This is a genomic window from Thermonema lapsum, assembly GCF_011761635.1.
GTDB lineage: Bacteria > Bacteroidota > Bacteroidia > Cytophagales > Thermonemataceae > Thermonema > Thermonema lapsum.
In genome coordinates this window covers 1155373-1213043 of record NZ_JAASRN010000001.1, presented here as the reverse complement: position 1 = coordinate 1213043, position 57671 = coordinate 1155373, and the positions used below count along the sequence as shown (strand labels likewise).

Below are 57671 nucleotides of genomic sequence, written 5' to 3'. Positions count from 1 at the left end.
TTCCCGGTAAAAACGGTTTTAAATTATGCAAAGAGTTCAGAAATAGCAATCTTGATACTCCAGTAATTATGTTGACTGCATTCAGTGAATTGGAAGATAAGATTCAAGGATTTGAATGTGGTGCTGACGACTACCTGACAAAACCTTTCTTTATGCGAGAATTGCTGCTTAGAGTAAATGCGTTAATCAAGCGAAAAGGAAAAAATACAAACAATAACGAATCTGTTTTTACTTTTGATGACATTACATTGAATGATGCTACTAAAACTGTATTTAGACAAGGAAAGGAAATTTCTTTAACCCCGAGAGAATATCAAATACTTTTTAAACTAATTCAACAACCCGGAGAAGTTGTTGCAAAAGCAGATTTGGTAAAAGAAATTTGGGGGAATTCTTTTGATGCCAACACCAATACCATTGAAGTGTATATCAATTTTTTACGCAACAAATTGGACAAGCCATTCAATAAGAATACCATCAAAACCAAAGTGGGGTTTGGTTATTACCTTGATACAAAATGAAACGAGCATGATTCATTAAACACACACAAGGATGAAAATTAATCACGTGAGTTCCATCCGACCTATAAACAAAATTATTTACGGATGAAACGAGCATGATTCGTTAATCACAAACACGAATGAAAATACATCATGCGAGTTCCATCCGACCTATAAAAAAAATTATTTACGGATGAAAATAAGGAACAAAATATTACTCTACTTTTCTACCACTGTAATTGCACTTACTATTTTTTCCTCAATCATCATTTATGTGCTTTTTAGTGAATACCGTGAAGAGGAATTTCAACAAAGACAAAAAGAGAAAATTAAATTTACCATTGAATTAATTGCTGAATACAAGGAGCTGAGCGAAAACCTTAGCTCGATAATGGACAAACACACGATTCACGATTTTTATGATGAAAAAATGCTCATTTATGATAGGCAAAAAAATTTAATCTATAAAAGCATTGATGATTTAGAAATTAAAAATGCGGACAGTCTTCTAAACGCCCTATCACCTGCCCAACAGTGGATTGAAACCAAAGAAGGGAAATACGACATTATTGCAGTTTATGTTCAGAACAAAGACAATCATTTTTATGCCATTAGCAAAGCCTATGATGCCTTTGGATATTCAAAATTGGCATTCTTGAGAAACGTTCTTATTGCTATTACTTCCATTATTTCCATAATTGTGTTGATAGTGAACGCTATTTTATCAAATGCAATAGCAAAGCCCATAACAGACTTAGCAGAACAATTAGGAAAGATTGACATTGAAAGTGAGAACCTCCCCGCATTAAAAAGTTACTCAAATACCTACGAACTAAACTATCTCATAGAAAAATTTAACCAACTAATTCAAAAAACCAATGAAGCATTTTCCTTTCAAAAACACACGATTCACCACATATCACATCAGCTAAAAACACCCATTGCCATTTTAGTTTCTGAATTAGAGAAAATTGAGAGAAATGAAAATTCTTTTGCCTTAAAAACAGACATTCAAGCACTCATCGTAAAAGCAAAATCGTTGGGAAATATCATCAACATTTTATTGGAGATTTCCAAAATTGAATCAGGCAGAAAAATCAAGAAACAACTTTTGCGTATAGATGAATTAATTTTTGATACCATTGCTGAATTAAACAGCATAAACCCCGATTTTCATTTCGAGGTAAATTATACACCCAAACAGTTTAGTGAATCTTCACTTGAAATCAACGCCAATGAAGCCTTAATGAAACAAGTATTTCTGAATATTCTCAGCAACTGCATTACATACAGCGACAACGCGAAAGCAACCATACTTTTCGACTGCACTCAATCAAACAAATTAAAAATCATTGTGTCAAATTCGGGCACACCCATCTCTTCTGATGAAGTAAAATTTCTTTTTAACTATTTTTTCAGAGGACAAAACAGCCAAGACAAAACAGGTTTTGGCTTAGGTCTTGTGCTATCCAAAAAGATTTTAGAAATCCACTCGGCAACAATACAATACGCTAATCCATCACCAAATTGGAATACATTTGAAATCACTTTCGCATTAAGCTAAATTTTATTGGCTTTAAGCTCTTTTTAAGGTTGCTCGTTCGATTTTTACACTTCCATTAAGTGTAGGTTAAAATGAGCATACCAAAATACGCGGGAGTTACGATTATTTCTTTCATTTTCTATATTCAGGCTATTGCGCAAGACACCCTGAAACTGAACCGACAGCAGTGTGAAGCTATATTTCTCAAAGAAAATTTATTACTCATTGCTGAAAGGCTGGAAATTTCAAAAGCCGAAGCAATGAAGTTGCAAGCCTCTCTTTGGCCCAACCCAACCGTCTCTTTAGACGAAATAAACCTCTGGGCAACCCAAAAACAATTGGGTGTATTTGGCGAAGAACTGCCGGGGTTCAATGGAGGAAATTTTGGCAGAAATCAACAAATCAGTTTTTCGATTGAGCAACTTATACTCACTGCCGGAAAACGCAAAAAGCTGATGGCTTTAGAGCAAGTGAATGTTGATAAATCACAACAGTATTTTCAAGATTTGCTTCGCCATTTGAAATATGAATTCCGCCTGCAATTGACACAACTTCAATACTTACAATTCAAACGAGCCATTTATCTCAATCAAATCAGCAGCGTAAGGCAACTTACTCATGCCTACCAAAGACAAGTGGATTTAGGCAACATTCCCAAAGGCGAATATATTCGCTTGAAAGCCTTAGAGTTAGAAATCTCTAAGCAAATCAACGAGCTGAACAAAGAAATTAACGAAGTCCAAAAAGAACTCAAACTGCTGATGCGATTACCCGCCAATGTGTATTTAATTCTATCGGATGATGACTATTTGAAAAATATAGAATCGTTTAAATCATTGAGTTTGTCTGCCTTGTTGGATACTGCAAAATCAATCCGACCTGATTTGAAATTGGCAGAATTAGAGCAAACCTATTTCAGCAAATTGTATGCCTATGAGAAGGCTCAACGAACGCCTAACCTGACCTTAAAAGGCGGTTATGACCGTGGCGGTAACTTTATGTATAATTTCGTCGGCTTTGGTGTGGCAATGGATTTGCCCATATTCAACAGAAATCAAGGCAACATCCGCTATGCGAATTTGGGCATCGAACAATCCAAAATCCTCTACGAACAGCAATTCTTAACAGTAGCGAATGAAATAGCCCTAGCTTGGCAGAATTTGAATACTTCTATCCGGTTTTTCGAAAGCATTGAACCCAACTACGAAAAAACCCTGGACGATTTGCTCAATGCTTACACCAAGAATTTGGCTAATCGCAGCATAAGCTTGTTGGAATACCTTGACTTTTTGGATGCCTATTTGGAAAACAAAAGAATCATTTTAGAAGCAGCAAAAGACGTGAACGACAAAGCAGAAGAATTGAATTTTTCATTAGGCATAGACTTAATTAAATAAAACATCGATACACAATGAGCAGCACATTATTAAAGAATACAATCATCGGCTGTTTGGCAATCACTTTTATTTTGGGCAGTTGCAGAAATTCGGAAGAAAAAATCAACTCAACTGAAAGCAAAAGCTATTGTTTAGACGAAAATTTCAAAGCGAAAATTGAAACAACAAGTCCCATAAAACAAGTCGTAACAGAAACTATACCGCTCACAGGTTCAGTAGAACCCAATCCCGATAAAGTGATTCACTTTGTGAGTTTGGTAAGTGGCATTATTTCCAACACATATTTTTCATTAGGCGACAAAGTAAGTAAAGGGCAAGTATTAGCTGAATTGAAAAGTACGCAACTATTAGAGCTTGAATCACAATTAAAAACCATTGATGCGCAAATAAAAGTAGCAGAAAAAAAACTACAATCCCTTCAATCAATGTATGATGATGGCATTGCATCAGAAAAAGATTTGATGGAAGCACAAAGTCAATTAACCATTTTAAAAGCTGAAAGAGAAAAAATCAATGCCAATCTAAGTCTTTTCAGTGCCAGTGCAGAGAAAGGTGTTTTTTTAATTAAGTCGCCAGCCTCAGGAATTGTTACCGCTAAATCCATTGCTGCGGGGCAACAAATATCGGCAGAAGGCGACCCTTTGTTTACTATTTCTGATTTGAGTGAAGTTTGGGTTTTGGCAAATGTGCATGCTAGCAATGTAAGGAACATTCAAATAGGAATGGAAGTAAACATCAAGACCCTCTCTTATCCTGATGAAGTATTTAAAGGGAAAATTACAACTATTTCACAGGTTTTAGATGCAGATGCCAAAGTGATGAAAGCAAGGATTGTATTGCCAAACCCTGATTTGAAGTTAAAGCCCGGCATGTTGGTGGACGTTACCGCAATCAAAGAACTCAAAACAGAAGCACTGAGCATTCCCACTGCTGCAATAGTATTCGACAACAATCAAAACTATGTAGTAGTCTATAAATCTGATTGTGAAATAGAACTAAGAAAAATAGAAATTCTCACCCAAAGCAACGGCACAACATTCCTATTAAGCGGTTTACGTGAAGACGAAAAAATCATCACAAAAAACCACCTGCTGATTTACGAACAGATTAAAAACTTCAACAACTAGTGGGTATGAAGAAATTTGTTCAAGGCATCGTTGCGTTTTCGCTCAAGAATTCGATTATCGTTTTCTTCCTTACCGCATTACTATTGATTGCAGGGATTATTAGTTATATCCATACCCCCATTGAGGCGTTTCCTGATGTAACGAACACTCGTGCAAGAATCATCACCCAATGGCCCGGGCGAAGTGCAGAAGAAGTAGAGAAATTTGTAACCCTGCCCATCATGAAGGCAATGAACACCATTCCTAAGAAGGCAAGTGTTCGTTCCATTTCGCTATTTGGTTTGTCGGTTGTTACCGTAATTTTTGAAGATGAAGTGGATGATTTCTACGCCCAACAATACGCTGCCAACCGCTTACAAGGAGTTGATTTGCCTGACGGAGCAGATGCCCAAATTGAACCACCCTACGGAGCAACAGGCGAAATTTTCCGCTATGTGATAAAAAGCAGCCGTCCCATTAAAGAATTAACCGCTATTCAGGATTGGGTCATTGAAAGAGAATTGGTCGCTGTTCCGGGAGTAGCAGATGTGGTGAGTTTTGGTGGGGAAGAGAAAATCTATGAAATCAAAATCAACCCCACCCAATTAGCAAACTACGATTTATCACCTTTGGAAGTTTTTGAAGCCGTATCAAAAAGTAATATCAACGTGGGCGGTGATGTGATTGAAAGAGGTTCGCAAGCCTATGTGGTGCGTGGGGTTGGGCTTTTAGAAAGCGTCGAGGACATCGAGAACATCTTGATTAAAAACAAAGGAACGACGCCTATTTTAGTGAAGCATGTAGCAGAAGTAAAAGTTTCTGCCAAACCAAGATTAGGCGTTGTAGGCTTGCAAGACGAGGATGATTTGGTGCAGGGCATTATAATAATGCTTAGGGGCGAAAACCCAAGCGAAGTAATTGCAAGAGTTAAAGAAAAAATTGCAGAATTGAATGAAAGGATACTGCCAAAAGACGTAAAAATTGAGCCTTTTATTGATAGAACAGAGTTGGTAAATGCCACTGTAAACACCGTTAGCAAAAACCTTATCGAAGGTATTATTCTCGTTTCCGTTATTGTTTTCATCTTTTTGTTCAACTGGCGAACTACCCTAATTGTAGCTTCGGTGATTCCTCTTTCTTTTCTATTTGCCATTTTAATGCTTCGCATACAAGGATTGCCCGCCAACCTGATTTCAATGGGTGCTATTGATTTTGGCTTATTGTTGGAAGGAACCCTGGTGATTGTAGAAGCTGTATTTGTAGCAATGGAGCGAAAAGCCCACCATTTAGGAATGGAAAGGTTTAACCGCATCAGTAAAATGGGCTTGATAAAGAAAAGTGCAGGAAGTGTTGCTACCTATATCGTGTTTGCCCAAATAATTTTGATTGTAGCCCTGCTGCCTATTTTCTCTTTTCAAAAGGTAGAGGGGAAAATGTTTTCACCTTTGGCATTTACGCTGGGTTATGCTTTATTGGGCTCACTCATTTTAAGTATTACCTATGTTCCTGCCTTATGCAAAATACTGCTCACAAAAAATATTGTTGAAAGAGAAAACTTTATTTCCCGTTTTTTGCGTAACAGTCTTTTCAACCTCTTTTTGTGGAGCAACCGAAGAAGAAGAATTACCCTCATTGGTTTTGCTTCGATACTGACCATTTGCGCAGTTGGTTTTGTCTTTTATGGGTCAGAATTTATTCCTAAACTTAATGAAGGAGCCATCTATGTGCGAGCAACTTTACCCAACAGTATAAACCTTGAGGAAGCCAAACGCTTAGCCGAAGAAATGAAAGCCAAGTTACGAGAGTTTGAAGAAGTAAAATTTGTACTGAATCAGGTAGGACGCCCCAACGATGGTACTGACCCAACCGGCTTTTTTAATATAGAATTTCACATTCAGCTTCACCCCGAAAAGGAATGGAAGCGCAACATTAAAAAAGATGATTTGATAAACGAAATGAGGAGGGCTTTACAAGCCTATCCGGGAATTGTTTTTGGATTTAGCCAACCCATTCAGGATAATGTGGAAGAATATGTAGCAGGAGTGAAAAGCTCGTTGGTGGTTAAAATTTTCGGAGACGATTTATTTGAATTGGAAAATTATGCAGAGCAAGTAGCCAATGTTCTAAGGAGTGTAGAAGGTATTACCGACTTGAACGTATATAGAAACATAGGGCTTCCTGAACTACGCATCAAGTTAGATGAGAAAAAAATGGGCAAATATGGTGTGGCAATGGCGGAAGCACAGGCTGTAGTGGAAATGGCAATCGGTGGTAGGGCAGCCACTACCTTCTATGAAAACGAACGTATGTTTGATGTGCGCATTCGCTTTCAAAAGGAATACAGAGACAACCAGCAAAAAATTGGAGAAATTCTTATCCCAACAATGGATGGTAAAAAAATCCCTTTGCGTGAAATAGCAGACATCAGGTTCGTTACCGGTCCTACCTTTATTTACCGTGAAGGCAGCAGCCGATACATAGCCGTTGGTTTTAGTATCCAAGGTAGAGATTTAGGTAGCACCATAGCAGAAGCGAAAAAGAAAGTAGAGGAAAACGTTCAATTGCCAAAAGCAAACAAATTGGTTTGGGCAGGAGAATTTGAAAGCAAAGAAAGAGCAAGCAAACAATTGGCTGTAATTGTGCCTGCTGTGCTGGTATTGATATTGTTCTTACTCTACTTCAATTTTGGAACCATCAAAGACACGCTCATTGCGGCGAGTACTATTCCTTATGCTTTTATTGGTGGTTTTATTTCGCTTTGGGCTACACAGACCATTTTTGGAATTTCAGCTGGCATTGGATTTATCATTTTGTTTGGGGTGAACACTATCAATAGCATCATTCTCATAGCCGTAATGAAAGAGAACATGCGAAAAATGAGTTTACACGAAGCTATTTCAAATGGGGTTTACAGCCGCATTCGTCCCATTTTAATGGTTGCCTTGATGGGTTCAATGGGATTATTGCCTGCAGCTTTGTCAACAGGAATGGGGTCAGAAATTCAAAAACCTTTAGCCATTATGATTGTGGGAGGTTTAATTATCTGCATGATATTGTCCTTGACTGTATTGCCACAGGTTTTCTATTGGGCATACCGAAAAACAGAAAGATAGTGGGGCAGAGCCGTGAGCTTCTATTAGAGAATCCGCTGTTGCGTTGTGGTTTGTTGCTGGCAGGCGCCGAAGAGGGTTTGAGAAATGGGGAGCAAGAAGGCAATACAAGCAAGCCCTGGCAGGTTTTCAAAACCTGTCAGGGCTTCGCTCTGTCTGCTTCAATCAATAAACACCTTGCGAAAGGTAAAGGTAATAAAAGGCGGAATACACCGGAACGACACATGAGCCAAGTCGAGTGAGGGCTTGCGGAAAATAAGGATTATGAGCCCTCTTCGGCTTCGACTTTTTTCAGCTCTTCATCAATAATTTTTTCAATAAGCTCGCGCTGGCGCTCATTTAAGGTGTTGTCTAATTGAGCTTGTCGCTTCATAAAGCGCAGCATGGCGTTTTTCTTGATTTCGTATGCGATGAATACCGTGTATTCCCCCGACTTTTTATTGAAATACTTCTTCTCGCCAATTTTTCGCAGGTCGGCAATGGGGGTGTTCATTACTTGGCGCACCAGACTTTGAAATTTGTCGGCAATCTCGGCTGCACGCTCGTTGCCGGTATCGGCTAAGTATTGGTCGGCAACCTGTTTCATGGTGGTGTTGACCTGACCGGCTAAATAAGTCTTGGCTTCGAGGTCAGCCTTGGCACGGGCAATGTTATCTTGCGTACTGGTGCCTTTGCCTGTTCCCCGCCAGAATCGGTTGTTCGATTTGTAGGCACTGCCCTGGAAAGGTTCGCTCACGCGGGTACCTAAAACTGACGAACAGCCCCAAGCCATCATAAGCAGGAGGGCGGCATAAAGCATGTAGCTGCGTTTCATAATTCGTTTCATTTACCTGTTAAGGTAGTAAAAATTGTGCCAATCTATTTATGTGCCCCTTGGGCAAACCAGAGGTAAAGTAATACAAGCAAGACCTGGCAGGTTTTCAAAACCTGTCAGGTCTTTGCTCTTTCAGCAAATTGAGGTGCTGGTTGATAAAATTCTTGCTGACAAAAAATAAGGTAAAAATACCGATACAGGGGAGCGGGAAGTAGATGCTTTGGTGTATGAACTGTATGGGTTAACAGAGGAGGAAATAAGGATAGTAGAGGGTGGATAAAAAAACTTCCTCTGTGTTCCTCCGTGCCCTCTGTGGTAAAATAATACAAGCAAAACCTGTCAGGTCTTTGCTCTTTCAGCAAATTGAGGTGCTGGTTGATAAAATTCTTGCTGACAAAAACAAGGTAAAAATACCGATACAGGGGAGTGGGAGCGGGAAGTAGATGCTTTGGTGTATGAACTGTATGGGTTAACAGAGGAGGAAATAAGGATAGTAGAGGGTGGATAAAAAAACTTCCTCTGTGTTTCTCCGTGCCCTCTGTGGTAAAATAATACAAGCAAAACCTGTCAGGTCTTTGCTCTTTCAGCAAATTGAGGTGCTGGTTGATAAAATTCTTGCTGACAAAAACAAGGTAAAAATACCGATACAGGGGAGTGGGAGCGGGAAGTAGATGCTTTGGTGTATGAACTGTATGGGTTAACAGAGGAGGAAATAAGGATAGTAGAGGGTGGATAGAAAAACTTCCTCTGTGTTCCTCCGTGCCCTCTGTGGTAAAATAATACAAGCAAAACCTGTCAGCTCTTCGCTCTCTTAAGCGTTAGGCGGGCTTAAGAGCCAAATATGAGCAGACTAACTGTAAAAATAATTCGGCGCAAAATGCAAACTACCCAGATAGCCCACACTACGTTTATATTTGTTACAACAACATGAAGAAAGCTCAGCAGTTTGCCTGCGGGCACAACTCTTTCACTAAGCGAGGCACACCTTCAGTTGCGGGGGCTTCAATCATATGCAGGTGGGGATAGCGACGCCAAGAGATGTCGGGGCGCTTGATGTCCACCACATATTTGGGAATATGAGGGGAGGCATAATCAATCAGACCGGCGGCTGGATAAACCACCAGCGAGGTGCCCACAATCATGAATATATCGGCTTGTTCCACTTCGGCAATTGCCTGCTCCATCATGGGCACGGCTTCGCCAAACCACACAATATGTGGGCGCAGCTGACTGCCGTCTTCGGCAGTGTCGCCCCAATGGATGTCCTTATAACCTATATCATAAACGAGCTGTGGATTTTGGCTGCTACGGGCTTTGGTCAGTTCCCCGTGCAAGTGTATGATACGCGACGACCCTGCCCGTTCGTGCAGGTCATCTACGTTTTGGGTAATGATGACCACCTCATAATAGCGTTCCATTTCTTTGAGTGCTCGGTGGGCAGCATTGGGCTGTGCTTGTGCCAACTGACGCCTGCGCATATTGTAAAACTCCAATACTTTTTGCGGATTGCGGTGCCACCCTTCTATAGATGCCACTTCGGCGATGTCGTAGCCTTCCCATAAACCATCGGCATCGCGAAAGGTTTTTAAACCACTTTCAGCACTGATGCCTGCGCCGGTCAGTACGACCACTTTCTTCATGCGGTTGCCATTACCTTTGGGCATACGCCATAAATTTGAGAGCAGATTCCACAAAGCTGTTGCTGTTTAGATAAAAAAATGTGTCGTAGTCTTCAATAAAGATAAAAAAACGTAGAAAATAACGCTACCTCGCACCTCAACTAAATACGTTTGACAGCAAAGCGCAAGGGCAGGGCTATCATCCATGCCGTCAATACTACAGCACCTACTATTACATAAGGCGTGGGGTCAAGATTCAAATAAGTAACGGTATTGTGGTGCACAAACTGATACACAAACCAACAAAAAAGGGCATTGACCCAACCGGCTAAGCCATTTGCCCATCCACGCAGTATTTGAAAGGTAGCTTGCACGTGGGCTTTGTCTTGAGTCCAAAACGAAGCTATGGCAAGGCGGCGTACGGGTATCTGTGCCACAAACTGCACGAAAAGCACTATCAAAAGGTTGAATAAAACCACGAAGCCGGCAGTTACATAAAAAAACTGACCTTTATGAAAGGCTTCGATGGGTTGCTGAAAGTCGTTGAAACGAAAGCCTACTACCTCTGGTAGCAAACTGTAGCCATACAAAAGCACCACCACAAATGCCAGCAGAGAAATACGCTGAAAAAGCGTCATGAAGGTTGTCATATGCTTGATGTTTACTAGATGAACAGCCTTGCAAACTTAAATAAGTTTAAGCTTTTGTTAAAGCAAATGTTTGGACGAAAGCCTGAATATTTCCACCTTGCTTTTTCGCTTCAATAGAAGGCTTTTGTTAGTTTTGCACTTAATCAACAAATATTTGAACTATGTCAATAAAAGTAAGACGTGAAGACGCGCTGAACTATCACCGGGAAGGGACGCCCGGTAAAATCGAAGTGGTGCCAACCAAGGCACTGAGTACACAACTCGACTTGGCGCTTGCCTATTCGCCGGGTGTAGCGGAGCCCTGTAAAGAAATTGCCGAAGACAAAGAAAAAGTATATGAATACACAGCCAAGGGCAATTTGGTAGCCGTGATTTCCAACGGAACGGCTGTTTTGGGCTTGGGTGACATAGGTCCTGAGGCTGCTAAGCCTGTGATGGAAGGAAAGGGAGTGCTGTTTAAAAAATTTGCTGGTATCGACGTCTTCGACATAGAAATAGATTGTAAAGACCCCACCGAGTTTGTAAAGATAGTCAAAGCATTGGAGCCTACTTTTGGAGGCATCAATCTGGAAGACATCAAAGCGCCCGAGTGCTTCGAAATAGAAAAGGCACTGCGTGAGCAAATGAACATACCGGTCATGCATGACGACCAGCACGGCACTGCCATCATCTCGGCTGCCGCTTTGCTCAATGCTTTGGAGTTGGTGGGTAAGTCTATCGAACAAGTGCGCATCGTAATCAACGGTGCCGGTGCTTCGGCTATTGCCTGTGCCAAGATATATGTGAGCTTGGGGGCTCGGCACGAAAATATAGTGATGCTCGATAGCAAGGGGGTCATACGCAAAGACCGCGACCACTTAGACCCTATGAAGGCTGAGTTTGCTACCAGTTTAGACCTACACACCCTCGAAGAGGCGATGAAAGGCGCCGACGTGTTCGTGGGCTTGTCTCGCGGCAATGTAGTTAGCCCTGAGATGCTCCTGAGTATGGCAGACAATCCCATCGTGTTTGCTTTGGCAAACCCCGACCCCGAAATAGCCTACGATTTAGCTATGAAGACCCGCCCTGACGTGATTATGGCAACAGGGCGTTCCGACCATCCCAACCAAGTGAACAACGCCTTAGGATTTCCCTACATCTTCCGGGGGGCATTAGACGTGCGCGCCACCGAAATAAACGAAGCCATGAAATTGGCTGCTGTGCGTGCCATTGCCGAACTTGCCAAGCAGCCGGTGCCCGATGCCGTAAGTCGTGCTTATGGCAATGAAACCCTTTCCTTCGGAAAAAACTACCTGATACCCAAGCCGCTGGATTACCGTTTGATAACGACCATATCGCCTGCAGTGGCAAAAGCCGCTATGGAGTCGGGAGTGGCTCGCCGCCATATAACCGACTGGGCTGCTTATGAGGTAGAGCTGCAGGAGCGCATCGGCATAGACCAAAAGCTTATGTCAACCATCATCCAGAAAGCCAAGAATAACCCCAAACGGGTGGTTTTTGCCGAAGCCGACAACCCCAAAATACTGAAGGTGGCGCAGGTGATTTCTGATGAAAATATAGCCAAACCCATTCTGCTGGGCAACCGTCAAAAAATAGAACAGATAGCCGGAGAACTGCATTTAGACCTCTCGGCTTGTGTAATCATAGACCCCGCCGAAGAGGAAGAGCGTCGTGAGCGTTTTGCCCAAATCCTTTACCAAAAACGGCAAAGACGTGGGGTAACCCTCTACGATGCGCGTAAACTGATGTTTGACCGCAACTACTTTGGCGTGGCGATGCTGGAAGTCGGCGAAGCCGATGCTTTCATTTCGGGTTTGACCAAGAACTACCCGCGGGTTATTCGTCCGGCTTTGCAGATAGTCGGGGCACGGGCACCTATGAAGCGAGTAGCCGGCATGTATATCTTGCATTCCAAACACCGCACCTTGTTCTTTGCCGATACCACCGTAAACGAAAACCCGACAGCAGAAGAGCTTGTCGATATCATCAAGTTGACGCAGCGCGGGGTGCAGTTCTTTGGTTTTGAGCCGCGTATGGCGGTTTTGTCTTACTCGAACTTTGGCTCTGCCGAAGGAGCAGTGCCCGAAAAAGTGCAAAAAGCAGTGGCTTTGGCAAAAGAGCGCTATCCCGACATCATCGTAGATGGCGACATTCAAGCCAACGTGGCGCTGGATGTGCAACTCTTACGCGAAAACTATCCTTTCAGCGAGCTGGCAAAAGAAGGTGCCAACACCTTGATTTTCCCCAACCTCGAATCTGGTAACATTGCCTATAAGCTGCTGCAGGAAGCCGGCGGCTTGGAAGCCATTGGACCTATTTTGCTGGGCATGAACAAGCCAGTGCACATCTTGCAGCTGGGTAGTTCTATCCGTGAAATCATCAACATGGTGGCGATTGCAGTGGTGGACGCACAGCGCCGCGATAGAGTAGAAAAAAAGCAGATGCCTGATTGACAAGACACCCTCACCGGACGGTTTGCCATGCTGCTGCCGTCCGTTTTTTTGGATTATCCCTGTACAGATTGTGCCTCTTGCAGAAAGCTATTTTTTTGGGGGAAGCCAACAAATAAGTTTTTCAGATAAGAGCCTGCCAACAGTAAAAACTTGTGTAAGTTGGGTACCCGCACCCGCTCTTGCATGATGGTGCTTGCCGGCAGTTTGCGTATTTTATCGAATAGCTTAGTATAATAAACATAAGCCAGATAAACCCCCAAACGTGTCCCTTCGGGCAAATGGCAGATGCCTTCATATCCGGCTTGAAAGTCAGCAGCTATTTCGGCTTCTATCTGTTTTTTTTCATCCTCGCTGAAATGCTCAAAGTCAATATTGGGGAAGTAGGTGCGTCCTCGTTCCACGTAATCGCTGCGCAGGTCGCGCAAAAAATTGATTTTTTGAAAGGCAGCCCCCAAGCGGCGAGCCGGCTCTTTCAGCAAGTCGTAGAGCACTTGGTCGCCCTCGCAAAACACACGCAAACACATCAAGCCTACTACTTCGGCAGAGCCGTAAATATAGGTCTCATAGCTTTGACGGTCGCAGCGCTTGAGCCACAAATCCATTTCCATGCTGTGTAGGAAAGCGTCAATGAGGGGGCGCTCAATGCCATATCGGCGCACAACCCATTGAAAGGAATGCAGCACGGGGTTCAAGCTGATGCCTTCTTCTATGGCACGGTAGGTGTCTGCCCGGAAACGTTCAAGCAACTGTTTCTTGTCATGCTCGTGAAAGGTATCCACGATTTCGTCGGCATAGCGCACAAAGCCATAGATGGCGTAAATGGGTGCGTGAAAGCGTTTGTGCAAAGTGCGAATGCCTAAGCTGAAAGAGGTGCTGTAGCGTCGTGTAATCAGCTTGCTGCATTCCAGGGCAGTGTGCTCGTAAAGGTCAAGCATAATGATTGCTTTTTGTTTTAAAATATATGAAAAAAACGGATGAAAGGGCAAATTGTTGGCTTATAAAAATGCTTCTACGAGCACAAAAATGTTTAGCGGCGGTTGTCGTGGTTTTCGAGCATGCTCAGGTAGCTGTGATAGCGAGTATCGGCAATTTCGCCACGCTCAAAAGCTTCCCGTACGGCACAGCCCGGTTCGTGCACATGCATGCAATTGTGAAACTTGCATTCGCCCAAGTACTGCCGCATTTCAGGAAAATAATGAGACAACTCTTGTGGCGATATATCGACCAATCCCATTTCTTTGATGCCCGGCGTGTCTATGATAAAAGTATTTTCCCACAGCTCAAACATTTCGGCAAAAGTGGTGGTGTGCTTGCCTTTTTGGGAATAATGCGATATTTCGGAGGTTTTTAGGTTCAATTCCGGCTTGATGGCATTGATAAGCGACGACTTACCCACGCCCGAATGCCCCGACAGCAGCGATATTTTACCATCGAGCAAGGCGCGAAATTCGTCGATATGATAATGTTTAGTTACAGACGTGTCCAAGCAACGATAGCCTATAGAAGTGTACATATCCATAATCTCGGCTTGGTATGCCAAGCCCTCGTCGGTGAGGATATCCGTTTTATTAAAAACGATGACTGCTGGCACATCATAAGCCTCGCAACTGACCAAGAAGCGGTCGATAAAACCAAAGGAGGTGCGGGGCATTGCCAAAGTGGCAATCAAAATGGCTTGGTCTATGTTGCAGGCAATGAGGTGGGCATGGGCGGTGCGGTGCACCGATTGGCGTATGATGTAATTGCGACGGGCTTCTATGTCCACTATCAAGCCGCTTTTGCTCGCTTCGTCTTCAATTTCGAAGTGCACGCGGTCGCCCACTGCCACAGGATTGGTTGTTTTGAATCCTTTAAGCCGTAGTTTGCCGCGCAGGCGGCACTTGTAAGAATCACCTTGTGGGGTGCGTACGTCGTACCACGAACCGGTAGAACGCAAAACGATTCCTTCCATGCACTTGTTGTTTTTATGTTTTGCTAAGGGGTTTGATATACTACAATGGAATCGGTAAAGATAACATTACTTTCATTAAGTGCACGGTCGGCAATGGAAATACGAAAGCGCAGGGTGTCGTAAGGGTTGAGGGTGTATTGTAGGTCGTTCGAAAAAGCAGGAATGAAAGTCCTGTAGATGATGGTGCCTTCTACCGGGTTGGGCGAGTCAGTAATGGGTCTGATACGCCCGTTGAGTGTAGTACCATTGGGGAGGGCAAAAGGTTGATACCTGCCCGCCACACGCCGCTCTACATCACAAAAATAATTGAAGTAGAAACGGTTGATTTGGTTAGAGTTTTTATCGATATATAGCTGGTAGGGAGGAAGAGTGTCGGCTTGCGATAAGCCGATGTCGCCGTCGCCGTCGGTAAAATCAATAGCTATGATGACCGAGTCGCCCAAGTAAAAGCCGGTAGTAGCGTCGCGTTGTGGAATGGCGCTGATTTCTTTGAATGTGATTTGTGGCGCCAAGGGAAAGCTGGGCTTCTCATAGCACGCATTCAGTAGCAGTGCTATCACACAAACAAGCAGAATGTTATATTTTTGCATATTCATTGTCTTTAAATGCCTTTTGCACTTATGCTTGACAGCCCCGAACGCCGGCAACTCATGCACCGTGTATTAACTCTCTGTGAAGACAGCTTCGAGCCGCTTGCCTTAGAGGTCTTTCGTTATCAATATAAGCACAATGCTGTTTACCGTGCATTCGTTCAGGCATTGGGGGTTGATGCTTCTAAGATAAATAAAATAGAGCAAATTCCGTTCCTGCCGATTGAGTTATTCAAAGAGCAGCGTGTGTTTTGTGAGGGCTTGCCTTCTGTCTTGGTGTTTGAAAGCAGCGGCACTACCGGGCAGCCGCGCAGCCGCCACTATGTGGCAGACCCCGCATGGTATGCTACCGTAAGCCGTAGCATTTTCGAAAGCCAATATGGTGCCTTGTCGAATTTTCATATACTGGCACTTTTGCCTTCTTATCTCGAACGCCAAACCTCTTCTTTGGTATGGATGGTGCGTCATTTTATAGAGCAGAGTGGGTCGAAGGCATCAGGCTTTTACCTCTATAATTACGAGGAGCTTTTGAAAGTCGTACAATGTCTTAAAAAGCAAGCCGATGGGCGTCAAATTTTGCTTATAGGCGTGTCTTTTGCCCTTCTGGAGCTGGCAGAAGGCTACGCCCCGGACTTGTCGGGCGTCATCGTGATGGAAACAGGGGGGATGAAAGGGCGTCGGCAGGAACTGTTGCGTGAAGAGCTGCATGCGCTACTGTGTCAAAAGATGAACTTGCAGCAGGTGCACTCGGAATATGGCATGACTGAGCTGCTTTCACAAGCTTATTCAAAAGGAGAGGGCATCTTCGAAGCACCGCCATGGATGCGGGTTTTGCTGCGTGAGCCCAACGACCCTTTAACACTCAATCCTCATCAAAGAGCTGGCGCAGTCAGTATCATAGATTTGGCTAACATAGATAGTTGTGCCTTCATTGCTACTCAAGACATGGGCAGTCTTTTGCCCGATGGGCGCTTCCGCATTAGTGGACGCATGGACTTTGCCGAGCAAAGAGGCTGTAATATGTTGCTCTGGCAGTGAGCTAAGAGTTGTATTTGCGCCAAGAATATAGTATCTTCATTATCAGAACATTTTGCATGTAAGCATATTCATGAAGTACCGGCTTTTTATTTTTGTTGTTTTGCTTGCGTTAGGTGCTGGGCTGTTGCAGGCACAATACGATGTGGACAGCCTTAAGCAAGCATTGGAGGAGTGCCGGCGCCGGAACGACCCCTTGAAGGAGGCAGAAATATTGAAAAAACTCACGGTTCGTTTCGTAGCCAACGATTCCGTACAGATGCGACTCTATCGTCGGCAGCTGCATGAACTAGCCCGTCGCTATCCGAATAACCATCATATTCAGGCAATCGATGCCTTCATCGAAGCCATTATGCACCACCGCAAAGGAGAGTTTAAAAAAGCCAAAGAATACTACCAAAAAGCAGAGAGTAACTATTGGCGGGCAGGCGACAGCTTGCAGGCAGCCCATATGCGTATGTATGTAGGCAATATGCAGTATGAGCTGGGGGAGTATGCCCGAGCTGTTGAGTCTTTTCTCGAAGCACAGAACATATTTGAAAAAGCCGATGACAAGAGGGGGATGGGTAGGGTATACAAGAACTTGGGGAATGTGTATAACGACGTGGGGGAGTATGAGCTTGCACGCCAGTATCATGAAAAGTCCTTAGAAATAGACAAGGAATCCAATGATTGGGTGGGGGTTATCATCAGCCACAACAACTTAGCTGATGCCTATCGTGGTTTGAAACAATACGACAAAGCACTGGAACACTACCAGAAATATCTCGACATGGCAAAGCAACGTGGTACACGCAAAGGAGTATCGACGGTGCTGCGCAATATGGGCGAGATTTACCTGCTTCTGCAGGATTACGAGCGTGCAAAAGTGTGTTTTGAAGAAGGGTGGCGTGTGGAGCAAGAAACCAATAACAATGTAGCCGAATTGTCTGATTTTTATTTGAACATAGGGCGCTTGTATTATCATCAAAAAGAGTATGGGAAAGCCTTAACGGCGGCAAAAGGGGCGCTCCAGCTGGCTGAGGCTGCACAGAGGCAATCGCTGATGATGAAGGCAAATGCCTTGCTGTCTGATATTTATGCCAAGCTGGGGGATTACCAAAAAGCTTATGCTTATTTGCGTGGATATGAGTCCATCCGGGACAAAGTGTACCCCGATGACAAACGCACCGAGATATTCAAGATGCAGCTCAATTATGAGGAAGAAAGGCGCAAAAAAGAAGCAGAACTGCGCCAGAAAGCAGAAGCACTGGCTACCATAGAAGAACGTCAAAAGCAATTGATACTGCTTCTTGGAGGCTTTGTTGTGTTCATATTGATTGCTGCCGTCGTTGTGATTTACATACGCTATAGGGAGAAGAAAAAACTGCTGGATATCTTGGAGGATAAAAGCAGGGAGTTAGAAGCTCACCGTAAAGAAATATTGGAAAAGAACGAAGAGTTAGAAGCTTATCAATATGTTATTGAACGGCAGAATCAAGAGCTCATGAAAGCCAACAAAAATCTGGAAGAACAGGTGGCTGAGCGTACCCATGAGTTGAGGCAGTCTTACAAACACTTGCTGCGTACAAAAAACGACTTAGACAGTTTTCTCTATCGTGCCTCTCATGACCTAAAAGGTCCTATTGCGCGAGTACTTGGCTTGGTAAATATAGCTTTGCATGATATAGAGGACCCCAAAGCTTTGGAATACTTTTCTCGTATTATGCATACCGCCCAAGAGATGGATTACATCTTGGCGCGTCTGCTTACCATCAACAACATCATCAACCATGAGCCTGTTGCCGAAAAAATAGACTGGCAGCACCTTATAGAAGACATCTTTCGGAGCTTTGATGCGTCTTTGTACAAAGAGCGCTTGCGCTGGAACTTGAGCGTATCGAAAGAGGCAGAGCTATGGGCAGACGTGAAGCTGCTGCGTCTGGCTATTGAAAACCTCATTCAAAATGCGATTGACTATTGCGAGCGCTATCAAGGGGTGCAGGTAGATATAAAAATATTGCCTCGCGGGCAGCGGTATGTACATATACATGTCATTGACCACGGTATGGGCATAGAAGAGGAAATCAAAGACAAAGTCTTTGATATTTTCACCAAAGGCACTCGTTCACGGGGTGCCGGCTTGGGCTTGTATGTGGTGCGCTTGGCGATGGAGCACTTGGGCGGGCATGTGCATTTGAAACACACCCAAGCCGGATATACCGAGTTTTTGCTTAGTTTGCCACGAGTGCCATCCTATATGCAGCATGCAGATTCTATGCCGAAAACTTCTTAACTTGCGGCTATGGAACAGTTTATCGTTTCGGCTCGAAAGTATCGTCCTGTTACCTTTGAGAGCGTCGTGGGACAGCAGCATATTACCACCACGCTCAAAAATGCTATCCGCACCGGACAGATAGCACAGGCATATCTTTTTTGTGGTCCCAGAGGGGTAGGTAAAACTACCTGTGCGCGCATCTTGGCAAAGACTGTCAACTGTCAGAACCTTACCCCCGACATAGAAGCCTGCGGCAGCTGCAGCGCTTGTGTCAGCTTTCAAAAAAATGCCTCGTTCAATGTGCATGAGTTGGATGCCGCTTCCAACAACTCGGTAGAGGATATCCGCTATTTGGTAGAGCAAGTGCGCTACCCGCCTCAAAACGGGCGATATAAGGTCTATATCATCGATGAGGTGCATATGCTTTCCAACGCGGCTTTCAATGCCTTCCTGAAAACCCTTGAAGAGCCGCCCCCTTATGCTATTTTCATCTTGGCAACCACCGAAAAGCACAAAATCATACCCACGATTTTGTCGCGTTGTCAGGTTTATGATTTTAACCGAATCCAGATAAGTGATATTGTACGCCATCTGCGCTACATTGCACAAAAAGAAGGCGTAGAAGCCGAAGAGACCGCCTTACACCTGATAGCTCAAAAGGCAGACGGCGGGCTACGCGATGCCCTTTCTATGTTTGACCTGTTGGTTACTTTCTCTACCGACAGGAAACTGACTTATGCCAATGCCTTAGAGCATCTGCATATCCTCGACTACGATTATTATTTTCGTGTAACGGATATGCTCTCTGCCTGCCAGACCACCGAAGCGTTGTTGCTATTGGACGAAATACTACGCAAGGGCTTTGATGCGCAGCTTTTTGTGGCTGGTCTGGAGGAGCACTTGCGTAATTTGCTCATGGGGCGAGAGCAGGCTACGCTTTCACTTTTGGAAGTGCCCGAAACCGCCAAGCTACGTTTTCAAGAGCAGGCACAGCGCCTGTCGCCTTCGTGGATATTGACCGCTCTGAATCTTACCCATACTTTTCTGCTTGACTTCAGGGATGCCAAAAGCGCCCGTGTGCACACAGAGTTGTTGTTGCTCAAACTGGCGCACCTACAAGACGCTATAGAGCTTGCCAAGCGACCGGTGGTCGTTGAAGAAAAAAAAAAATGAGGTAAGCGAACCGCAAAGCCCCCGACGCCCTACACTACCCCGTAAGGTGCGTGCTACCCCAAAACTGGACGAGCTGAAGCAAGAGACAAAGCCCACCCTGCAACCTGAGGAAAAGGCGGCAGGCGCCTTGCCTCTTGCTGAGCCAACTGCCCCCATGCCGCTTGAGCAAGCATGGCAGCAGCTTGTGCAAGAGCATCAAGAAGACCAGCAGCTGTGTTACCTACTGTCGAAACCCTATGAAGTGCAACAAGATGTTATCCGCTTGACAGTGGAGAGCCGCACCCTGTTGGCATTAGTAGAAGAACAGAAACCACGGTGGCGTAAGCGCTTGATGGAGCTGACTGGAAAGCTTTATGCCATCGAGGTACGTTTGGAAGTCAAAGAAATCGCAGTCGATGATGCCGAAAGCCTACATTCTACCCAAGGCAAGCTACGTTATTTGTTAAAAGAATATCCACACCTGAAACAGATATGGGAACATTTGAAGCTTACGCCCAACTCTCATACTTGAGATAGCCGCAAAATTCTTAATTTTACTGCATCTTTGTTATTTCTTATTTGTTTCTTCAACGCTTAAAAAAGAAAAACCTATGCCCGGAACTGAATTATTTGGCGCCGAAGAGCGCAAAGAAGTACAGGATGTACTCGATACAGGTATTCTCTTTCGCTATAATTTCGATGCACAGCGAAAAGGTCATTGGAAAGCCAAAGAGTTTGAACAAGCACTGGCAAAACACCATGGTGTACGCTTTGCCCACGCCTGCAGCAGCGGCTCTACTGCCGATGCCATCGCTTTGGCTGCCTGCGGCATTGGCGTTGGCGATGAGGTGATTGTACCCCCCTTTACTTATGTGGCAGTTATAGAGGCAGTATTGCTTGCTGGGGCTGTGCCCGTGTTTGCCGAAATCGACGAAACGCTATGTCTTTCGCCCGAAGGCATAGAAAAGGCAATTACCCCTAAAACCAAAGCCGTTATGTTGGTGCATATGTGTGGCAGCATGGCACGCCTCGAGGAAATCGTGGCGTTGTGTCAAAAACACAACCTCATTTTGATTGAAGATACAGCACAAGCCCTCGGTGGCAGCTACAAAGGCAAGCCCTTAGGTACCTTTGGTAAATGCGGCACTTTCTCGTTCGACTTCTTTAAAATCATTACCTGTGGTGAAGGTGGAGCGCTCATCACCAATGACGAGCAAATTTATGAGTATGCACACCAATTCTCTGACCATGGGCACGACCACATAGGCGACAACCGCGGGATGGAGGGGCACCCTATCATTGGGTTCAACTATCGCATAGGCGAAATCAATGCTGCCATTGGTTTAGCTCAATTTCGTAAGATGCCTTACATGCTGGAGCGCCAACGTGCCAATAAAAAAGCACTGAAAGAAAGCTTGGCAAAATTTCCGGAAGTAACTTTCCGCCATATCCCCGATGAAGCCGGCGACGCCGCTACCTTCATGGATTTCTTCCTACCCGATGAATCCACGGCACGTGCCGTAGTGAATGCGCTGCGCAAAGAAGGTGTGGAAGGCGTACAATATTGGTATGACAACCATTTCCATTATATCAAAAACTGGGAGCACATCCGCCAGATGAAAGCCCCGGCAAAACTGTATGTGCATACCATCACGCCGCCTCAAGACTATGCTACCTTGCAGCTGCCCCAGTCCGATGCTATTATGAGTCGTCTGATTTCTATTGTAGTACGCATCACTTGGACAGAAGAAGAGCTGGCTCAGTTGAAAGCCAAAGTGGAAAAAGCCCTTAGCAGCGTGCTGGCGCTTGCCTAAGCGTCTGTTGTCGCGATAGCATATTGTTTGAACCTGCGAGATGCTCTAAAAAAGGCTCGCAGGTTTTTTCTTTTGCGCTTAGCCACATGTCGGCAGGGGGGCTTTTACCCGCGGTGAATCAACACTACCCCTCCTACTATAGAGCACATACCCACAAGGTGCATCCATCCGATGCTTTCGCCATCGACAATGCCCCAAAAAAGGGCTACTATGGGAATGAGGTAAGTAACCGAGCTGGCAAAAACAGGCGAAGCCTGCTGTATGAGCGTATTAAACAGAATCAAGGCGATGGCTGTGCTCATGGTGCCCAAGAGAAACAAGTAAAAAAACGCCTGCCAAGTGTGGCTATCTCCGGTCTGTAGCATGCCGGGCACGCCGGTAACCCAAAAGAGAACTAAAGCAAAAGGAGCAATGCATAGCAACGACAAGGTGGAAACATGGAGCGGCTTCATGTGGTGTAAGTACCGCTTGATGAGATTGCCGTTGATGCCATAGCAGAGTGTAGCCACCACGATAGGCAGGGCATAGATGTCAATACTAAACCTCCCGCCCGAACGACTCAATAAAAGAAAGACCGAGCCCAGCAAGCCAACAATGACGCCCGCCAGCTTATAGGGGCTCGCTGCTTGGCTTTTGAGGATAAAAAGCCCTGCAATGAAGGTGAATACTGGTGTAAGAGCGTTGAGAATGCCAGCGGTGGAACTGCTGACGTGAGTTTGCGCATAGCCGAAAAGGAAAGCGGGGATGAATACCCCCAACAAGCCCGACAAAAACAATATAGCCCAAGGCACATGACGCAAGCGGCGCAAATGATAAAATGCCGGAAGGCATAAAATGCTAAATGCCGAACTTACCCGTATGGCAGCCAACTGCACGGGCGAAAAGACAGTCAGCCCTTTTTTCATCAAGATAAAAGAACTGCCCCAAATGAGTGCCAAAGCCAAAAGCAGCAGCCATGAAACCCATCCAGATGCTTGCTTAGGAGGGGCTATTTTCAAAAGGTGCTTGTTCATGTGTGTAAAAATGTTCTATTTCAGCTAAGATATCTTCTACTTCTGCCAGCGAGCCGGCTTCTACTAAACGTGTGCGGAAGTGTTTAAAGTGTGAGAACCCTTTGAAATAATTGGTATAATGGCGGCGCATTTCAAAAACGGCTTTGCGCTCGCCTTTCCATTCCACAGCAAAACGCAGGTGCTTGAGGCACACGCGCAGCCGCTCTTCAAGGGAAGGAGGGGGCAACAATTCGCCGGTTTTAAAATAGTGCTTTATCTCACGGAATATCCACGGGTAGCCTATGGCAGCCCGCCCAATCATGATGCCGTCCACGCCATACTTTTGACGATATTCCAGCGCTTTTTGTGGCGAGTCTATGTCGCCATTACCAAAAATAGGAATTTCTATGTCGGGGTGTTGTTTTACTTGGGCAATAGGCTCCCAGTTGGCTTCGCCTTTATACATCTGCACGCGTGTGCGCCCGTGTATGGTCAGCGCTTTGATGCCTGCCTCCTGCAGGCGCAGTGCCACCTCCACAATGCGTATGGACTGCTCGTCCCATCCCAAGCGTGTTTTGACAGTTACGGGCAATTGTACTTGCTTGACTATCTCGGCAGTGATGTGCTGCATCTTGTCTATGTCTTTGAGCAAGCCGGCACCAGCGCCTTTGCACGCTACTTTTTTTACAGGGCAGCCATAGTTGATGTCCAATATTTCGGGTTGGGCAGCTTCTACTATGCGTGCCGCTTCCCGCATCGATTCTATTTCAGAACCAAAAATCTGTACCCCAATAGGACGCTCATAGTCATAAATATCGAGCTTTTGTACGGCTTTGTCGGCATGGCGAATCAAACCATCTGCTGGGATAAACTCAGTATAAACCAAGTCGGCACCTTGCTCTTTGCATACTGCCCGGAAAGGGGGGTCGCTTACGTCTTCCATAGGCGCCAGCAACAATGGAAAATCTTCCAACTCTACCGAACCAATGCGTACTGGATGTTTTTGCATAACTTTGTGCCTTAAGATGAAATGTGTTTATTAGAGAAAGCAAATTTACTGTAAAATATGCAATTAGCTGAACGTTTGCCTTTTCGCACAGCTCCTTGGCAAGGGCTTTTGTCTTTGGCTTTGTTGGTGCTTGCCTGTATGTTTTTGGCACAGTTTATTGGTCTGTTTTTGCTAAAATGGCTATATGGTGTTTCTCTGGAAGAAGTAGAACAGATGGCGGCAGCGCCACTGCGATGGAAAGATAACTATAAAGTGCGTTCTGTTTTGCTTTTATTGCAAATCATAACTGCAGCAGGAGGTTTTTTTGGGGGCACCCTCTTGTATTGGTATGGGGTTGAAGGTTTGCGGTGGAAACAGTGGTGCTCGTCGGGGGCAGTGAACCAAGGCATACATTGGGCTTTGGTGGCACTCTTACTTATCGTATTGCTACCTTTCGTTTCGTTTCTGGAATATTGGAATCATCAGTTGCCTGCAGGCGGGTGGGTGCTGCAAAAAGAGCAGGAATTGGCTGCACTTACCTCTTTGCTTGTGGGTTTTGAAGGTTTCGGGCAAGCACTCATGGGCATTTTGGCTATTGTATTGCTGCCGGCAATAGGGGAGGAATTACTGTTTCGTGGTGTTTTGCAAAATCGTCTGTTGGCTTGGACGCGCAACCCCCATATGGCTATTTGGACGGCTGCCTTGGTGTTTTCGCTGGTGCATTTTCAGTTTTTGGGTTTGCTGCCTCGTTGGATTTTGGGTGCTTTGCTGGGCTATATCTACTACTGGTCAGGCAATTTGCTTTTAGCCATGTGGGGGCATTTGGTGAACAACGGCGTTGCCCTGCTGCTTATACGTTTTCAGCAGCGCTTTTTTCCTGAACTGACGCCCGGCGCGACACAAAGTGTACACTGGGGCGTAGTATTACTCTCTCTTATAGCTGCCGCGGTTACCTTGTATTGGTTTGTGTCGGTTACCCTGCCTCTGCGCGAAAAAAACAATAGCCACCCTTCCGATTTTTAAAACCTTTCGGTTTGTATATATTTGCTTCCCGTTCAGAGTTCTTAACACACTTAAAAACATAATTGTCATGAACGTACCCAACGACTTACGTTATTCGCGCGAACACGAATGGATTCGTTTGGAAGGTGATATCGCCTATGTAGGCATTACCGACTTTGCTCAAAGCGAGCTGGGCGACATCGTTTACGTAGAGGTAAACACCGTAGGCGAAACATTGGAAGCCGGTGCCGTTTTTGGTACGGTCGATGCCGTAAAAACCACCTCAGACCTTTTCTTGCCTGTAACTGGCGAAATACTCGAAATGAATTCGGCTTTGGTAGATGCCCCCGAGCTGATAAATCAAGATCCTTATGGCGAAGGCTGGATTGTGAAAATAAAGCCATCTAACCTGGCAGAACTGGAAGATTTGCTCGATGCCGATGCCTACCGTGAGTTGATAGGGGCTTAAGTCCTGCAATGGAGTTTTTACGTTACAACCTTTTTGGTATCATATGGGGGCTACTCATTGCCTTTTTGGTACTTTTGCCTGGGCAGGAGATGCCCCCTACCGCTGATCTTTTGCTTTTTGACCGTGTGGCACATGCTTTTGTCTTTATGGTGTGGGTGCTGTTGCTTATTGTAGGTTTCAAGAAGCAAACTACGGTGCTTTACCTTCACTACTATGCCGAGCGGGCAGCCATCTTCATTGCCCTGCTCTACAGCGCTTTGCTTGAAGAACTGCAATTCTTTTCTGCGGGGCGCACTTTCGAGTGGGAGGATTTGCTGATGAATACCGTAGGCGTGCTTATGGGATGGATACTGTTTTTTATCATCTACAAGCTTTAGAAAGCAGCTTCGCCGACGTCGACGGCAAAAGCCATGCAGCTTTGTAGCAAGACTTACATGCGGTCAAAAAAGATTGGTTGGGAATGAGCTTTGTTTTCCTTCTCTTTTTTTGTATATTTGGCAAACCATAAAGGATTTCTTTACAAATTAACTACTTTGATTATAGGAAATTTCATACTATTCAAAAGTTCAAAGCAAGGGCTATGGATTTAGAAAAAAACAAACAAGAAACCTCTCAAGAGATGCCTTCGGGCACTGGTCAAAGCAAGGGGAGGGGCACACCCCTCTACAAAAAGAACCCAGAGGTGGACCCGGAGCGCTATACAGGACTCTTCTTTGCCTTGGGGCTGGTGATTGCTCTTTCATTGGTGCTGGCAGCCTTCAAGTGGCGCAGCTATGAGAAGAAGGAAATCATTAAGCAGAAAGAGATGGATGAGGTATTTGAAGTAGCGCTCGAGTATATCCCTCCGACGGTGCAGTTGCCGCCTCCACCCTCGGCACAGATGGTAGAACCCGAAGAGCCAGAATTGGTGGAAGTACCGGACGAAAAGAAAATTGAAGAAGTAGTGAAAATCCAAGAACAAGATACACCACCGGTGATTGCCCCACCCGTAACTGACGTAATGCCCGCAGTAGCACCGCCTCCACCACTAGAACCCTCCGGTCCGGTAGAGTCTTTTGCTGTGGACAACAGAGCAGAGCTGATGCAGGAGCTTGAAAACATTCGCATTTATGTACAAAAGAACGTAACTTATCCCCGCGAAGCCAAAAGACGCAATATCCAAGGTACTGTATTTGTTAAGTTTGTATTGAAAAAAGATGGTACTATTGGTAATGTGGAAGTGCTACGTGGAGGAGAGTTGGGCGATGGCATCTTGGCAGAAGAGGTGATACGCGTATTGAAGGGCACCAGCGGTTGGAAACCTGCTAAGCAGCGTGGACGTCCTGTGGACGTAAAGCTGAATATGCCCATCTCTTTCGTGCTGAAATAAAAGACACCAAAAAATACTCTGTCTTTTTTGAAAGCCACCTGCAACGGGTGGCTTTTTTCTATTCCCTACAAGCAAAAACTTGCTCGTCTTCCTTTTTCGTTTGCTTTTTTATTACCCGCTGTGGGCTTAAATAATGGGTTTTCTTAAATTGAAAGCAAAAGCCTGACCATGAACATTACTGCCTTTTATGAAACGCTTATACAGCACCTCAGTGAAGGTGTGCTCATTATTAAAGAAAGCGGAGAAGTCAAGTATGCCAATGCCGTAGTGGAGGAGCATCTGGGTTACCCCCCTGAGCGTCTAATTGGAAATAGCTTTTTGAATTTATTTGACGATAAAGATGCTGCTTACTTTGCGCGACGTCTGCAAGATGCTGTAGAGCGCAAACTACCGGCATTTTCTATAGAAGTGAAATTGCAGACGCAAGGCGGAACATGGCGATTGTGCCGCCTCCAGCTGCGCAATTGTTTGGCGTTGGCAATAGTGCATGGTTTCATTGTTTCCATATCGCCTCAGGAAGCGGCAAGCGCAACCAGCATGCAAGAAGGCGGTACAAATCAGCACAGTGCTCTCCTCTATGAAAAACTACGGCTACTCGTAGAACGAAATGAACAAGCCGCCTTGCTTTTGAATGAAAAAACCCAAGTGGTAGCCGCCAATGCTGCTGCTTTTGAACTGATAGAGAGGGTAACCAACCGCCCTCTGCAAGAGCAAATTACTTTGCTTCGTTACCTACCTGCTTCGGAACATGAGCACTTCCGCCGCTTATATGAGCAGAGTGCCCGCGGTTACTGGGGCGAAATGACTTTTGCCAAGGGGAAATATCTCATACATTTGGATACCATGCCTATATGGAGCGCTTCGGGGCAAGTGGCGGCTATCATGGTGCATATGAAAGAAGTCAGCCGCGAAGCACAGCTACGCCAAGAGCTTGTGTATCAGCATCAGCTGCTTGAGGCTTTGGACCGCGCCAGTTCCGAAATGCTGGTGTTGATTGACCAGCAGTTGAAGGTACGTTGGTTCAATCGGCAAGCCAGCCATATGGTACGCCTTTTCTTTGGTAAAGAGCTGAAAGTAGGCGTTGACTGGGAGTCGTTTGTGCAATTGCAAGGCGAAGAAAAAGAGCAATATTTGCAACATTTGAAAGAGAGCTTTCATGCAGAAAGTTACTTTCAAGAAGCTAAAATTACCGATATTCACGGTGGAGCGCATTGGCTGCAGCTGACCTACACCCCCCTGGATTCAGATGTGCAACCTATGCTTATCATCAGTGCGTTAGACATCACCAAAGAGCGCGTAGCAAAGAAGCGCCTGGCGGCACTCAACCGGCAGCTGATTGAGCAAAACAAAGAACTGGCACGTCAAGAGGCTGCCGCACGTATGATGAACGAACAGCTGCGCGCTCAGCAAAAACAACTCAAGCAAGCTTTTGAGGAGTTGTCGCGTCGCAATTTCGAGTTAGACCAATTCCTTTATAAAGTAGCCCATGACATTCGCGCGCCCATCACTTCGCTCAAAGGTTTGGTGCATTTGATGGAGCAGGAAAGCACTTCTTCAGGCTTGCAGAGCTACTTGGAGCATATGAAAAGCAGCATCCGCCGCTTAGATGGCTTCATACGCAGCATGTACACTTACACCAGCATAGAGCAAAAGCCGTTGAACTTCGAAGTACTAGATTTTGAAGTGCTGCTTGAAGAAGTAAAACGCGAGCTACAAGAGCCCCTGAATACCCACAACATCACTTTGAGCTATAAGGTGTTGGGCAAACAACAGCCTTTTGCCGGCGATAAAGTGCGCTTACATACCATTTTGCACAACATCATTTCTAATTCTATTCAATATGTCGATGAAAAGAAATCGAAGCATGAAATAAAAGTAGAAGTGCAGATTTTACCGCGCGTTGCCAAAGTAAAGATAGAAGACAACGGCACCGGAATCCCCCCCGAGCTTCAAGATAAGGTCTTCGATATGTTCTTTCGGGGCGATGAACGTTCAAAGGGGGCAGGCTTGGGATTGTATATCGTCAAACAAATCATCGCGCAGCTTCAGGGTAAAATAGATTTGAAAAGCGAGCCGAGCGAAGGCACTTCCATAGAATTAGAGATTCCCAATCAGATATCTGTTAAATAAGTTGTTTTTAAAACTATGATAGCAGTCATACAACGTGTTTTAGAAGCCTCTGTAACAATAGAAGGTAAGCAATACAGCAAAATAGGCAAAGGATTGCTCGTGCTGTTGGGAGTGGGGCAATCCGATACGTCGGAAGATGTGGATTGGCTCGCAAAAAAGCTGGTCAACATGCGCATCTTTGAAGATGAGGAAGGTAAAATGAACCGTTCGCTTATCGATGCTCAAGGCGAGCTGTTGGTGGTAAGCCAATTTACCTTGCATGCCTCTACCAAAAAAGGCAATCGTCCTTCTTTTATAGAAGCAGCCCCGCCCGACTTGGCAATTCCTCTTTATGAGTCTTTTGTGGCACAGTGCGCAGCATTGATGGCAAAAGAAGTGAAGACAGGCGTATTTGGCGCTGACATGAAGGTGGCGCTTGTCAATGACGGACCAGTAACCATTATTGTAGATACAAAAAACAAGCGTTAGTTTTTTTATCCGCTTGTAAGGCGTGGTTTATCGGCAAAAACAGGACATTGGAGGAGTATGTGCCCCAATGTCTTTTTTTATTGCCTCATTTGCAAAGCACAAGCCCCCGCAATTGGTCCTTTTTTTGCTTAACAACATGAGGGCAGCCTTGGAAAATGAGGCGATTGGCAAAAAAAAGTAGTACATAAAGATGTTTGACAAAACTTTGTTTGTTTTAAAATTTGAAAAGTGAAATATGCTAAGGTTGATGTTTTTGTAAAAAATTGTAAATCAAAGTATTGTGATGAATTTTTGAGTATTGAGTTTTAGAAAAGTACTATATTTGCACAGCAGTAAACCTAACTTTACATATATGGAAAACCTTTTGATATACTTGTCTTGGTGGGGAATAGGAGCAGCTTTGTGGATTTTGTGGCGTATGGTAGTGACGTGGGTGCGCTACCAAGCACGCAACTTGCGGCATCAATGGCAGCGAGTGTGGTATAGCCGCCTAAACCTCTTCCTGCAGAATGAGTACAAACTATTGCTCACCTTGGGCTTTTCGGTGTTTGTACTCAGTTTTGTAGCCCAAGCGTATGATGTGGAGCCGGAGGCATTTACCCATTTCTTTTGGGTTGCGTTTGTAGCTACCTTAATTTTAGAAATAGCAGAGCATTGGCTTTATGAAGAGGGCAACCAACACAGCTTGCGCAGTGAGTTGGCAAAGGCTCTGTTGTTACTCAACAGCCCCCTGAGCATCATGCGTTTGCTGGTGTTGGGTTTGCTCTTTCCCTTTGCCCTTTTGCTTAGAGCGCCGGAAGCCGTAGATAACGTTGCTGTATTGGTTGTAAAGCTGAGCACTTATGTCTTAGGGGCGGGCTTGCCTGTGCTTAGCCGCAAGTTATGGCAATATAGCACCCGGCGCGAAGCCGTCAACGAAACCTTCGATGTATCGATGATGAGTGTGGAGCGCTTCGATGCCTTGTTGGTGAGTTGCTTCTCCGCGTTGCTGTTGGTGAGTGCTCAACTGGACCTGCCTTTTGCCTCGAAAGAAAGCGAAACCTACAAATCTTTGGCTATTGTAGGCGTAGCCCTGCTTTTTAGTGGTATTTTGTTGATTTCTTCGGTGATGAAAGTATATCGTCGTTATCGTGGGCGTGATTACTGGCGTGTGAAATTGGCAAGCGCTCTTCTGATGGGGGCTTGGTTGTTATTTGTCAGTCATTATACTTTGCCCGACTACTGGGTGAGCCATCTGAATATCTACTATAAGGAAGACCTGCAAGTTGCATTATTGGCAGCTCTTATCGTAAGCTTTATTACTACCCACATCATAGCTTTTTACCGCTGGGTGCAGCAGCAATATACCCACTATCTGGTGGCACGTCCTGTTTTGCATCGCCTGCTTACCTATGCACTGCGTTTTGTCATTACGGCTTTGTGTGTATTGGCAGTAGTAGCCTTTATAGGCTATTCTTACCAACATTTAGGACTACTTGGCTTGTCTTTGAGTTTTGGGGTGGTGTTGGCAAATGTAGATGCTAAGCTCAGCTTGGATGTAGCACCTTTGTGGCACGTCGAGCGCCCTAAGAAAAAAGTAGCAGGTATTGGAATTGGTGACTAAATCAGCGGCAATTTCGCTAATTCTAATTTCTTCATAAAGCACTCCCAACAGGCAAAAGTAGTTTGGATTGATGCTGCCCCTTCTATTTCCGGAGGGGGCTTTTTGCTTTTTCGTACTAGTGTTTGGAACACTACCCCGCAGTATCGTATTATTGCAGAATCATTTTGAAGTAAAAGTTGCCGGATGTTATGAAAAAAGAAATACAATTACATAATCGTTATTTCGAGCTTTTTTTAGATGCAACTACGATTCAGGATAAAGTAAAAGAACTGGCAGAACAAATTAAAAAAGACTATGCGGGCAAACCATTGGTTTTGCTCTGTGTGCTTAGCGGAGCCTTTCGTTTCGCTGCCGACTTAGCCCGTTATTTAGACGATGCCACCGAAATAGCTTTTATCAAAGTGCAATCCTACGAAGGCATTATGAGCAGTGGTTTGGTACGCGAGCAGCTGGCAGCCACTGTAAATCTTTCAGGTAAACATGTTTTGCTTGTAGAAGACATCGTAGATACCGGAACCACCATCCATTATTTGATGGGCAAGCTTTACCAAAAAGCCCCCGCTTCCTTAAAGGTAGCCACTTTGCTGTTTAAGCCGGAAGCCTTGAAGCAAGCGGTAGAGCTGCACTACGTGGGATTTGAAATACCCAACCACTTTGTAGTGGGCTATGGGCTTGACTACGAGGAGCAGGGGCGCTGCTTGAATGATTTGTATATTTTGAAAGCCTAAAACAGCCTATTCCCTTATAGGAAGAGGAACAATCGGTAGGCTCCCAAACCCTTCTTTACTTAGCGACTGCACAGCAAAGAGATAGTGATCTTTGGAGTAGGGCAGGCGTATAGAGGTTTCGTTTGTTTGAATGCTTACTTCCCACTGAGGAGATTCGGTGGAGCGAATCAATACCCGGTAAGCCGAAGGCTTTGGACCTGTGGCGGGGGCTTGCCATTGCAATACGGTATCATTGCTCAGCTCTTTTACCTGTATGCCTACTTTTTGGGGTGGGGCAGGTGCCCAAGCCAAAGAAGCTGCCGTAAGCACGTTCAGTACAGTATTTTTACGCAAATACTCAAAATCCATGAATTCGGGCAGGTCGCCATAGTGTATGCCCTTTTCGGTGCGTACGTTTTGATGCTGATGCCTGAAATCCTCGTTTTCTTCACATACCCTAATAGCCGTAAAACCTGCCTCATTGAAAGGGGTATGGTCGCCTCCGCGCAGGAAGCGGTCTTTGCGGTAAACCAAACGCACCTCGAGATGAGGGATATGTTCGTGGGCTATATTTGCCATATAGCGTGCCAACTGCCGGCTGGGGCTTTCGTTTTCATATCCCAGCAGACGCAGCAAGCGTACTTCGTCTTCGCTGGCGGCGACAGGAATGCCTTCGCTAAAGACCCGTACTCGCTCGTTTTGACGGATGCCCAGCTCCGAAGAATAGCTGTTGCCCACAATATCGTTGTTGAGCACAGCCACAACCTCCCAGTTTTCTTGTTTGGCTCGTTGTGCCAGGTGGCGGGAGCCGTAGAGTCCTTGCTCCTCTCCGGAAAACAGTACAAACAATAGAGTGCATGGAAACTCGTATTGCGAGAGCACCCGAGCCGCTTCCAAGACCAGCGCACAGCCTGAGCCGTCATCATTGGCGCCCGGGGCATCGATGCGCGCATCCATGACATCAGAGGCACGAGAATCCAAATGGGCAGTGATAAGAATTACACGGCGGTCGTTGGGGTTGGTGCCCGGCAGCCATGCCATCACATTTTTCATCTCTACTGGATGGGGGATGCGCCTGCCATCTGGCGCTACCGTGAAGGCGTCGAACTCTATGCGTAGACGGGGTGAATAGCTTTTAAATTGGCGGGCAGCCCATCGTCGGGCAGCGCCTATGCCACGTTGGTCAGATAGCGTGTCGCTAAGCGTGTGGCGGGTGCCGAAGGCAACCAACTGTTCCACATTTTGCCGCAGCCGTGAGGCAGATACTGCCTGTTGCAAATCATAGAAGGAGGCAAGGTCTTGCGAAAAGACACTACCTGCTGTGCAAACTGTGAACAGCAGCGTAACTATTTTTTTCATGAGCATGTATTTGGTTTTGTCTTAGCTGAAAAACGAAATATTGCTATTTTTATTTTCTGTGAAATATTTTTTTGGTGATTGTATTTTTTTTAAATTGCTTCCATTACAAACAATGCTGCCCAATGCTTTCTGTTTACGAATGCCTGCTTTTGCACCATAGTAGTGTTCGAGAAGAAGAACACTGCCGGACATTGACGCTTTCTGGCTTTCCGGAAGAAAGTATGCTTGCCGATGCCTTGCAATGTTTTATGAAAGAAGAGGAGCAGCAAGCACCTAAGCCATGGTGGATATTTGACTTTTCTCGTTTGTCCTTGCTTGATTGGAGCTCTTTTCAGTTGTTGGGAAAAACTCTAAGTTGTAGAGTAGAGCATTGTCCGCCAGTAAATGGGTTGATATTTGTGCTACCAGAAAATCCTTTCGTACGCGTGTGGCTTGAAGAGGTGCTGCAGGAAGTGGAAGAAGAGGTGCCCGTGTATTATGTATGTTCTTGCCAAGAAGCCTGGCAATTAGTGAAAAAAGTGCTTTAAAACCATGATGAAACTTTGGCATTTCTTGCTTATGCCCAGTTGTAAAACTGGGCATTTTTGCTTAGCTTAAAGCCAATCAGCAACAAGCGCTTAAAGCTCATGGTGCTTCCTGAAGTCATCATTCACCTGCTCATTAAACTGTGTAGTATTCGCAAACAGCTGAGTTGGCAGATATACTGCAATTATGTGGATGCCGCAGGTAGAAGTATTTTTCATATTGTGCTCAACGACACGGTGCGTAATACACGCTTTGCAAAACTTACTTTTTATGCTGACACATTGGAGGTCTTACAGTGTCAGTATGTAGGCTACAAGCCTTCAATGCCTGTAGAACTCACCGATTTGCTTCTTGAGTTAATCCATTTTGAAATAGAACAGACATCTACTTTTTGATTTTGGTTTCATTTACTTGCATGAGTCATATTTAGTGATTACTTTGTATAGAAATTAAAAGTATCGTTCTAAATGTATATAGGCTTATGCATGTAAAAAAAGGCTGCTTTTGTCTATTTTTTCTCTTTTCATTCTTTTCGGTGATAAGCTATTGGGATTAAATGTAGAGCAATAAGTGCTGGCGCAACCGTATGCTTCATAAAATGTAATCTTAGATGTTCATGTAAAACCAAACAATCTTCATTACTTTATGAGATTTGCTTTATTCAGTGTATTTTGTCCGTTTTTCTTTTTACTTAGCTATGCTTGCGTACAAGCACAGCCAACTCAATGGAGGGTTGTGCCTGTGGGAAAGGAGCAGCTTTCAGTGAGTCTGACCGAATACGCTTTTTACTTAGAAGACCCGACGGCTGCTTTGAGCATACGGCAAGTGGCGTCGCCGGCATATGCGGACAAGTTTCGCCCGATAGGCAGCAAAAACTTCAACGCAGGTTATACTGCCTCGCGCTATTGGTTGCGGCTGTCTATTGAAAATACTACCAACGAAAGCCAAAAGTACTATCTCGAGCAGGCTTATCCTTTAATTGACACGGTTGCACTCTATGAAATTGATGAAACAGGCAATATTACAGAGCGTTTGGGGGGGGATATGCTGCCAAAGCACTTGACAGAAGTTGATTTCCGGCACCCCGTCTTTCACTTGCAGCTGGCACCTTCTGAAAGAAAAATCTTATACCTGAGCTTTCGCACGGAAGGCACCATGAGCGTCTCTTTGCGTTTGTGGCAGCCGGATGCTTTTCGCGACTATGTATCGGACAGTCAGCTCGGTTTCGGAATTTATTATGGCATCATGCTGGTGATGCTGTTATATAACCTGTTTATTTTCTTCTTTTTGAAAGACAAGGTGTATCTGCTGTATGTGTTCAACATTTTTGCCCTTATGTTTTTCCAAGCAGAGTACACGGGCTTTGCTTATCAATATTTTTGGGGAGAATTCCCTTGGCTCAATCACCGTTTATTTCCTGCTTCTATTGCTGTTTTAGCTGGTGCGGGCACTGCCTTTGCTTATCGCTTTTTGGGTGTAGAGCAGCTCTCAGAGCATCTAAAAAAGCTATTTTGGTTTTTGCTGGCTGTGGCAGCTTTAGAGTTCTGTCTGGCTTGGTTGCTACCACATACGCTTTCCAATAGAGTCAATGCGGCAAGTAGCATTCTCATGGTTTTAGTCTTGATTGGGGTGGGTACATATGCCTTGCAACGAGGGGTGGCAGTGGCTCACTTTTTCTTATTGGCATGGGGCTTTTACCTGTTAGGGGCGTTGATGACCTTGCTGCGTGCTTTTGGCTGGTTGCCCACCAATTTCATCACCTTTTATAGCATACAAATAGGCTCGGCATTGGAAGTGATACTGCTGGCATTGGGTTTGGCTTATCGCATAGACTTGCTGCGGCGCGAGGTAGTAGAGAAAGAGAAACAGGCACGTAGAGCAGAAGAAGAGAAGGCTCGCTTAATACAAGAGCAAAACCTTCGCTTGGAAGAGCTGGTAGAAGAACGCACGCAGGCGCTGGAGCTAACCAACCGCCGCCTGACCGACAGCATACGCTATGCCAAACGCATACAAGATGCCATCTTGCCCCATAAAGAAGCTATCTTCAAATGCTTCCATGATGCTTTTATCTTCTTCCAGCCGCGCGATATTGTTTCTGGTGACTTCTACTGGTTTGCTGAAACCGAAGACAAAGTGTTGGTGGCAGCCGTAGATTGCACGGGGCATGGGGTACCCGGAGCTTTCATGAGCCTTATTGGTAATACTTTGCTCAATGAGATTGTGTACGAGCGGGGTATTACGCGTCCTTCCGAAATCTTGCGTGAGCTGCACAAAGAAATACGTACTGCTTTAAAGCAAGAAGAAGGAACTGGCAGCGATGGCATGGACCTGGCTCTTTGTTCCTTCCACAAAGACCTGCAAGTGATTGAGTTTGCCGGGGCTTATAATCCTTTATGGTATGTAGCCGATGGCGAACTTTTTGAAGTAAAAGCAGATAACATGCCTGTGGGAGGAATTCGTCGAGGCGTAGACCGCTATTTTACCAACCACCTCATAGACATCAGCCGTTATGAGCATGTAGAGTGTTTTCTGTTTTCAGATGGTTTTGTTGACCAGTTTGGAGGTCCTCGCCGCAGGAAATACATGCTGAATCGTTTCCGAGAGACTATTTTACGTTGCTATACCGAATTTGTCAGTGCTAAGTCGCAACATTTGTTTTTGCATAAAGAATTTGAGGATTGGCGGGGCAATGAAAGTCAAATAGATGATGTGTTGGTAATAGGCTTGCAAGTCAAATGGCAGGGTAAATATGCATTAAAAAAGGAGTGAGCATGCATTTGCCATGTTTCTCGAAGAGTTTAGTTCTTTTACGTAGGGAAAATGCCATGAAGATATTATATTCAAAGCGGAGCCTTTCTTTCAAGGAAATGGCAGTATTGCCTCGCCTGTGAAGTATTAGATTGGTTGCGAAATAATATTTGATTTGATAAATATTTCAATTGTAACTCATTGAAAAAGAATCTGCTTTTTGCAACAACTTTATTACGAAAAGAAACGGATATATCTAGTTGCTAATTCCATTTTCAGAAATTTGAGTTGTTTCGGAAGTGCGGCTTCAATGCAGTGTTTTGGTAGTTAGATAAAGGCGGTGTGCTTCTCGGGAAATGGGGCGCAGTCTTTTTTCGAAAAAACGACTCCTCCGGTTATCCGATAGTGGATAGTAATAAGCGATTTCCTTTATGTCATCACTTTGGTGTAGATGTTCTGCCAAAAGGGAGAACAGAAAAGGATGTGCTTGCTTTACATGAAGCGATACAATCAAGAGTGTATCATTGCAAAGGCGCTGGGTTAAGCACCATCCAAAGGGGACATCCTGCCGATAAATGGCAAAGCTGTGGTCTGCATCTATGGGTAGTGGAGGCACCAATGACAAAATTTTGCTGCTAAGAGTAGAGATTTTATCTCGAATGTCAGAAGGCAACTCTTTCCATAATTGCAGCTGTAGAGGTGCTTCGCTGCTTTCTTTTACCTGCATCCAAGGGCTTTGCAGTAGTCTTTGTTTGGACATAATGCCCCAGCTCAAAGCGCGTGTGGGAAGGCTCCACAATCGATTGAGTAAGGCTTGCTTGATGAGGGAGAACTCCGGCAAAGCGTCGGAAAGTAAAAACAAGAGATGCTCACTTTTGTGCTGTCTTGCCAGTTGCTCGCTCTGTTCTATGAGCACAGGCAGCAGCGAATAATATTGTTCAGAGGCATGTAGTCGTAAGATGCGGCTTTTGCGTTGTGTAGGCAAGTGATTTATCAAACTGAAAGCTAAAGACTTACCTTCCGGGTTTTGGGCTGTAATCAAAGAAAAAGGACCTTCTGGCAGTAGCAACCCCTCCTTTTGTATGCCCGGTAGCAAATTAGTAAGCTCAGCGAGTGATATGGATTCTATGGTTTTCAGTTGAGGAGTCATAAGTCAAAAACAAATTGAAGAATCTTTTTACAATCATAAAAAAATAAATGTGCTCTGTCAAAGTTTTTGTTTGCTGCGGCTTTCGTCTTTATGTTAACGTTATTTTGTTAGTACTGGAATAAAAGAGCAGCAGATAAGTTAATAAAGGAATTTTACCACTAACTTGCGAGCCATAAATTGTAAGCATTAATTCATGAGAATGAATAAAAATAAAAAACGTAGCCAGTATATACTTTATTTTGATTTTTGGGCTACTGTGCGCTTGAGCATCCCTATTATTGTAGGGCAGTTGGGCATTGTATTGATGGGGGTGGTCGATACAGCTATGATTGGACGTGTAGGCAAAGAGGCATTGGCGGCAGCGGGTGTAAGCAATGCCGTCTTTTTTTTAATCGCCATTTTGGGTATTGGCTTGCTTAACATCTTGTCGCCTATGATAGCAGAGGGGCAGGCACGGCGGCAGCCGCAAACTTTAAAAGCTTTGTTGATTGGGGGCTTTTGGGCGGCTACTGCCTGTGCACTTTTTTTGGGTATGGTTATGGGGGGTGTCATTTGGCAATTCGAGCACTTGGGGCAGTCACCGGAGGTTACTGCTTTGTCGCGCGAATACATGACCATTTTGCTGAGCTCGCTCTTTCCTATGTATTGGTTCTTATGTTTGCGTCACTTTACCGACGGCATGGCGATGCCTCATTTGTCGATGCATGCTACTTTGGTGGGACTCTTGCTCAATATCTTCCTGAACTATTTGCTGATATTCGGGCATTGGGGCTTACCTGCTTTGGGGCTTGCCGGTGCTGCTTGGGCTACTTGGGGAGTGCGCTGGGTGATGACTTTCATCCTCTTTTTCTTTCTGCTTCGCTTGCCTACTTTCGATTTTCTTAAGCAGTGCCAGGTATCTATACAAGCTTGTCGCAAAGCTTGCATGCGCATCATCACCAAAGGGATAGGCACCGGTCTGCAGCATTTTTTTGAAGTGGCAACTTTTGCTTTGGCAGCCATCATGATAGGGTGGGTGAGTGATGTAGCGTTGGCAGCGCACCAGATAGCGCTGAATATGGCAAGTGTCACCTATATGATATCTACAGGTATAGCGGCAGCGGGTGCCATACGGGTGGGCAACGCTTTGGGTAAGGGGCGTTGGTCGCGTGTGGCACGTGCCGGCACGGCAGCTCTTTTGGCTGCTATGTTCGTGATGGCTGCCGGCGGGCTGCTTTTTTGGTTGTTTCCCCATTTCTTGGCTTCCCTTTATACCCATGAAAAAGACGTATTAGCAGTAGCCGTAGAGCTGCTATTGATTGCTGCTTTCTTTCAGCTTTCCGATGGTATTCAGGCGGTAAGTTTAGGCATCTTACGGGGCTTGCAAGACGTGCTCTATCCTACGGTAGCCACTTTAGTGGCTTATTGGGGAGTGGCATTGCCAGTAGCTTACTATTTGGGCATTTACAAGCAAATGGGGGCTTGGGGCGTTTGGATAGGATTGTTGATAGGACTTACCTTGGCAGCAGTTTTTTTATGTGCGCGTTTCTTTCTCTTGCTGGAATCCCGGGAGAAAAAAGCAAATAATATGTGAACATAGTATTTTTATTTGCAATTCTTTTTATATTTAGTAATCCTTTTCAAAGAGGGATTTTTATGGATACAAACCCTAAACGTACGGTGAGTAAATTACAAATAGATAGCTCGGAGCTGACTCCAAGGATATTGTTGGATGCCGGATTGGGAAAGATAGAGATTGAAGGTGTGGCTATCCCAGAAGATACCCATAAGTTTTTTGCCCCCCTGCTACAATGGATAGATGAGTATAGTAAACAACCACGCCCCAAGACCATCGCTTCTTTCAATATCACCTATTGCAATACCAGTTCATCGATGTATATCGCTGAGATGCTACGTCGTTTGCGTAAAATCAACCAAGCTGGCTATGAAGTGTCTGTCAATTGGTATTATGAAGAAGACGACGAAGACATGCGTCTTTTAGGCGAGGACTTCCGTCGCATCAGCCAACTGCATTTTTCTATTATTCCGATTCCTCCGTTGGGATAGGCGAAGCGGCGTAATGTAAAATAGCTTCTTTTAGGTATTCCTTCTTATTGAACACAAACAGATGTCCAATATCGTCTGGGTTGATGAGCCGTAGAGGCACGTGCCCCAGTTTTTCTTTTACAAAGGCACTATTGTCCGGAACTATCCTGTCTGCTTTTCCATGAATGAGGGTTACGGGACATTGTATATGTTGCCATCCGTCTTGTATTGCTTGTAGGTCCTCCACATGACGCATTTTTTCTATTTGGGCGTGTTCGAGGGCGGTAGGTAGCACCCATCGGAAATACTCCAAAGGGCGGTTGAACCAAAAATACTTTTCATTTTCGGGGTCCAGAGCAGGAGCTGCCAAGATTAAAGCTCGTATTTGTCGGGGAGCAAGCATGCCCATGCGTGCAGCTACTGGTCCGCCATAGGAATACCCCACTACGATAGCTTGCTTTTTTTGGGTGTGTGTTGAAAGAAGCGCTAACAGCAGGCGGGCTTGGGTGTCGATAGTGGGTGGGGGCAGCTCAAAAGATGAATAGCCGTAGCCGGGACGGTCTATGAGCACAAAATAAACTTTCTTTATGAGTGAAGTATCTTGGGCATACGCTAAAAAATCGCGTGATGAGCCCGGCGATCCGTGTACGCAAAATACGGCTTGCAGACTGGTATCACCCACAACCAAGCTGCGCAGACGATACTGCCCAACTTGAGTGTAGTTGATTTGCAGGGGGATGCCCAGCTTATGAAAGCGGTGCTTTAGTTTTGTATCTGGTATCCTGAATTGCATGCAACCTGCAATAAGAAAGAGACTACTCAAAAGCAGCAGCCCGACGCTTGTAAGTAGCTTGGTATGTTTCGCCATGGCGTTTTCTTATAAGTACCAAAGTAGAGTCATTGGGCATACGTACGTCAAGCTCAAAATAATAGGGAGCCGCTCGGCTTTGTGCTTTTGGCTCAATATAATGAAATCGCTTTATCTTGATGCGCTGCTTGTGGTGTATGAGCTGCCACTTCCCCTCGCCTTTCAGATTGCCTATTTTTAATTGATAGTTGCCGTCTTTTTCAAATGTAACCATACTTTGTAGGTCATTGGCGGCGCTGCTATTGGCTGTGCTTTCTTCCCAAGTACCCCACAAATGGTGGGGATAGACTTTTTGATTTTGTGCATTCAGCGAAGAAGAGAAATAAAAGTAGCACAAGAGCCAACAGATAAAAAGTAAACGAATCATTAGGATTTGAGGATTTGTTTTTGAGGCTATTTATGAGAGCAGCGAAAAAAGCACTGTATGTTGCCATGCGCAATGAAAAAAAGCAAAAAGCACCTTTGGTTTAAAAGGCGCCTTTTGCTTTCCAGAACCCTTCAATTACAGACGGTTCCCAAAAGGTGAACCAAAGGGCATTCCGAACGGATTTCCAAATGGTGCTTTCATAATAAACATCCTCCTTTGCTTTTTACGCTTAACAAATGTAATAAATATTTTAGATTTTACCAAATTTTACTTGTTGATTTTTAATCATTTCTTCTATTGCCACTGGTAAATACCTCCGGAGGGTATAAAGTAACCCTCAGGCAATATTTTTCCCATTCAGAGAGGCGGACACTATGCGAAAAGAGAGAGGAGAGCCACACAAAAAAAGAAAGTGGCGGAAGTAGGAAGCCCTCTTCCCCTAAAAAGCAAAAGGGTAGCACTGATGCTGTCTTTTGAGTAGATGATGGCGATGTATGTTTAACAAGCTCGGCGGGTAGAAGGAGGGCTGGGGGAGTATTGCCCGCTGAGCCCTGATGCGGAAGCGGCAAATTTTATTTTTTTAGTTAGCTTTGAACTCGCGATAAATTTTGTTCATGTCTTTTTAATAAATTTGGGTCGCCAATGCCAAACCTTTCAATAAAGCTTTTAGCAAAAGACTTATAGTTATTTTGATAATTTCTACTGATGTTATTTATATAGAATTCCATGTCATTCGAATTTAGATATTTAGCCAAAAGTTTTAAATCTCCGTCATATTTAATGCAGTATCCGGCGTAAAAAGTGTACTCTTCTTTTTCCCACACAATAAAATTTGGTTTTAAATTTATTGGAGAGGTTAATATTTTCTTACCAAATGAAGTATCAAGTCCTTGTGACCTACCAAATGCATACCATGCCACAGGATTTGACTTCCCCTTGTCGCGCGCATCAAGGATTTCTTTAATCGTCTGAAAATATTCGTAAGTGTAAGGATATTTTTCTTTTAGTTCATTTTCTTCAATAATAACATGTTTATCGCCCGCTTTTTTATAGGGGAAAATTATAAAGCGGTTTTGGTCTTCATTAGGATTTTTAAGAACAGAAACTTTTACTATTGGTTTTAGAATTTCTCGTTCAATTTGAAATTTTCTACCATCTTTTAATGTAATCTCTACAAAGTTGCCTTTCATTATTGGGTCCTTAAAAATGTAGTAATCATCTGCAAGTGTAGTTATTCCAACATGAATCTTGGCAATTTTACCTAAAGGCAATCCTCGCTTTTCAATTTCATTTAATTTTTGAAGGATATCATTTGAAGTTAAAATCCAATTATCCTTATTTAAATTTTCAATATCTATGTTATCAACAAAATTGATACTTTCTCTGCTTCCCTTGAATAAAGAAAAGGTGCTTTTCTTGTGATTTTTATCTAAGATGGTTATTAAGGAATAAGTTGTTGCGTTTTCAAATAATTGATTATGTTCGAAATCAATCAGTGTTTTTAGTATTTTATTAAACTTTATGAAGTTTCTCAGACCTTCGCCGGCTTTTGTTTTAAGATATGTATTAGGCGTAATAAAACCTAACTTCCCAGTTTTATTTAGTAAATAATAGCCAAGCTCAAAAAATGCAATAAAAATATCGGTGGAGCCTTTTTTGCATAAGTGCCAGTCATTTTGGATTTTTGCTCTTCTTTGTGAGCCAAGGTGTTGAATTCTGATGTAAGGCGGATTACCAACAACAAAATCAAAAAAGCCAAAAAAATTACTTATAAATGACTTATCTAAACTATCTGCCTTCAAAATGTTCCATTGTATATTTTTAAGTTCGTATTTTTCGGCGATATCATCAAGTCTTGCAATGCATCTTTGAACAGCATTGTCGTCAATGTCAAAGCCAAATATATTATTTTCTATATTTTCTTTAATATCTTTATTTTCAATATTCGCTCTCTTTGCGTCTTCAATAAATCTGACAAGTACTTCGCTTAAAAATGCTCCGTCTCCGCAAGCGGGGTCAATAATTTTTTTGTAATAGATATCATTTTTATAATCGAGATGGTCTAAAATCAACTCTACAATCCATCGAGGAGTATAAACAACTCCATTTAATTTTTTTTCATTGATTTCCATGCTCTAAGTTTTTGTTTTACCTGTGATGTCTTTGCTCTTATTTTTTAATTTAAATTTTTTAAATCTACAAAATAGGCACGCTCTTGTTTATCAAAATCTATTATCGCCTCTATTTAAATTCTTGGCTATTTTACCATTACAAAGACGGATGATTTTTTACAACGATTTCAATTTTAGTAAGCAACTATAGGGAACCCCTGTTTTTCCCGCAAATTCATCTTGAGAAGGCTCAAACTGACGGTGCAATGCCTTGATTTTCTTACCCAATTTATTTCTTTGATTATTTCCCATCATTTCATTTGCCAACACTAAATTGTTTTGCTATAATTCCATACAAGTAGATGATAACAAACAAAAGTAAAAATAGCAAACAAAAAGCAAAGCCCGCCTCTGGTCAAGATAGAGCTTGCGCCGACATTTTTTCAGATTGTTTGGCGCTTTGTCTGTATGCTTTAGAACGGGCGGGCGGAAGAGGGGGAAATATCGTCCGTCGAGCTTGATGCCTGAAGGATGCTTTCAGGTCTTTCTTGGGCGACAAATTGTTCTATAAATTTTTTAATCTTTCAATTTCTTGTTTTATCTCATCAATAACTTCAGTATTATATATCTTTTTCTTATCGCCTTCTTTTATTGAAATAACATAGAAAACCTTTCCCCCGTATTTGGAAGTGAATTTTTTATGTGTCGCTTCTTGATTTTTTCTTTCATTTATAATTTGCGTAATAAAAGCATAACCCGCTGGTTTAATTTGCAATCCTATATATTTATCTTTTATTTTAATGAAAAAGTCTACATTAAATAATCTATCCCATTCATCCGGAGCCGGCTCAATTTTTACTCCCAAAATATCTTGCAGTTGCTCATAGACGGTCTTTTTTTCTGTCATATAACCGTCAAATGTGCGATTTATAACAAGATTAATTACATAGTTGATACAATCTTCCTCCGTAATTTCATCAATCTCGGCTCTTAAAACTTCTGTTATTTTAACATAAAATTTTTTGCCTATTTCAATCAAATGTTCTTTTGGATATACATTCTTAAAATAATATTCTTCCCATTCTTTAACCGTTTTTGGAGAACATTTTCTGATTTCATCAGAAACAGCTCCAACCATTCGCTTTTTCTGAAGTCCCCAACGATTGATTGCACTATTTAATATCCATTCTTTAGCCATGATTTTGTGATAGTAATTTTATAAATTTGTCTTTATAGCGAAACTCTATATTATTTTCGACATCTACTAATTTATTTTTAATTAGATGCGCATTGATAAAAGTTTTATTTTTTAGATAAAGATAGCAAAGTAAATTCCCTTCACTGTCATACTTGTGATTGTCAAAACGCAAAAAAACTTTTTGATTCTTTAGTTTTGTGTTTAAAAAGCTTAAAGCCGTTTGCAGTGTTTCTTTTTTAGGCTTTACTCCAAGAAGTTTAATTTTTAATCCGTTATTTAGGATTAAGCAATCTGGGCTCACAATTTCCTTTATTGAATAAAACTTTTCTTTTTTAGGATTTGAAAAATCTATTTTTGAACCGAAATTTAATTTTTTGGGGTCAACTTTCTTATCAAATTTAACTGGGTCGTGAAATTGATAAGGTAAATTTAATATTTTAGACTTCCAATCTAGATTTTCTATTTTTTGATTTATAAACTCAAATTTTGCTTTTGATTCTATTAGTTCGTTGGCGCCGACTTTTTCTTTAATGATAGGTAAGAATTGCGGGTTAATTTCATAGCCAATAGAATTACGATTCAAATTTTTTGCTGCCAGGGTTGTTGTGCCGCTTCCCAAAAATGGGTCCAAAATAGTATCGCCCACAAAACTAAACATTTTAATAAGTCTTTTGGGCAATTCTTCTGGGAACATGGCTAAATGCTTTGTTTGCTTTTCGCCATTAAAATTCCAGTGCCCCGAAAAGTATTCGTTCCACTCCTCTTTACTTAGCCTAGATTTTTCTTTCAATTCTTTAGACACTTTTGGTGAATTGCCCGGTTTTTTAAAAATTAAAATAAACTCATAATCTATTTTGATAATTCCATTTCGTGGATATGGAAAACTTCCCATAACTGTTGCCCCGCCTGTGGTATTCATGGTGGTCGGTTTTTGCCAAATAATTGCTCCCATATAATCAAAACCAATAGTTTCGCAAAACTTGATGATTTCTGTGCGAATAGGAATTATTTTGTATCTTCCATAATATACAGAACGGGCAAATTGATCTCCGATGTTTATACACAATCTGCAGCCATCATGGAGCACACGGAAACATTCACTCCATACCAGATTTAAATTGTTTATGTAGTCTTCATAATTATCATTAAAACCAATTTGCTCTTTTGAACCGTAATCTTTTAGTTGCCAGTAAGGAGGCGAAGTAACTATAAGATGAACAGATTTATCTGCCACTTCTTTCATCTCTCTTGAATCGCCAATTATGATTTTATGATTAGTAAGCATAGTTTATTTTTAATTAACACTCGTCCACTACTATATTGAACGCCTTGGCTATTTTACCACTACAAAGACGGATGATTTTTTACAACGATTTCAATTTTAGTAAGAAACTATAGGGAACCCCTGTTTTCCCCGCAAATTCATCTTGAGAAGGCTCAAACTGACGGTGCAATGCCTTGATTTTCTTACCCAATTTATTTCTTTGATTATTTCCCATCATTTCATTTGCCAACACTAAATTGTTTTGCTATAATTCCATACAAGTAGATGATAACAAACAAAAGTAAAAATAGCAAACAAAAAGCAAAGCCCGCCTCTGGTCAAAACAGAGCTTGCGCCGACATTTTTTCAGATTGTTTGGCGCTTTGCCTGTATGTTTCAGGACGAGATGGGTGAAATAAGAAGCGGGGAAGTTCCATCCGTCAAGACCGTTAATAAAATTCGGTTTGGGTATTTTTTAAATACACATCGCCAATCAAAAAAAAATCGCTGGCGAGCTCTTAGTTGTGAGCTTGCCAGCGCCAGGATTGCCTAACTGGCGGAGGGTGAGGGATTCGAACCCCCGGTGGGCTCATCACCCACAACGGTTTTCAAGACCGCCGCATTCGACCGCTCTGCCAACCCTCCATGCTTTCAAATGCTGATGCAAAGGTAGTGTGTTTTTGTAAAAGTGTCAAGCTTTTGAAAGCGATTATTTTTGTATTTGATAATAACTCTTTGACTTAGAATTGGAAATAAATAAAGGGCTGTACTTCGGCAGAGCTGGCTTGATAAATACCCAAAGCTGCCAAGACAAAAATAACTGCCTTGGCTGTGTCGGGCAGGGCAATGAAGCGACTTTCCATATTTTGTTTCCAATCCCTCGGCATCCAATGAATAAAGTAGCCCGCCAACATGAGCAGCATCACAGGGCGGTAGCTTTGAAATACTTCCGGCAACAAATGGGCTTGGAAGTTGAAGGCAATTTGATGCAACATCTGCCCGGCAATGTCCATAGCCGACAAGGTGAGGGTTTCGTTTACGGGAATGTCATTGACACGGAAGTAGATCCAACAAAAACAGACAAAATGGAAGGTAATCAGTTGGGCAAAGAAGCGATAGGCTCCCCGCGCTGGTCGCTCTTTGCTGTCGCCTTGCCGTATTTCCATCCAAAGTTTGTGCACAGCCAAAGCCAAACCGTGCAGAAAGCCCCACAGTAAAAAGCGCAGATGGGCACCGTGCCAGATGCCGCCCAGCACCATGGTTAGCATCAAGTTGAGATAGTTGGCTATGGCGCGGCTTTTTTGAGGCTGCAACAAAACAATACACCACCCAACAACAATAGCAACGGCAAGCAAACCACTGCCCCATGCTTTCAGATAGAAAGCATAAATGCCCAATAGCAGCACTACATGTGTGCCTATGTAGCCCAACCACCTTATGCTGGTCTTATACCATGCTAACCACAGCAAAAAGCACACAAAAAACCATACAAAGCTTTCCCAAGGCATGCGTTCAGCAAGCATCAAAATACTAAGGCTTAGCGGTATGCTCATGTAAGTAAAAAAGGAAGCGGTGCGGTTGCCTCCCAAGGGAATATAGAGATAATCGCGCAGCCATGAGGAAAGAGATATATGCCAGCGGCGCCAAAAATCGGTGATGCTTTGGGCTTTGTAGGGAGAGTCGAAGTTAAGCGGTAGTTGAAAACCCAACAACAAAGCCACTCCTATGGCTATATCGGTATAGCCCGAAAAGTCGCAGTAAATTTGTAGAGCGTAGCCGTAAACTGCCAGCAGATTTTCTAAGCCGGTGTAGCTGGTGGGACTTTCAAAAACTCTGTCAACAAAGTTGATAGAGATGTAGTCGGAGATAAGCATTTTTTTTACCAATCCATTCAGTATTAGAAACAAAGCATGTCCATACTGCTCTGTGCTGAGGCGGTAAGGTTCATATATTTGTGGTACAAACTCCGAGGCTCGCACAATGGGACCGGCAACCAGTTGTGGGAAAAAGGACACATAAAACGCAAAATCGAGGATGCTTTTTACCGGTTCAAGTTTGCCTCTGTAAATATCGACTGAATAGCTGATGGTTTGAAAGGTGAAAAAAGAAATGCCTACCGGCAGGAAAATGGATGTATAATCTAAGTTGGCACCTGTCAGCTGGTTGATGGTCAGTGCCAGATAGTCTATGGCTTTAAAGTCTGTTTGAAAAAGGTAATTGATGAAATCCGTAATCAAGTAGGCATACTTATAATAAGCCAGCAGCCCCAAGTTGACCACCAGGCTTATGACCAGTAAAACAGTACGGAAAGCTTGGTTGCGGCTGTGGTAGATGCGCTTTCCGATGCTGTAATCGACCAAAGTGCTGAAAATGAGCAGCAATAAGTAAAATCCACTGGATTTATAGTAGAAAAACAAGCTAAATAAGGTAAGAAAGGCTATTTTCAGTTTTTGGCTTTTGTAAATAAACTGATAGGTAAGCAGTACAAAGCCAAAGAAAATCCAAAACAAAGCCGTAGTAAAAATCAGAGGCTTTTGCGGGTTATATATAAATGCTTGACCGATGAGCTGTGTCCAATCCAACATAAGCGTGAGAATATGAACTAAAGTGAGCAATGAAAACCAAAAAACGCATGCAAGCTACTAAAAAAGCGACATCTTCAATAGCCTTTTTGTAGCTTTGTGCATTCAAATGAAGGCATACTTGTTATGAAAACCTATTGGAGATTGTTGGGCTATTTGCGCCCTGTGAGTCGTTATGTTGTCCCATTTTTTTTAAGCTCATTTTTTGGAAGCTTATTTGGGGTTGTCAACTTTACTTTTGTGATTCCTTTGCTGGAGGTGCTCTTCTATGACAAGCCACTGAATGTGGTGGAGCAATTGCCAGCTTTTGAGCTATCTACGCAGTATTTTGCCAACTTGTTCAATTATTACTTGGGGTATTTTTTGCAGACAAAAGGCAAGCTGAGCGCCTTGCAGTTTGTGTGTGCTGCGGTATTGGCATCGGTGTTCTTGTCTAATGCTTTCCGTTATTTCACGCAAAGGATATTGGAGGGCATGCGTGCTGACTTGGTTGCCCGTCTGCGCGATGATGTATTTCGCAATGTGGTGCATTTGCACTTGGATTTCTTCTCTAATCAACGGAAGGGCAACCTTATTACCCGTATTACTTCCGATGTGATAGAGGTGGAATATGCCGTGGCAAATTCATTGAGGGCTTTTCTGAAAGAGCCTTTCATCCTGATTATTTCCTTTGTCATATTGTTTTCCATCTCGTGGAAACTCACGCTCTTTGCTTTACTCTTTATTCCAGTTTCGGGGCTGATGATAGGAAGCATTATCAAGCGGTTGCGCCATTCGGCGTTGAATTTGCAAGCGGTTTTAAGCAACCTTACCAGTGTGATTGACGAGGCATTTGGAGGCATCCGCATCGTCAAGGGCTTCAATGCCGAAGGTTATATGCAGGAGAAATTTCACAAAGAAAACTGGCAATACCGACATTTGGTGCGCAAGATAGCCTTCCGCCGTGAGCTGGCACCTTCTGTTTCGGAGTTCATGGGGGTAGCTGTCATGTGTGGAGTTTTGCTTTATGGCGGTAGTCTCATTTTGATTGAGCAGTCTATTTCTGCCCCTTTGTTTTTGGGTTACTTGGCTGTGCTCTCGCAGGTAACCAAGCCTATTAAAGAAATAAGCAATGCGGTGAGTTCTGTGCAGCGTGGCATGGCATCGGCAGAGCGTATCTTTGAACTGATAGATACGCAGCCGGCAGTAAAAGAAAAGACTGGTGCAAAAGAACTCAAGGCTTTTGAAAAAGAAATCTGTTTTGAGCAGGTGTCTTTTGCTTATGAGGAAGGGGTGCCTGTACTCAATGACCTGAATTTCACGATTCCTAAAGGCAAAGTAATTGCTCTGGTAGGACCATCGGGAGGGGGGAAGTCCACCATTGCCGACTTGATACCCCGTTTTTATGACCCCATCGGGGGGCGTATTACATTGGACGGCATGGATTTACGTGACTATACACTCAAAAGCCTACGCGCCAGGATGGGCATCGTAACACAAGAATCTATTCTTTTCAACGATACCATTTTCAACAACATAGCTTTTGGAATGGAAGTAACACCCGAGCAGGTAGAAGAAGCTGCTCGTATTGCCAATGCGCATGATTTCATTATGGCTTTGCCCGAAGGTTACCAAACCATTGTAGGTGACCGGGGGGTGAAGCTTTCGGGTGGGCAGCGTCAGCGTATTAGTATTGCTCGGGCAGTATTGCGCAATCCCGATATTTTGATTTTAGACGAAGCTACCTCTGCTTTGGATACCGAGTCGGAGCGTTTGGTGCAGGAAGCACTCAATAAGCTGATGAAAAACCGTACCGCTCTGGTGATTGCACACCGCCTGAGTACCATACAACAAGCCGATGAGATACTGGTGGTTCAACAAGGGCGTATTGTGGAACGAGGTACGCATGAGTCTTTAATCCAGCAGACCAGCGGGCTTTACAAACGACTGGTGGAAATGCAGGCACTGTAAGTACAAAAGGTGGGGCATTCAGCAGATGCCAAAAAAAGCCGCCCTTTGTTACAAAGGGCGGCTTTTTGTATAAACGATGTGCAAGCAGAATTATTCGGCACTTTGTGCGGCTTTTTCAGCCAGTTGCTTTGCCTTTTCTTCCTGCTTGGCATTGATTTCATCAACCAACTTTTTGTATTCGTCAGTGTTGATGGTTTTCAGATTTAATGAAAGATTGTTTTTGATGCGCTCGATGAGCTTGCGTTGCATGACCTCGTCGCGCACTTCACGATAGTTTTTGCCTTCGCTATCCATGAGGTAACGGCGAGTGATGGCATCCAAGTCTATGTTCATCATATGCAGGGGCAAGCCTTGCTGTTCGAACATACGTTGTAGGCTTGCTTTGGCTTCCTCGAAGATTTCTTCTTCGCTTATTTCTATGTTTTCGTCTTTGGCTATTGCTTGCTTGATGAGCGACCAGCGCAAAAACTCTTCGAAACGGGGGTATTCCCGCTCGATTTGTTCTTCGCTCAGTTTTTCATTGTTGGCTTTGAGCCAACGCTTGAGGAAGTCGTGTGGCAGGTCTATCTTGATTTTTTCGAGTAGCACTTCGGCTATGCTATCACTCAACAGGCTGTTGGTATTTTTTTCGTAAATCTTTTCGATTTCTTCTTTGATAGCTGCACGGAAAGTGGCTTCGTCTTTGATGTCGTTACGGTTGGGCAGTGCTTTTTTGAACAACTCTTCGTTGAGCTCGGCAGGCACCTGACGCACAATGTCGGTGATGGTAAAACGGAACTCAACGTCTTTGTATTGCTCCACACGCCCCTCTTCGAAGATGCCCAGCAGATAGCCCGCCATTTTATGGTCGGCAAGCACGTCCAACTTGAAAGTTACCACATCGCCCTTTTTCAAGCCGATGAATTGCGCACGGGCTTCTTCTTTTACCTGATTGAGCGGCAGGGCTGTGTTGTCCATGACGATGGGCTCTATTTCGCTGCCTTCTTCCACGATGCTTTCTATCTTGCCATACAAGAAGTCACCTTCCTGGCTGGTTTCGGGGTGTTCGGTCTTTGCAAACTGCTTGCGCAGGTTTTGAATGACTTCTTCTATGTCTTTGTCGGTAGCCTCTACTTTGTAGGCATCCAGCTGGGTGTCTTTGTTTACTACATCTTTGTAGTTGATTTCGGTGTGCAAGCCTACCTCGTAGTCGAAGGTGAAGGTGCCCGGCTTGTCGAGGTCGAAGTGGAAGTCGGTATTTTCTTTGGGCAGCGGCTCGCCTACCATCGGCAGTTGTTGCTCACGGATGTAGTCATACATGCTTTGCACTGCCTTGCGGAACACTTCCTCAGCCAAGATGCTCTTGCCGTAGAGTTTTTTGATGAGCGAAGTAGGCACTTTGCCCTTCCGGAAGCCTTTAACTACAGCTGTTTTGCTGTACTCTTTAATTTTTTGCTCTACTGTGGGCATGTAATCGTCTTTTTCCAAGACCACTCGCAAATGCCCTAAGGTAGGATTCTGTTTTTCAAACTTGATTTCCAAGGCGCTACTTATTTTTGTACAACCATTGATTCCATAGTTAAAAGCCCTCAACCGTACAAACCGGCGAGGGCTTTGTTGGCATTGTGATTTTTAGTTTCACCGCAGGGCAATCCGTAAGTTGCCCTTTGTTGTGCTATGGTGCGGGTGGAGGGACTCGAACCCCCACGCCTTGCGGCGCTAGATCCTAAGTCTAGTGCGTCTACCAATTCCGCCACACCCGCATTCCTACAATCGCAGGATTTGTTTCTGTCGATTGGATTGCAAATTTAGGCAAAATTTTTATATTGCAATAGGTATGCACTAAATTTTTCTGTATTTGATATGAAGCCTATCGAAACCGACAAACCTAACTTAAACGGCATAGATGAGGAAGCAGAGCGCCGTGAGATTCTGAAACGTTATCGTAAGCTGATGCGTACAGCCAAGCCCTATTTGAAAGAAGGGGATGCCGCTCTCATCAAGAAGGCATTTAAAATGGCAGCTGAAGCACACAAAGACATGCGCCGCAAAAGCGGTGAACCTTATATCTTTCATCCTTTGGCAGTAGCACAGATATGTGTGGAAGAAATGGGCTTGGGGGCTACCTCTATTGCTGCAGCCCTGCTGCACGACGTGGTAGAAGATACCGACACCACGCTCGAAGACATAGAGCGGGAGTTTGGTGGTAAAATTGCTCGTATCATTGACGGGCTCACCAAAATCACAGATGTGGAAGACAGTGTTACCTCATCGCAAGCCGAAAACTTCAAAAAGATAATACTAACCCTTGCCGAGGACGTGCGCGTGATTCTCATCAAGATAGCCGACCGTTTGCACAATATGCGCACGCTCGAAAGCATGGCAAAACACAAACAGCTGAAAATAGCTTCGGAAACCATCTATATTTACGCACCGTTGGCACACCGCTTGGGGTTGTATTCCATCAAGTCCGAATTGGAAGACTTGTACTTGCGTTATACTGCTCCTTCGGTGTACAATGAAATAGTGGAAAAGATAGAACAAACCAAAGCCAGCCGCGAAAAGTTTATCCGTGATTTCATACGCCCTATCCGCAAAGCACTTAAAGAGGAAGGCTATAAGTTTGAAATCAAAGGGCGGATGAAGTCGGTGTATTCTATTTACCAGAAGATGCAAAAGCAAAAAATCCCCTTTGAGCAGGTCTATGACCTGTTTGCCATCCGCATCATTCTGGACGACATACCGCCGCAGCAAGAAAAAGCAGCTTGCTGGAAGGTATATTCTATCGTAACGGATTTTTATTTGCCCAACCCCGACCGCCTGAGGGATTGGATTAGCACCCCGCGCGCCAATGGTTATGAGTCTTTGCACACTACGGTGATGAGCCGTACGGGGCAGTGGGTAGAGGTGCAAATACGCACACGCCGCATGGACGATATAGCTGAACGGGGATATGCTGCTCACTGGCGTTACAAAGAATCAGGTGTGCAGATGAAAAAAGGGGGCAAACAATCGTTAGAAACTGGCTTGGAGATGTGGCTCAACCGTGTGCGTGAATTGCTCGAAAAAAACGGTACCGGTGCCATTGAGTTTATCGATGACTTCCGCAGCAACTTCTTTAGCGACGAAATTTATGTTTTTACCCCCAAAGGCGATTTGAAAGTATTGCCACAAGGTGCTACCGCCCTCGATTTTGCTTTTGAAATTCATACCGAAATAGGTAAAACCTGCATTGGTGCCAAAGTGAATAACAAGTTGGTTACCATCAATCACGAGTTGAAAAATGGAGACCAAGTAGAAATATTGACCTCTGCCAAGCAAAAACCCAGCATTGACTGGCTCAGCTTTGTAAAGACTTCCAAGGCAAAGCACAAAATAAAAGAGGCACTGCGCGAAGAGAAACGTGCCTTTATGAAGCTGGGACGCGAAATGGTAAACAAAAAACTGCAGCAATGGGGGGTGCCCTGCAACGACCGTACTTATGAGCAGATACGCGCTTTCTTTAATGAAAAGACCGCCGCCGATTTGTTTTATCGCATTGGCAGCGGTGAACTGCCGATTACCGAACTCAAGCGTTTTAAAGAAATTCTAGAGACCAAAGGGGCGCGCAAAGGGCAGGTGCAGCAAATACCTGCTGTAAAAAAAGAAGACAAAGAGTCCGAGGCGCAAGCCAAGCCCCAACTACCTTCCGACACCATCCTGATAGGCGATGATTACATGCATCTGTCTTATACTCTGGCAAAGTGTTGTAACCCCATTCCGGGCGATGAAATTTTCGGTTTCATGACCGTAAACGAGGGGATAAAAATACATCGTACTACTTGCCCCAATGCCACGGAGCTGCTTTCGAAACATGGCAACCGCGTGATTAAAGCAACTTGGGCATCGGTTGCCGAGCAGTCTTTCTTGGTTGGCTTGTACATCAAAGGCACCGACCGTGTGGGCATTGTCAATGACGTGTCGAAAGTCATATCCAATGATTTGAAGGTAAATATGCGCTCTATTGCCATTGACACCAGCGATACCCTTTTTGAAGGCACTTGTACGGTGATGGTTGCCAACACCGAGGCACTAAAAGACTTGATAGAGAGGTTGAAAACAATACCGGGCGTGGAGGAAGTGAAACGCTTGGATTATTGATGCTTGTAAATGTTTGTAAGAAACCGAGAAGTACTGTCTGCTGTTAAAGCGGGCAGTACTTTTTGTTTTATTTGGACGCCCTTGAAAAAAAGGAAAACAGCAGGAGGCTACTGCCGCAAGTTAAGAAGCACGCAGCAATAAACAACCACCAAGGCGAAAGGAAGACACCTTTTTGCCCGATGAGGGGGATTGCCTGCATGAACAAATCAAGCTCTTGTAATAAGAAACCCGCAAGAAAGCAGAAAAAGCCCGCGTAAAAATAATGGTACCGTGGTGAAAACAAAAAGGCACCCCATGCCCAGAGCACTTGGGTGAATATACCCAAGTGCATCCAATGCAAAAAACCAATGACTGCTGCTCGGTAGGCAAAGCTGTGCATGGCTATGGACTCCTGCCACAAGAGTGCTACCATAAACTGCCGCCCTACAAATGTTGCCAAAGCCGTTAGCATAGCTATACGGTGGGGCGTTGCCCGTGCAGTGCATGCATAGTGAGGTAGCAAACACCATATCCACCAGAAAGTGATTGCTAGTTCAGCAAGAAGCCCCGCCCGACGGAGCATTTGCAAAGTGGGGGAGTATATACCATGCCACGCAGGATAGAGTATATAGCCGCACAAGGTGGCAAAAGTCCAGAGGAACAAAGCCATTTTCCATCCGGGTAAAGTGATGCCTCGGCGCAGTAAAAAGTAAGCTGCCACCACAAAAGCAGCTACAAAAAACCATCCTTGAAATTCGAAATGAAGATACCACTTGATGGCAAGCTCATAAGCAGGCGTGTGCTTGAGTTTTTTTGCCATTACTATAGCCAATGCCCAAGTGCCTAAGGTAGCAAGCAAATGAAAGGCGAGCGCCAACAGGCTACCGTGACGCAGCACCGCCGCCTGCTTGGATTTGCCTATAAAAGGCACCAAGCCGTAGATGGCTGCATAAGAAAGTAGTATGTGTAAGGTGGAAAAAGGAATAGACAAAGGACCGTAGCCCTGCACCGGAAAGGTGCAAAGCATGCCGGCAACCGCCCATTGCATACCGTAAAACAGACGCCGGAAAGGAGCTTGTGCCTCTGACGGAACAAACAACCACACCATAAACAAGTAAAAGCCGGCAAACAGCCAACCCAGCACCGCCACGTGGGAGTGAGTATGCAACAGATGCTTGTAAGTCAAACCAAACGAATAAAAAGGATACAAACGAAGGACAACCCCCAACAAAGCAGCAATAACCAATACACCGCTACTTAGGCGCCATGCTTTTTGAAAGAAACTCATGGAACAGGTTTTTCTCGAAAGGCAATGCCGTTACTTAAAACAAAAAAGAAACTTTCTGGGGGGTGTCCAATGACAGTGGTCAACTCTTAAAATAAAAAAGCCACACTGTGCAAACAGTGCGGCATACGGTGTAAGCTACTTTTATGAAAACTAAGCGTTTACTTCCTCGAGTTTAGAGAAGAAGAAAGCACTTTCGATGGTGGCGTTTTCATCAGAGTCGGAGCCGTGGATGGCGTTCGCTTCTATAGACTTTGCAAACAGCTTGCGGATGGTGCCTTCCTCTGCTTTGGCGGGGTCAGTAGCGCCAATCAGTTTGCGGAAATCTTCTACGGCATTCTCTTTCTCAAGCACCAAAGCAATGATAGGACCCGAAGACATGTAGTTGCAAAGGTCTTGATAAAAAGGACGTTCTTTGTGCACAGCATAGAAGGCGCCGGCTTGCGCCAAAGTAAGACGCGTCATTTTCATTGCTACAATGCGGAAGCCCGCTTCTTCAATCATCTTCAAAATAGCACCGCTGTTGCCTGCAGCCACAGCATCGGGCTTAATCATGGAGAATGTACGTTTACCAGCCATTTCTTTTCTTTTTTTTTCGCCTGCAAAACTGCACATTTCAAAAGGCATTTCAAAACATAGAGGCAGCAAACTTGGTGGCTAAGTAGCACTCAAAACAAAAATAGCGGGCGTGTTTACCGTTTGGTGTGCATACTAAATAATGCTTATGCTTCGTTACTTAGAATGAAATTTTTTAAAATTCAATGTAAACCAAACTAAACAGTACCTTGAAACGAAGAGAATTCATACAACTGGCAGGTATGGGATTAGGCGCTTCGCTTTTGTCTATCCCCTTAATGGGCTCGCCTATTCCCTTTGAAGCTCTGCTGACGCCGCGTATGAGCAGAGCCGACAAAAAAAAGTTGGCGGACATTGTGCTTGATACCGCCAAGGCTAGGGGCGCTACCTACGCCGATGTGCGCATCCAACGCTCCCTGAATCAATACATTTTTACCCGGGAGGCGCAGGTGCAAAACATCGTAAACACCGAGTCCTTTGGGGTGGGCATTCGGGTCATCGTCAATGGTACTTGGGGCTTTGCCGCTACCGATGAGGTAACCCCCGATGGCGTGAAGCGTGCCGCAGAGCGTGCCGTAGCCATTGCCAAAGCCAATGCACGTTATCAGACCGAGCCTGTGCAGCTGGCACCGGTGCCTACTTATGGTGAAGTGTCTTGGAAAACACCCATCGAAAAAAATGCCTTAGAGGTGCCTGTGTCGGAGAAAGTAGAGCTACTGTTGAGTGTCAATGATGCTGCCCTGAAAAACGGCGCCAACTTCGTGAATTCGGCGCTTTTCATCGTGAACGAGCAGAAATATTTTGCCTCTACCGACGGCAACTATGTGGACCAGGACATCCACCGCATATGGCCTAATTTCAACGTAACAGCCGTTGACCCTAAAGAAGGTAAGTTCAAGAGCCGTCAGGCAATGAGTGCACCCATGGGCATGGGATATGAGTATTTGTCGGCTCGCCCCGAAGGAAAAATCAAAGGACCCGAAGGCACCGGCATGACCATGTACTATCGGTACTACGACATGGTAGAGGATGCTACGCAAGCAGCACGTCAAGCCAAAGAAATGTTGAAAGCCCCCTCGATTAAACCGGGAAAATACGACTTGGTGCTGGAGCCCAACCATTTGGGGCTTACCATTCATGAATCGGTAGGGCACCCCCTCGAGCTCGACCGCGTGCTGGGCTATGAAGCCAACTATGCGGGCACCAGTTTCGCTACCCTCGACAAATGGAAATCGGGCAACTTCAACTATGGCAACGAGTTGGTGAACCTCTATGCCGATAAAACGCAGCCCTATGCCTTGGGTACTGTGGGCTATGACGATGAAGGCGTAAAAACCAAAAAGTGGTATCTGGTGAAAGATGGCATCTTGGTAGATTACCAAGCCATCCGTGACCAAGCCCACATCTTGGGACACAAGGAGTCGCACGGCTGCTGTTATGCCGACAGCTGGAGTTCCATTCAGTTTCAGCGTATGCCCAACGTATCGTTAGAGCCGGGCAAAAAAGATTATTCCGTAGATGAGATGATTCGCGATGTGGACAAAGGCATCTACATTGCAGGGCGTGGCTCTTATTCCATAGACCAACAGCGCTATAACTTCCAATTCGGAGGCACTGTTTTCTATGAAATCAAGGGTGGAAAAATCACCGGCATAGTGAACGACGTGGCATATCAGTCCAACACACAGGAGTTTTGGAACTCGGTGGCAGCCATCTGCGACGCAAGAGACTACCGCCTTTTCGGCTCTTTCTTCGATGGCAAAGGACAGCCCTCGCAAATTAGCGCAGTATCGCACGGAAGCGCTACCACCCGTTTCAATGGGGTGAATGTCATCAACACAGCTCG

General features: G+C 44.3%; 46 protein-coding genes and 2 tRNA genes (2 of these 48 only partly in view). 27 read left to right on the top strand and 21 right to left on the bottom strand.

Annotation, left to right across the window (positions count from 1 at the left end):
• The 5 genes from FHS56_RS05285 to FHS56_RS05265 all read left to right on the top strand — a co-directional run.
• Nucleotides 1-521, top strand: the 3' portion of a protein-coding gene (locus FHS56_RS05285) for a response regulator transcription factor (RefSeq protein WP_166918801.1). The gene continues 160 nt to the left of window position 1, outside the view; only the last 521 of its 681 coding nucleotides appear in the window; its start codon lies beyond the left edge, outside the window; its stop codon occupies nucleotides 519-521.
• A 172-nt stretch (nucleotides 522-693) separates the two neighbouring features.
• Nucleotides 694-2064 carry a sensor histidine kinase gene (locus FHS56_RS05280; protein WP_166918800.1) on the top strand — a complete coding sequence of 457 codons (1371 nt, stop codon included), beginning with the start codon at nucleotides 694-696 and terminating at the stop codon, nucleotides 2062-2064.
• A 71-nt stretch (nucleotides 2065-2135) separates the two neighbouring features.
• The gene (locus FHS56_RS05275; RefSeq protein WP_166918799.1) at nucleotides 2136-3440 is read left to right on the top strand and encodes a TolC family protein; all 1305 of its coding nucleotides are present in this window, start codon (nucleotides 2136-2138) and stop codon (nucleotides 3438-3440) included.
• Between the two features lie 14 nt (nucleotides 3441-3454).
• The gene (locus FHS56_RS05270; RefSeq protein ID WP_166918798.1) at nucleotides 3455-4567 is read left to right on the top strand and encodes an efflux RND transporter periplasmic adaptor subunit; all 1113 of its coding nucleotides are present in this window, start codon (nucleotides 3455-3457) and stop codon (nucleotides 4565-4567) included.
• Between the two features lie 5 nt (nucleotides 4568-4572).
• On the top strand, nucleotides 4573-7659 hold the full coding sequence (locus FHS56_RS05265; RefSeq protein WP_166918797.1) for an efflux RND transporter permease subunit: 3087 nt from the start codon (nucleotides 4573-4575) through the stop codon (nucleotides 7657-7659).
• A gap of 259 nt (nucleotides 7660-7918) precedes the next feature.
• Here FHS56_RS05265 and FHS56_RS05260 read toward each other — a convergent pair whose 3' ends face one another.
• The 3 genes from FHS56_RS05260 to FHS56_RS05250 form a co-directional block, all read right to left on the bottom strand.
• Nucleotides 7919-8470, bottom strand: a complete 552-nt coding sequence (locus FHS56_RS05260; RefSeq protein ID WP_166918796.1) for a hypothetical protein — start codon at nucleotides 8468-8470, stop codon at nucleotides 7919-7921.
• Between the two features lie 938 nt (nucleotides 8471-9408).
• Nucleotides 9409-10134, bottom strand: coding sequence for an SIR2 family NAD-dependent protein deacylase (locus tag FHS56_RS05255; protein WP_243844144.1), 726 nt, complete (start codon nucleotides 10132-10134; stop codon nucleotides 9409-9411).
• Nucleotides 10135-10250: 116 nt separating this feature from the next.
• A complete protein-coding gene (locus tag FHS56_RS05250; RefSeq protein ID WP_166918795.1) occupies nucleotides 10251-10739 on the bottom strand; it encodes a hypothetical protein in 489 nt (162 codons plus the stop codon).
• A gap of 161 nt (nucleotides 10740-10900) precedes the next feature.
• Here FHS56_RS05250 and FHS56_RS05245 point away from each other — a divergent pair, with 161 nt between their 5' ends.
• A complete protein-coding gene (locus tag FHS56_RS05245) occupies nucleotides 10901-13192 on the top strand; it encodes an NADP-dependent malic enzyme (RefSeq protein WP_208409632.1) in 2292 nt (763 codons plus the stop codon).
• A 53-nt stretch (nucleotides 13193-13245) separates the two neighbouring features.
• On the opposite strand, the gene FHS56_RS05240 is transcribed toward FHS56_RS05245, so the two are convergent.
• The 3 genes from FHS56_RS05240 to FHS56_RS05230 form a co-directional block, all read right to left on the bottom strand.
• The gene (locus tag FHS56_RS05240) at nucleotides 13246-14127 is read right to left on the bottom strand and encodes a phytoene/squalene synthase family protein (protein WP_166918794.1); all 882 of its coding nucleotides are present in this window, start codon (nucleotides 14125-14127) and stop codon (nucleotides 13246-13248) included.
• Between the two features lie 92 nt (nucleotides 14128-14219).
• Nucleotides 14220-15143 (bottom strand): ribosome small subunit-dependent GTPase A, encoded by a 924-nt coding sequence (gene rsgA / locus FHS56_RS05235; protein ID WP_166918793.1) that lies wholly within the window; start codon nucleotides 15141-15143, stop codon nucleotides 14220-14222.
• Between the two features lie 23 nt (nucleotides 15144-15166).
• The gene (locus FHS56_RS05230; RefSeq protein ID WP_166918792.1) at nucleotides 15167-15733 is read right to left on the bottom strand and encodes a hypothetical protein; all 567 of its coding nucleotides are present in this window, start codon (nucleotides 15731-15733) and stop codon (nucleotides 15167-15169) included.
• 30 nt (nucleotides 15734-15763) lie between these two features.
• Here FHS56_RS05230 and FHS56_RS05225 point away from each other — a divergent pair, with 30 nt between their 5' ends.
• From FHS56_RS05225 to FHS56_RS05205, 5 genes are all read left to right on the top strand, one after another.
• Nucleotides 15764-16771, top strand: a complete 1008-nt coding sequence (locus tag FHS56_RS05225; RefSeq protein WP_243844143.1) for a LuxE/PaaK family acyltransferase — start codon at nucleotides 15764-15766, stop codon at nucleotides 16769-16771.
• Between the two features lie 70 nt (nucleotides 16772-16841).
• A complete protein-coding gene (locus FHS56_RS05220) occupies nucleotides 16842-19043 on the top strand; it encodes a tetratricopeptide repeat-containing sensor histidine kinase (protein ID WP_166918791.1) in 2202 nt (733 codons plus the stop codon).
• Nucleotides 19044-19052: 9 nt separating this feature from the next.
• Nucleotides 19053-20198 (top strand): DNA polymerase III subunit gamma/tau, encoded by a 1146-nt coding sequence (dnaX, locus tag FHS56_RS05215; RefSeq protein WP_166918790.1) that lies wholly within the window; start codon nucleotides 19053-19055, stop codon nucleotides 20196-20198.
• Complete coding sequence (locus FHS56_RS05210) at nucleotides 20179-20709, top strand: hypothetical protein (RefSeq protein ID WP_166918789.1); 531 nt, start codon at nucleotides 20179-20181, stop codon at nucleotides 20707-20709. The genes dnaX and FHS56_RS05210 overlap by 20 nt, the downstream gene beginning before the upstream one ends.
• 79 nt (nucleotides 20710-20788) lie before the next feature.
• Nucleotides 20789-21991 (top strand): DegT/DnrJ/EryC1/StrS family aminotransferase, encoded by a 1203-nt coding sequence (locus tag FHS56_RS05205; RefSeq protein ID WP_166918788.1) that lies wholly within the window; start codon nucleotides 20789-20791, stop codon nucleotides 21989-21991.
• A gap of 104 nt (nucleotides 21992-22095) precedes the next feature.
• On the opposite strand, the gene FHS56_RS05200 is transcribed toward FHS56_RS05205, so the two are convergent.
• Nucleotides 22096-23004, bottom strand: coding sequence for a DMT family transporter (locus FHS56_RS05200; protein ID WP_166918787.1), 909 nt, complete (start codon nucleotides 23002-23004; stop codon nucleotides 22096-22098).
• A complete protein-coding gene (dusB, locus tag FHS56_RS05195) occupies nucleotides 22970-23992 on the bottom strand; it encodes a tRNA dihydrouridine synthase DusB (protein WP_166918786.1) in 1023 nt (340 codons plus the stop codon). Before dusB ends, FHS56_RS05200 begins: the two co-directional genes overlap by 35 nt.
• A gap of 57 nt (nucleotides 23993-24049) precedes the next feature.
• Between dusB and FHS56_RS05190 the strand changes: the two genes are divergently transcribed.
• The 8 genes from FHS56_RS05190 (at nucleotide 24050) to hpt (ending at nucleotide 31740) form a co-directional block, all read left to right on the top strand.
• The gene (locus tag FHS56_RS05190) at nucleotides 24050-24994 is read left to right on the top strand and encodes a CPBP family intramembrane glutamic endopeptidase (protein WP_166918785.1); all 945 of its coding nucleotides are present in this window, start codon (nucleotides 24050-24052) and stop codon (nucleotides 24992-24994) included.
• 67 nt (nucleotides 24995-25061) lie between these two features.
• Nucleotides 25062-25442 carry a glycine cleavage system protein GcvH gene (gene gcvH, locus FHS56_RS05185; protein ID WP_166918784.1) on the top strand — a complete coding sequence of 127 codons (381 nt, stop codon included), beginning with the start codon at nucleotides 25062-25064 and terminating at the stop codon, nucleotides 25440-25442.
• An 8-nt stretch (nucleotides 25443-25450) separates the two neighbouring features.
• On the top strand, nucleotides 25451-25819 hold the full coding sequence (locus tag FHS56_RS05180; protein WP_166918783.1) for a VanZ family protein: 369 nt from the start codon (nucleotides 25451-25453) through the stop codon (nucleotides 25817-25819).
• A gap of 203 nt (nucleotides 25820-26022) precedes the next feature.
• Nucleotides 26023-26811: an energy transducer TonB gene (locus FHS56_RS05175; RefSeq protein ID WP_166918782.1), complete on the top strand. Its 789-nt coding sequence runs from the start codon at nucleotides 26023-26025 to the stop codon at nucleotides 26809-26811.
• 168 nt (nucleotides 26812-26979) lie between these two features.
• Nucleotides 26980-28941, top strand: coding sequence for an ATP-binding protein (locus FHS56_RS05170; protein WP_166918781.1), 1962 nt, complete (start codon nucleotides 26980-26982; stop codon nucleotides 28939-28941).
• Between the two features lie 15 nt (nucleotides 28942-28956).
• A complete protein-coding gene (dtd, locus tag FHS56_RS05165; RefSeq protein WP_166918780.1) occupies nucleotides 28957-29409 on the top strand; it encodes a D-aminoacyl-tRNA deacylase in 453 nt (150 codons plus the stop codon).
• Between the two features lie 352 nt (nucleotides 29410-29761).
• Nucleotides 29762-31012: a hypothetical protein gene (locus FHS56_RS05160; RefSeq protein ID WP_166918779.1), complete on the top strand. Its 1251-nt coding sequence runs from the start codon at nucleotides 29762-29764 to the stop codon at nucleotides 31010-31012.
• Between the two features lie 188 nt (nucleotides 31013-31200).
• The gene (gene hpt, locus FHS56_RS05155) at nucleotides 31201-31740 is read left to right on the top strand and encodes a hypoxanthine phosphoribosyltransferase (RefSeq protein WP_166918778.1); all 540 of its coding nucleotides are present in this window, start codon (nucleotides 31201-31203) and stop codon (nucleotides 31738-31740) included.
• 6 nt (nucleotides 31741-31746) lie between these two features.
• Here the strand turns inward: hpt and FHS56_RS05150 are convergent, their stop codons facing one another.
• Nucleotides 31747-33078 (bottom strand): M20/M25/M40 family metallo-hydrolase, encoded by a 1332-nt coding sequence (locus tag FHS56_RS05150; protein WP_166918777.1) that lies wholly within the window; start codon nucleotides 33076-33078, stop codon nucleotides 31747-31749.
• Nucleotides 33079-33200: 122 nt separating this feature from the next.
• Between FHS56_RS05150 and FHS56_RS05145 the strand changes: the two genes are divergently transcribed.
• The 3 genes from FHS56_RS05145 (at nucleotide 33201) to FHS56_RS05135 (ending at nucleotide 36372) form a co-directional block, all read left to right on the top strand.
• Nucleotides 33201-33605, top strand: coding sequence for a hypothetical protein (locus FHS56_RS05145; protein WP_166918776.1), 405 nt, complete (start codon nucleotides 33201-33203; stop codon nucleotides 33603-33605).
• Between the two features lie 99 nt (nucleotides 33606-33704).
• Nucleotides 33705-33998: a hypothetical protein gene (locus FHS56_RS05140; RefSeq protein WP_166918775.1), complete on the top strand. Its 294-nt coding sequence runs from the start codon at nucleotides 33705-33707 to the stop codon at nucleotides 33996-33998.
• A gap of 250 nt (nucleotides 33999-34248) precedes the next feature.
• On the top strand, nucleotides 34249-36372 hold the full coding sequence (locus FHS56_RS05135) for a 7TM diverse intracellular signaling domain-containing protein (protein WP_166918774.1): 2124 nt from the start codon (nucleotides 34249-34251) through the stop codon (nucleotides 36370-36372).
• A gap of 286 nt (nucleotides 36373-36658) precedes the next feature.
• On the opposite strand, the gene FHS56_RS05130 is transcribed toward FHS56_RS05135, so the two are convergent.
• Nucleotides 36659-37501, bottom strand: coding sequence for a hypothetical protein (locus FHS56_RS05130; protein WP_166918773.1), 843 nt, complete (start codon nucleotides 37499-37501; stop codon nucleotides 36659-36661).
• Between the two features lie 193 nt (nucleotides 37502-37694).
• Here FHS56_RS05130 and FHS56_RS05125 point away from each other — a divergent pair, with 193 nt between their 5' ends.
• Together FHS56_RS05125 and FHS56_RS05120 are read left to right on the top strand one after the other, a co-directional pair.
• On the top strand, nucleotides 37695-39074 hold the full coding sequence (locus tag FHS56_RS05125; RefSeq protein WP_166918772.1) for an MATE family efflux transporter: 1380 nt from the start codon (nucleotides 37695-37697) through the stop codon (nucleotides 39072-39074).
• Nucleotides 39075-39136: 62 nt separating this feature from the next.
• The gene (locus FHS56_RS05120) at nucleotides 39137-39547 is read left to right on the top strand and encodes a DUF1987 domain-containing protein (RefSeq protein ID WP_166918771.1); all 411 of its coding nucleotides are present in this window, start codon (nucleotides 39137-39139) and stop codon (nucleotides 39545-39547) included.
• Here FHS56_RS05120 and FHS56_RS05115 read toward each other — a convergent pair.
• The 7 genes from FHS56_RS05115 to FHS56_RS05085 all read right to left on the bottom strand — a co-directional run bounded on the left by FHS56_RS05115 (nucleotide 39522) and on the right by FHS56_RS05085 (nucleotide 47919).
• Nucleotides 39522-40394: an alpha/beta fold hydrolase gene (locus tag FHS56_RS05115; protein WP_166918770.1), complete on the bottom strand. Its 873-nt coding sequence runs from the start codon at nucleotides 40392-40394 to the stop codon at nucleotides 39522-39524. The two genes, FHS56_RS05120 and FHS56_RS05115, sit on opposite strands and share 26 nt — an antisense overlap.
• Nucleotides 40342-40761 (bottom strand): hypothetical protein, encoded by a 420-nt coding sequence (locus FHS56_RS05110; RefSeq protein ID WP_166918769.1) that lies wholly within the window; start codon nucleotides 40759-40761, stop codon nucleotides 40342-40344. Before FHS56_RS05110 ends, FHS56_RS05115 begins: the two co-directional genes overlap by 53 nt.
• Before the next feature lie 584 nt (nucleotides 40762-41345).
• Nucleotides 41346-42893 carry an HsdM family class I SAM-dependent methyltransferase gene (locus tag FHS56_RS05105; protein WP_166918768.1) on the bottom strand — a complete coding sequence of 516 codons (1548 nt, stop codon included), beginning with the start codon at nucleotides 42891-42893 and terminating at the stop codon, nucleotides 41346-41348.
• Nucleotides 42894-43437: 544 nt separating this feature from the next.
• Nucleotides 43438-44070 (bottom strand): MjaI family restriction endonuclease, encoded by a 633-nt coding sequence (locus tag FHS56_RS05100; RefSeq protein ID WP_166918767.1) that lies wholly within the window; start codon nucleotides 44068-44070, stop codon nucleotides 43438-43440.
• On the bottom strand, nucleotides 44063-45355 hold the full coding sequence (locus FHS56_RS05095) for a DNA methyltransferase (RefSeq protein ID WP_166918766.1): 1293 nt from the start codon (nucleotides 45353-45355) through the stop codon (nucleotides 44063-44065). Before FHS56_RS05095 ends, FHS56_RS05100 begins: the two co-directional genes overlap by 8 nt.
• A 533-nt stretch (nucleotides 45356-45888) precedes the next feature.
• Nucleotides 45889-45979: transfer RNA gene (locus FHS56_RS05090), tRNA-Ser, on the bottom strand.
• 95 nt (nucleotides 45980-46074) lie between these two features.
• The gene (locus FHS56_RS05085) at nucleotides 46075-47919 is read right to left on the bottom strand and encodes an MBOAT family O-acyltransferase (RefSeq protein ID WP_166918765.1); all 1845 of its coding nucleotides are present in this window, start codon (nucleotides 47917-47919) and stop codon (nucleotides 46075-46077) included.
• Nucleotides 47920-48042: 123 nt separating this feature from the next.
• Here FHS56_RS05085 and FHS56_RS05080 point away from each other — a divergent pair, with 123 nt between their 5' ends.
• A complete protein-coding gene (locus tag FHS56_RS05080) occupies nucleotides 48043-49866 on the top strand; it encodes an ABC transporter ATP-binding protein (protein WP_166918764.1) in 1824 nt (607 codons plus the stop codon).
• A gap of 90 nt (nucleotides 49867-49956) precedes the next feature.
• On the opposite strand, the gene tig is transcribed toward FHS56_RS05080, so the two are convergent.
• Both tig and FHS56_RS05070 read right to left on the bottom strand, forming a co-directional pair.
• On the bottom strand, nucleotides 49957-51387 hold the full coding sequence (tig, locus tag FHS56_RS05075) for a trigger factor (RefSeq protein WP_166918763.1): 1431 nt from the start codon (nucleotides 51385-51387) through the stop codon (nucleotides 49957-49959).
• A 136-nt stretch (nucleotides 51388-51523) separates the two neighbouring features.
• Nucleotides 51524-51608: transfer RNA gene (locus tag FHS56_RS05070), tRNA-Leu, on the bottom strand.
• Between the two features lie 100 nt (nucleotides 51609-51708).
• Here FHS56_RS05070 and FHS56_RS05065 point away from each other — a divergent pair.
• Nucleotides 51709-53985, top strand: a complete 2277-nt coding sequence (locus FHS56_RS05065) for a RelA/SpoT family protein (RefSeq protein WP_166918762.1) — start codon at nucleotides 51709-51711, stop codon at nucleotides 53983-53985.
• A 67-nt stretch (nucleotides 53986-54052) separates the two neighbouring features.
• Here the strand turns inward: FHS56_RS05065 and FHS56_RS05060 are convergent, their stop codons facing one another.
• Nucleotides 54053-55252: a hypothetical protein gene (locus FHS56_RS05060; RefSeq protein WP_166918761.1), complete on the bottom strand. Its 1200-nt coding sequence runs from the start codon at nucleotides 55250-55252 to the stop codon at nucleotides 54053-54055.
• A gap of 150 nt (nucleotides 55253-55402) precedes the next feature.
• Nucleotides 55403-55828, bottom strand: a complete 426-nt coding sequence (locus FHS56_RS05055; protein WP_166918760.1) for a nucleoside-diphosphate kinase — start codon at nucleotides 55826-55828, stop codon at nucleotides 55403-55405.
• Nucleotides 55829-56034: 206 nt separating this feature from the next.
• On the opposite strand from FHS56_RS05055, the gene FHS56_RS05050 reads away from it, so the two are divergent.
• Nucleotides 56035-57671, top strand: partial view of a TldD/PmbA family protein gene (locus FHS56_RS05050; protein WP_166918759.1) — the 5' portion only. The gene runs 10 nt beyond the window's last position; the window shows 1637 of its 1647 coding nt (coding positions 1-1637); it begins with the start codon at nucleotides 56035-56037; the stop codon falls past the right edge of the window.

Coding starts and splice junctions, on each gene's coding strand:
- FHS56_RS05280 (WP_166918800.1), top strand. CDS start 694: ATGAAAATAAGGAACAAAATATTACTCTACTTTTCTACCACTGTAATT.
- FHS56_RS05275 (WP_166918799.1), top strand. CDS start 2,136: ATGAGCATACCAAAATACGCGGGAGTTACGATTATTTCTTTCATTTTC.
- FHS56_RS05270 (WP_166918798.1), top strand. CDS start 3,455: ATGAGCAGCACATTATTAAAGAATACAATCATCGGCTGTTTGGCAATC.
- FHS56_RS05265 (WP_166918797.1), top strand. CDS start 4,573: ATGAAGAAATTTGTTCAAGGCATCGTTGCGTTTTCGCTCAAGAATTCG.
- FHS56_RS05260 (WP_166918796.1), bottom strand. CDS start 8,470: ATGAAACGCAGCTACATGCTTTATGCCGCCCTCCTGCTTATGATGGCT.
- FHS56_RS05255 (WP_243844144.1), bottom strand. CDS start 10,134: ATGCCCAAAGGTAATGGCAACCGCATGAAGAAAGTGGTCGTACTGACC.
- FHS56_RS05250 (WP_166918795.1), bottom strand. CDS start 10,739: ATGACAACCTTCATGACGCTTTTTCAGCGTATTTCTCTGCTGGCATTT.
- FHS56_RS05245 (WP_208409632.1), top strand. CDS start 10,901: ATGTCAATAAAAGTAAGACGTGAAGACGCGCTGAACTATCACCGGGAA.
- FHS56_RS05240 (WP_166918794.1), bottom strand. CDS start 14,127: ATGCTTGACCTTTACGAGCACACTGCCCTGGAATGCAGCAAGCTGATT.
- rsgA (WP_166918793.1), bottom strand. CDS start 15,143: ATGGAAGGAATCGTTTTGCGTTCTACCGGTTCGTGGTACGACGTACGC.
- FHS56_RS05230 (WP_166918792.1), bottom strand. CDS start 15,733: ATGCAAAAATATAACATTCTGCTTGTTTGTGTGATAGCACTGCTACTG.
- FHS56_RS05225 (WP_243844143.1), top strand. CDS start 15,764: ATGCTTGACAGCCCCGAACGCCGGCAACTCATGCACCGTGTATTAACT.
- FHS56_RS05220 (WP_166918791.1), top strand. CDS start 16,842: ATGAAGTACCGGCTTTTTATTTTTGTTGTTTTGCTTGCGTTAGGTGCT.
- dnaX (WP_166918790.1), top strand. CDS start 19,053: ATGGAACAGTTTATCGTTTCGGCTCGAAAGTATCGTCCTGTTACCTTT.
- FHS56_RS05205 (WP_166918788.1), top strand. CDS start 20,789: ATGCCCGGAACTGAATTATTTGGCGCCGAAGAGCGCAAAGAAGTACAG.
- FHS56_RS05200 (WP_166918787.1), bottom strand. CDS start 23,004: ATGAACAAGCACCTTTTGAAAATAGCCCCTCCTAAGCAAGCATCTGGA.
- dusB (WP_166918786.1), bottom strand. CDS start 23,992: ATGCAAAAACATCCAGTACGCATTGGTTCGGTAGAGTTGGAAGATTTT.
- FHS56_RS05190 (WP_166918785.1), top strand. CDS start 24,050: ATGCAATTAGCTGAACGTTTGCCTTTTCGCACAGCTCCTTGGCAAGGG.
- gcvH (WP_166918784.1), top strand. CDS start 25,062: ATGAACGTACCCAACGACTTACGTTATTCGCGCGAACACGAATGGATT.
- FHS56_RS05180 (WP_166918783.1), top strand. CDS start 25,451: ATGGAGTTTTTACGTTACAACCTTTTTGGTATCATATGGGGGCTACTC.
- FHS56_RS05175 (WP_166918782.1), top strand. CDS start 26,023: ATGGATTTAGAAAAAAACAAACAAGAAACCTCTCAAGAGATGCCTTCG.
- FHS56_RS05170 (WP_166918781.1), top strand. CDS start 26,980: ATGAACATTACTGCCTTTTATGAAACGCTTATACAGCACCTCAGTGAA.
- dtd (WP_166918780.1), top strand. CDS start 28,957: ATGATAGCAGTCATACAACGTGTTTTAGAAGCCTCTGTAACAATAGAA.
- FHS56_RS05160 (WP_166918779.1), top strand. CDS start 29,762: ATGGAAAACCTTTTGATATACTTGTCTTGGTGGGGAATAGGAGCAGCT.
- hpt (WP_166918778.1), top strand. CDS start 31,201: ATGAAAAAAGAAATACAATTACATAATCGTTATTTCGAGCTTTTTTTA.
- FHS56_RS05150 (WP_166918777.1), bottom strand. CDS start 33,078: ATGAAAAAAATAGTTACGCTGCTGTTCACAGTTTGCACAGCAGGTAGT.
- FHS56_RS05145 (WP_166918776.1), top strand. CDS start 33,201: ATGCTTTCTGTTTACGAATGCCTGCTTTTGCACCATAGTAGTGTTCGA.
- FHS56_RS05140 (WP_166918775.1), top strand. CDS start 33,705: ATGGTGCTTCCTGAAGTCATCATTCACCTGCTCATTAAACTGTGTAGT.
- FHS56_RS05135 (WP_166918774.1), top strand. CDS start 34,249: ATGAGATTTGCTTTATTCAGTGTATTTTGTCCGTTTTTCTTTTTACTT.
- FHS56_RS05130 (WP_166918773.1), bottom strand. CDS start 37,501: ATGACTCCTCAACTGAAAACCATAGAATCCATATCACTCGCTGAGCTT.
- FHS56_RS05125 (WP_166918772.1), top strand. CDS start 37,695: ATGAGAATGAATAAAAATAAAAAACGTAGCCAGTATATACTTTATTTT.
- FHS56_RS05120 (WP_166918771.1), top strand. CDS start 39,137: ATGGATACAAACCCTAAACGTACGGTGAGTAAATTACAAATAGATAGC.
- FHS56_RS05115 (WP_166918770.1), bottom strand. CDS start 40,394: ATGGCGAAACATACCAAGCTACTTACAAGCGTCGGGCTGCTGCTTTTG.
- FHS56_RS05110 (WP_166918769.1), bottom strand. CDS start 40,761: ATGATTCGTTTACTTTTTATCTGTTGGCTCTTGTGCTACTTTTATTTC.
- FHS56_RS05105 (WP_166918768.1), bottom strand. CDS start 42,893: ATGGAAATCAATGAAAAAAAATTAAATGGAGTTGTTTATACTCCTCGA.
- FHS56_RS05100 (WP_166918767.1), bottom strand. CDS start 44,070: ATGGCTAAAGAATGGATATTAAATAGTGCAATCAATCGTTGGGGACTT.
- FHS56_RS05095 (WP_166918766.1), bottom strand. CDS start 45,355: ATGCTTACTAATCATAAAATCATAATTGGCGATTCAAGAGAGATGAAA.
- FHS56_RS05085 (WP_166918765.1), bottom strand. CDS start 47,919: ATGTTGGATTGGACACAGCTCATCGGTCAAGCATTTATATATAACCCG.
- FHS56_RS05080 (WP_166918764.1), top strand. CDS start 48,043: ATGAAAACCTATTGGAGATTGTTGGGCTATTTGCGCCCTGTGAGTCGT.
- FHS56_RS05065 (WP_166918762.1), top strand. CDS start 51,709: ATGAAGCCTATCGAAACCGACAAACCTAACTTAAACGGCATAGATGAG.
- FHS56_RS05060 (WP_166918761.1), bottom strand. CDS start 55,252: ATGAGTTTCTTTCAAAAAGCATGGCGCCTAAGTAGCGGTGTATTGGTT.
- FHS56_RS05055 (WP_166918760.1), bottom strand. CDS start 55,828: ATGGCTGGTAAACGTACATTCTCCATGATTAAGCCCGATGCTGTGGCT.